Source organism: Microbacterium sp. NPDC078428 (genome assembly GCF_044542535.1).
In the GTDB taxonomy this organism is placed as follows: Bacteria; Actinomycetota; Actinomycetes; order Actinomycetales; family Microbacteriaceae; genus Microbacterium; species Microbacterium limosum.
The window spans coordinates 166,984-223,414 of the sequence record NZ_JBITUP010000006.1 but is presented as its reverse complement, the minus strand read 5'-3'; the positions used below and the strand labels follow the sequence as shown (position 1 = coordinate 223,414).

Annotated in this window: 54 protein-coding genes, 1 tRNA gene and 3 riboswitches; of the genes, 28 read left to right on the top strand and 27 right to left on the bottom strand. The window is 68.5% G+C overall.

The window, feature by feature from the left end; translation table 11 throughout:
• Window positions 1-399 precede the first annotated feature (399 nt).
• Together ACIGCK_RS12480 and ACIGCK_RS12475 are read left to right on the top strand one after the other, a co-directional pair.
• Window positions 400-924, top strand: a complete 525-nt coding sequence (locus ACIGCK_RS12480) for a hypothetical protein (protein ID WP_396666455.1) — start codon at window positions 400-402, stop codon at window positions 922-924.
• A 41-nt stretch (window positions 925-965) separates the two neighbouring features.
• The gene (locus ACIGCK_RS12475; protein ID WP_396666454.1) at window positions 966-6,059 is read left to right on the top strand and encodes a helicase; all 5,094 of its coding nucleotides are present in this window, start codon (window positions 966-968) and stop codon (window positions 6,057-6,059) included.
• A gap of 148 nt (window positions 6,060-6,207) precedes the next feature.
• Here ACIGCK_RS12475 and ACIGCK_RS12470 read toward each other — a convergent pair whose 3' ends face one another.
• The 5 genes from ACIGCK_RS12470 to ACIGCK_RS12450 form a co-directional block, all read right to left on the bottom strand.
• A complete protein-coding gene (locus ACIGCK_RS12470; RefSeq protein WP_396666452.1) occupies window positions 6,208-6,561 on the bottom strand; it encodes a hypothetical protein in 354 nt (117 codons plus the stop codon).
• Entirely contained in the window at window positions 6,558-6,953 is a 396-nt protein-coding gene (locus tag ACIGCK_RS12465) for a hypothetical protein (protein ID WP_396666450.1), read from the bottom strand. Before ACIGCK_RS12465 ends, ACIGCK_RS12470 begins: the two co-directional genes overlap by 4 nt.
• The gene (locus ACIGCK_RS12460) at window positions 6,950-7,579 is read right to left on the bottom strand and encodes a hypothetical protein (RefSeq protein ID WP_396666448.1); all 630 of its coding nucleotides are present in this window, start codon (window positions 7,577-7,579) and stop codon (window positions 6,950-6,952) included. The genes ACIGCK_RS12465 and ACIGCK_RS12460 overlap by 4 nt, the downstream gene beginning before the upstream one ends.
• Before the next feature lie 118 nt (window positions 7,580-7,697).
• Window positions 7,698-8,408 carry a HEAT repeat domain-containing protein gene (locus ACIGCK_RS12455; RefSeq protein WP_396666446.1) on the bottom strand — a complete coding sequence of 237 codons (711 nt, stop codon included), beginning with the start codon at window positions 8,406-8,408 and terminating at the stop codon, window positions 7,698-7,700.
• A gap of 22 nt (window positions 8,409-8,430) precedes the next feature.
• Window positions 8,431-8,874, bottom strand: coding sequence for an NUDIX hydrolase (locus ACIGCK_RS12450; RefSeq protein ID WP_396666444.1), 444 nt, complete (start codon window positions 8,872-8,874; stop codon window positions 8,431-8,433).
• A riboswitch (TPP riboswitch) is annotated at window positions 8,865-8,963 on the bottom strand. It overlaps the preceding gene by 10 nt.
• Window positions 8,964-9,399: 436 nt before the next feature.
• A riboswitch (TPP riboswitch) is annotated at window positions 9,400-9,495 on the top strand.
• Window positions 9,496-9,583: 88 nt separating this feature from the next.
• On the opposite strand from ACIGCK_RS12450, the gene thiM reads away from it, so the two are divergent.
• Genes thiM through ACIGCK_RS12425 form a run of 5 tightly spaced genes read left to right on the top strand, consistent with a single transcriptional unit; the run spans window position 9,584 to window position 13,684 of the window.
• A complete protein-coding gene (thiM, locus tag ACIGCK_RS12445; RefSeq protein ID WP_396666442.1) occupies window positions 9,584-10,408 on the top strand; it encodes a hydroxyethylthiazole kinase in 825 nt (274 codons plus the stop codon).
• Window positions 10,405-11,058 carry a thiamine phosphate synthase gene (gene thiE, locus ACIGCK_RS12440; protein WP_396666440.1) on the top strand — a complete coding sequence of 218 codons (654 nt, stop codon included), beginning with the start codon at window positions 10,405-10,407 and terminating at the stop codon, window positions 11,056-11,058. The genes thiM and thiE overlap by 4 nt, the downstream gene beginning before the upstream one ends.
• A gap of 40 nt (window positions 11,059-11,098) precedes the next feature.
• Window positions 11,099-12,142, top strand: coding sequence for an ABC transporter substrate-binding protein (locus ACIGCK_RS12435; protein WP_396666439.1), 1,044 nt, complete (start codon window positions 11,099-11,101; stop codon window positions 12,140-12,142).
• Between the two features lie 2 nt (window positions 12,143-12,144).
• Window positions 12,145-12,924 carry an ABC transporter permease gene (locus ACIGCK_RS12430; RefSeq protein WP_396666437.1) on the top strand — a complete coding sequence of 260 codons (780 nt, stop codon included), beginning with the start codon at window positions 12,145-12,147 and terminating at the stop codon, window positions 12,922-12,924.
• Window positions 12,914-13,684, top strand: a complete 771-nt coding sequence (locus tag ACIGCK_RS12425) for an ABC transporter ATP-binding protein (protein WP_396666435.1) — start codon at window positions 12,914-12,916, stop codon at window positions 13,682-13,684. The genes ACIGCK_RS12430 and ACIGCK_RS12425 overlap by 11 nt, the downstream gene beginning before the upstream one ends.
• Here the strand turns inward: ACIGCK_RS12425 and tenA are convergent, their stop codons facing one another.
• Genes tenA through thiD form a run of 3 tightly spaced genes read right to left on the bottom strand, consistent with a single transcriptional unit; the run spans window position 13,685 to window position 15,809 of the window.
• Window positions 13,685-14,344, bottom strand: a complete 660-nt coding sequence (gene tenA, locus ACIGCK_RS12420) for a thiaminase II (protein ID WP_396666433.1) — start codon at window positions 14,342-14,344, stop codon at window positions 13,685-13,687.
• Window positions 14,341-15,003: a TenA family protein gene (locus tag ACIGCK_RS12415; protein WP_396666432.1), complete on the bottom strand. Its 663-nt coding sequence runs from the start codon at window positions 15,001-15,003 to the stop codon at window positions 14,341-14,343. The genes tenA and ACIGCK_RS12415 overlap by 4 nt, the downstream gene beginning before the upstream one ends.
• Window positions 15,000-15,809, bottom strand: coding sequence for a bifunctional hydroxymethylpyrimidine kinase/phosphomethylpyrimidine kinase (gene thiD, locus ACIGCK_RS12410; protein ID WP_396666430.1), 810 nt, complete (start codon window positions 15,807-15,809; stop codon window positions 15,000-15,002). Before thiD ends, ACIGCK_RS12415 begins: the two co-directional genes overlap by 4 nt.
• Before the next feature lie 91 nt (window positions 15,810-15,900).
• A riboswitch (TPP riboswitch) is annotated at window positions 15,901-15,992 on the bottom strand.
• A 241-nt stretch (window positions 15,993-16,233) separates the two neighbouring features.
• On the opposite strand from thiD, the gene ACIGCK_RS12405 reads away from it, so the two are divergent.
• Window positions 16,234-17,049 (top strand): hypothetical protein, encoded by an 816-nt coding sequence (locus ACIGCK_RS12405; RefSeq protein ID WP_396666429.1) that lies wholly within the window; start codon window positions 16,234-16,236, stop codon window positions 17,047-17,049.
• Window positions 17,050-17,253: 204 nt separating this feature from the next.
• On the opposite strand, the gene ACIGCK_RS12400 is transcribed toward ACIGCK_RS12405, so the two are convergent.
• Both ACIGCK_RS12400 and ACIGCK_RS12395 read right to left on the bottom strand, forming a co-directional pair.
• A complete protein-coding gene (locus tag ACIGCK_RS12400; RefSeq protein WP_396666427.1) occupies window positions 17,254-17,871 on the bottom strand; it encodes a LysE family translocator in 618 nt (205 codons plus the stop codon).
• Window positions 17,872-17,951: 80 nt separating this feature from the next.
• Window positions 17,952-18,740, bottom strand: a complete 789-nt coding sequence (locus ACIGCK_RS12395) for an AraC family transcriptional regulator (protein WP_396666426.1) — start codon at window positions 18,738-18,740, stop codon at window positions 17,952-17,954.
• A 277-nt stretch (window positions 18,741-19,017) separates the two neighbouring features.
• On the opposite strand from ACIGCK_RS12395, the gene ACIGCK_RS12390 reads away from it, so the two are divergent.
• Window positions 19,018-19,614 (top strand): hypothetical protein, encoded by a 597-nt coding sequence (locus ACIGCK_RS12390; protein WP_396666424.1) that lies wholly within the window; start codon window positions 19,018-19,020, stop codon window positions 19,612-19,614.
• Window positions 19,615-19,645: 31 nt separating this feature from the next.
• Here the strand turns inward: ACIGCK_RS12390 and ACIGCK_RS12385 are convergent, their stop codons facing one another.
• The 3 genes from ACIGCK_RS12385 to ACIGCK_RS12375 form a co-directional block, all read right to left on the bottom strand.
• Window positions 19,646-20,809: a tyrosine-type recombinase/integrase gene (locus ACIGCK_RS12385; RefSeq protein WP_396666422.1), complete on the bottom strand. Its 1,164-nt coding sequence runs from the start codon at window positions 20,807-20,809 to the stop codon at window positions 19,646-19,648.
• Between the two features lie 69 nt (window positions 20,810-20,878).
• Window positions 20,879-21,148: a helix-turn-helix transcriptional regulator gene (locus ACIGCK_RS12380; RefSeq protein WP_396666420.1), complete on the bottom strand. Its 270-nt coding sequence runs from the start codon at window positions 21,146-21,148 to the stop codon at window positions 20,879-20,881.
• 116 nt (window positions 21,149-21,264) lie between these two features.
• Window positions 21,265-21,341, bottom strand: a tRNA-Ile gene (locus ACIGCK_RS12375).
• A gap of 111 nt (window positions 21,342-21,452) precedes the next feature.
• Here ACIGCK_RS12375 and ACIGCK_RS12370 point away from each other — a divergent pair.
• Window positions 21,453-22,175, top strand: coding sequence for a VIT family protein (locus ACIGCK_RS12370; RefSeq protein WP_396666419.1), 723 nt, complete (start codon window positions 21,453-21,455; stop codon window positions 22,173-22,175).
• Between the two features lie 16 nt (window positions 22,176-22,191).
• Here the strand turns inward: ACIGCK_RS12370 and ACIGCK_RS12365 are convergent, their stop codons facing one another.
• From ACIGCK_RS12365 to dnaA, 7 genes are all read right to left on the bottom strand, one after another.
• Window positions 22,192-22,596 carry a DUF3566 domain-containing protein gene (locus ACIGCK_RS12365; RefSeq protein ID WP_330170773.1) on the bottom strand — a complete coding sequence of 135 codons (405 nt, stop codon included), beginning with the start codon at window positions 22,594-22,596 and terminating at the stop codon, window positions 22,192-22,194.
• 3 nt (window positions 22,597-22,599) lie between these two features.
• Window positions 22,600-25,173, bottom strand: a complete 2,574-nt coding sequence (gene gyrA / locus ACIGCK_RS12360; RefSeq protein ID WP_396666417.1) for a DNA gyrase subunit A — start codon at window positions 25,171-25,173, stop codon at window positions 22,600-22,602.
• Between the two features lie 134 nt (window positions 25,174-25,307).
• On the bottom strand, window positions 25,308-27,341 hold the full coding sequence (gene gyrB, locus ACIGCK_RS12355) for a DNA topoisomerase (ATP-hydrolyzing) subunit B (protein ID WP_396666415.1): 2,034 nt from the start codon (window positions 27,339-27,341) through the stop codon (window positions 25,308-25,310).
• A 122-nt stretch (window positions 27,342-27,463) separates the two neighbouring features.
• On the bottom strand, window positions 27,464-27,949 hold the full coding sequence (locus ACIGCK_RS12350) for a DUF721 domain-containing protein (protein WP_396666414.1): 486 nt from the start codon (window positions 27,947-27,949) through the stop codon (window positions 27,464-27,466).
• Complete coding sequence (gene recF / locus ACIGCK_RS12345) at window positions 27,942-29,111, bottom strand: DNA replication/repair protein RecF (protein WP_396666412.1); 1,170 nt, start codon at window positions 29,109-29,111, stop codon at window positions 27,942-27,944. The genes ACIGCK_RS12350 and recF overlap by 8 nt, the downstream gene beginning before the upstream one ends.
• Window positions 29,112-29,161: 50 nt before the next feature.
• Window positions 29,162-30,310: a DNA polymerase III subunit beta gene (gene dnaN, locus ACIGCK_RS12340; protein ID WP_396666410.1), complete on the bottom strand. Its 1,149-nt coding sequence runs from the start codon at window positions 30,308-30,310 to the stop codon at window positions 29,162-29,164.
• A 445-nt stretch (window positions 30,311-30,755) separates the two neighbouring features.
• The gene (gene dnaA, locus ACIGCK_RS12335; RefSeq protein WP_396666409.1) at window positions 30,756-32,198 is read right to left on the bottom strand and encodes a chromosomal replication initiator protein DnaA; all 1,443 of its coding nucleotides are present in this window, start codon (window positions 32,196-32,198) and stop codon (window positions 30,756-30,758) included.
• Window positions 32,199-32,511: 313 nt separating this feature from the next.
• Here dnaA and rpmH point away from each other — a divergent pair, with 313 nt between their 5' ends.
• The 8 genes from rpmH to ACIGCK_RS12295 all read left to right on the top strand — a co-directional run bounded on the left by rpmH (window position 32,512) and on the right by ACIGCK_RS12295 (window position 38,407).
• Window positions 32,512-32,649 carry a 50S ribosomal protein L34 gene (gene rpmH / locus ACIGCK_RS12330; protein ID WP_330170766.1) on the top strand — a complete coding sequence of 46 codons (138 nt, stop codon included), beginning with the start codon at window positions 32,512-32,514 and terminating at the stop codon, window positions 32,647-32,649.
• A gap of 8 nt (window positions 32,650-32,657) precedes the next feature.
• On the top strand, window positions 32,658-32,987 hold the full coding sequence (rnpA, locus tag ACIGCK_RS12325; protein WP_396666408.1) for a ribonuclease P protein component: 330 nt from the start codon (window positions 32,658-32,660) through the stop codon (window positions 32,985-32,987).
• A gap of 23 nt (window positions 32,988-33,010) precedes the next feature.
• A complete protein-coding gene (gene yidD, locus ACIGCK_RS12320; protein ID WP_396666479.1) occupies window positions 33,011-33,346 on the top strand; it encodes a membrane protein insertion efficiency factor YidD in 336 nt (111 codons plus the stop codon).
• A gap of 3 nt (window positions 33,347-33,349) precedes the next feature.
• A complete protein-coding gene (gene yidC / locus ACIGCK_RS12315; protein ID WP_396666407.1) occupies window positions 33,350-34,462 on the top strand; it encodes a membrane protein insertase YidC in 1,113 nt (370 codons plus the stop codon).
• 44 nt (window positions 34,463-34,506) lie between these two features.
• Window positions 34,507-35,025: a protein jag gene (locus tag ACIGCK_RS12310; protein WP_396666405.1), complete on the top strand. Its 519-nt coding sequence runs from the start codon at window positions 34,507-34,509 to the stop codon at window positions 35,023-35,025.
• Window positions 35,026-35,046: 21 nt separating this feature from the next.
• A complete protein-coding gene (rsmG, locus tag ACIGCK_RS12305; protein WP_396666404.1) occupies window positions 35,047-35,679 on the top strand; it encodes a 16S rRNA (guanine(527)-N(7))-methyltransferase RsmG in 633 nt (210 codons plus the stop codon).
• A gap of 740 nt (window positions 35,680-36,419) precedes the next feature.
• The gene (locus ACIGCK_RS12300; protein WP_396666402.1) at window positions 36,420-37,367 is read left to right on the top strand and encodes a ParA family protein; all 948 of its coding nucleotides are present in this window, start codon (window positions 36,420-36,422) and stop codon (window positions 37,365-37,367) included.
• Window positions 37,367-38,407 carry a ParB/RepB/Spo0J family partition protein gene (locus ACIGCK_RS12295; protein WP_396666400.1) on the top strand — a complete coding sequence of 347 codons (1,041 nt, stop codon included), beginning with the start codon at window positions 37,367-37,369 and terminating at the stop codon, window positions 38,405-38,407. Before ACIGCK_RS12300 ends, ACIGCK_RS12295 begins: the two co-directional genes overlap by 1 nt.
• Before the next feature lie 70 nt (window positions 38,408-38,477).
• Here ACIGCK_RS12295 and trxA read toward each other — a convergent pair whose 3' ends face one another.
• From trxA to ACIGCK_RS12275, 4 genes are all read right to left on the bottom strand, one after another.
• A complete protein-coding gene (gene trxA, locus ACIGCK_RS12290; protein WP_330170759.1) occupies window positions 38,478-38,801 on the bottom strand; it encodes a thioredoxin in 324 nt (107 codons plus the stop codon).
• Between the two features lie 59 nt (window positions 38,802-38,860).
• The gene (trxB, locus tag ACIGCK_RS12285; protein ID WP_396666399.1) at window positions 38,861-39,817 is read right to left on the bottom strand and encodes a thioredoxin-disulfide reductase; all 957 of its coding nucleotides are present in this window, start codon (window positions 39,815-39,817) and stop codon (window positions 38,861-38,863) included.
• 137 nt (window positions 39,818-39,954) lie between these two features.
• A complete protein-coding gene (gene murJ, locus ACIGCK_RS12280) occupies window positions 39,955-41,547 on the bottom strand; it encodes a murein biosynthesis integral membrane protein MurJ (RefSeq protein WP_396666397.1) in 1,593 nt (530 codons plus the stop codon).
• Complete coding sequence (locus ACIGCK_RS12275) at window positions 41,540-43,690, bottom strand: DUF6049 family protein (protein WP_396666395.1); 2,151 nt, start codon at window positions 43,688-43,690, stop codon at window positions 41,540-41,542. The genes murJ and ACIGCK_RS12275 overlap by 8 nt, the downstream gene beginning before the upstream one ends.
• Window positions 43,691-43,829: 139 nt before the next feature.
• On the opposite strand from ACIGCK_RS12275, the gene ACIGCK_RS12270 reads away from it, so the two are divergent.
• Both ACIGCK_RS12270 and ACIGCK_RS12265 read left to right on the top strand, forming a co-directional pair.
• A complete protein-coding gene (locus ACIGCK_RS12270; protein ID WP_396666393.1) occupies window positions 43,830-45,356 on the top strand; it encodes a methyltransferase in 1,527 nt (508 codons plus the stop codon).
• Between the two features lie 71 nt (window positions 45,357-45,427).
• On the top strand, window positions 45,428-46,855 hold the full coding sequence (locus tag ACIGCK_RS12265) for a CCA tRNA nucleotidyltransferase (protein WP_396666391.1): 1,428 nt from the start codon (window positions 45,428-45,430) through the stop codon (window positions 46,853-46,855).
• A gap of 12 nt (window positions 46,856-46,867) precedes the next feature.
• Here the strand turns inward: ACIGCK_RS12265 and cofD are convergent, their stop codons facing one another.
• Window positions 46,868-47,854, bottom strand: coding sequence for a 2-phospho-L-lactate transferase (gene cofD / locus ACIGCK_RS12260; RefSeq protein WP_396666389.1), 987 nt, complete (start codon window positions 47,852-47,854; stop codon window positions 46,868-46,870).
• A 209-nt stretch (window positions 47,855-48,063) separates the two neighbouring features.
• Between cofD and ACIGCK_RS12255 the strand changes: the two genes are divergently transcribed.
• The 8 genes from ACIGCK_RS12255 (at window position 48,064) to rplI (ending at window position 53,842) form a co-directional block, all read left to right on the top strand.
• The gene (locus ACIGCK_RS12255) at window positions 48,064-49,392 is read left to right on the top strand and encodes a transcriptional regulator (protein WP_396666388.1); all 1,329 of its coding nucleotides are present in this window, start codon (window positions 48,064-48,066) and stop codon (window positions 49,390-49,392) included.
• Between the two features lie 144 nt (window positions 49,393-49,536).
• Window positions 49,537-51,084 (top strand): aldehyde dehydrogenase family protein, encoded by a 1,548-nt coding sequence (locus ACIGCK_RS12250; RefSeq protein ID WP_396666386.1) that lies wholly within the window; start codon window positions 49,537-49,539, stop codon window positions 51,082-51,084.
• Window positions 51,085-51,228: 144 nt separating this feature from the next.
• Entirely contained in the window at window positions 51,229-51,603 is a 375-nt protein-coding gene (locus ACIGCK_RS12245; RefSeq protein WP_330170750.1) for a DUF779 domain-containing protein, read from the top strand.
• Window positions 51,604-51,743: 140 nt separating this feature from the next.
• A complete protein-coding gene (locus tag ACIGCK_RS12240; protein ID WP_396666384.1) occupies window positions 51,744-51,971 on the top strand; it encodes a hypothetical protein in 228 nt (75 codons plus the stop codon).
• A gap of 211 nt (window positions 51,972-52,182) precedes the next feature.
• Entirely contained in the window at window positions 52,183-52,539 is a 357-nt protein-coding gene (rpsF, locus tag ACIGCK_RS12235; protein ID WP_330172066.1) for a 30S ribosomal protein S6, read from the top strand.
• A 5-nt stretch (window positions 52,540-52,544) separates the two neighbouring features.
• Window positions 52,545-53,051 (top strand): single-stranded DNA-binding protein, encoded by a 507-nt coding sequence (locus ACIGCK_RS12230; protein ID WP_396666383.1) that lies wholly within the window; start codon window positions 52,545-52,547, stop codon window positions 53,049-53,051.
• Between the two features lie 74 nt (window positions 53,052-53,125).
• On the top strand, window positions 53,126-53,380 hold the full coding sequence (gene rpsR, locus ACIGCK_RS12225; RefSeq protein WP_292815389.1) for a 30S ribosomal protein S18: 255 nt from the start codon (window positions 53,126-53,128) through the stop codon (window positions 53,378-53,380).
• Window positions 53,381-53,389: 9 nt separating this feature from the next.
• Window positions 53,390-53,842 (top strand): 50S ribosomal protein L9, encoded by a 453-nt coding sequence (rplI, locus tag ACIGCK_RS12220; protein WP_330170748.1) that lies wholly within the window; start codon window positions 53,390-53,392, stop codon window positions 53,840-53,842.
• A gap of 58 nt (window positions 53,843-53,900) precedes the next feature.
• Here the strand turns inward: rplI and ACIGCK_RS12215 are convergent, their stop codons facing one another.
• Window positions 53,901-55,082 carry a chaplin family protein gene (locus tag ACIGCK_RS12215; RefSeq protein ID WP_396666381.1) on the bottom strand — a complete coding sequence of 394 codons (1,182 nt, stop codon included), beginning with the start codon at window positions 55,080-55,082 and terminating at the stop codon, window positions 53,901-53,903.
• A 91-nt stretch (window positions 55,083-55,173) separates the two neighbouring features.
• Window positions 55,174-56,178, bottom strand: a complete 1,005-nt coding sequence (locus tag ACIGCK_RS12210; protein WP_396666380.1) for a hypothetical protein — start codon at window positions 56,176-56,178, stop codon at window positions 55,174-55,176.
• Window positions 56,179-56,431 lie beyond the last annotated feature (253 nt).

The following is a 56,431-nucleotide window of genomic DNA, read 5'->3' as shown; positions in this document are numbered from 1 at the left end:
CGTACGCGTCCACGGCTTCTTCGACTGCTGGTGGCGGTGCTGCTCCTCCCCGCACCCCCGGGCCGCACCGTCACTAGCTGCTTTCCTGCCGGTTCTGTGATATGCGAGGTGACCATGCGCGCTCTTGATGCTTTTCCCCTGACGGGTGCCCCTTTCTGCGTGTCGGGGCGCCCGCGTACACTGGAAGTGTCTAGTCCGCTCTCGCATACCGGGAGCAGCTGCTGATGGCGCGTCGTAAGCGTCTCGATCCGGCCTTGTACGGTCAGGTCGAACTCGATCTTTGGGGGCTGGACGACACCACTGCGCAGGAGACCGTCACGGTTGGCGCAGCCACCCCCGACCCTGTTCCGTCCGTATCGGATACGGCGGAGTTGCCGGGGCAGATTGAGGAAGGAGCAGATGATGACGCACTATCAGACGCTCGCCCGGAACCATTGGAGCCGCTACGCCCCGACGAGGGTCGAAGCGATCCCGAACCCGGACGAGTTCTTCCAGATGCTGGGCCAGCAGGTTCACGAGCAGGTGACCGAGCTGACCGTCCAGTTGGCGGGGCAGGATCGGGCCGGGGAGAGCTACCTGGAGAAGGTCGGACGGTTGGGCGCGGCGCGGCTGCGGGCGGAGGAGATCGTGTTGACGGAGCTGGTGTGGATCAGTTCCCCGGAGACGAGCCCGGCCGAGGCGCGGGAAGCGTGGGAGCTGGATCGGACCTCGGACTCCTGGCTGGTCTCCTGGGCGGAGCGGATTCAGGACTCCCCGGAGGATCAGATGCCCGCGACCGAGGAACTGGTCGACCTGGCAGCGGAGTGGATGCTGCCGGTGACGTTCCTGCAGGCGCTCCTGGAGGCGGAGTTCCCGGCCCAGTTCCTCCGCGAGCACCAGGAGACCCTCGCCCAAGCGGCGGAGCGCCGCTACCACCGCTCCTAAGCGACACCGCGGAACCCGCCACCCCCAATACACCTGCCGGGGTGGCGGGGTCCGCGGTGGCGTTTCTGCCGGGTACGCAGGAGGATCTGGCGCCGTCGGGCGCGAAGGCCAGGTTCGAGGCGAACATCGAGGCGATCGGCATCGTCCGCGCTCTCACCGCTGAGGAGCGCCCGGCGACCGCAGGTGAACAGCAGCGGCTGGCGCGCTGGTCGAGCTGGGGTGCGATCCCGCAGGTGTTCGATGAGGAGAACACGGACTGGGTGACCGAGCGTGCCCTGCTGCGTGGGATGTTGGACGAGCAGGAGTGGCGGGCTGCGGCGCGCACCACGATCAACGCCCACTACACCGATCCCGCCTATGTCCGGGAAATCTGGGATGCCGTCGCTCGGCTCGGGTTCCAGGGCGGCACGGTGCTCGAGCCCGGGTCGGGGGCGGGCACGTTCATCGGGCTGGCCCCGGCCTCTGCCCGCATGGTCGGGGTGGAACTCGACCCGCTCACGGCCGCGATCGCCCAGGGCCTCTACCCTGGCGCGGATATCCGTGCCGAATCGTTCGCGGACACCAAAGCTTCGGCGGCATCGTTTGATGCTGCGGTGGGGAACGTGCCGTTCGCGGACGTCACCTTGCACGACCCAGTACATAATGCGTCGGGGCACTCGATGCACAACCACTTCATCGTCAAAGCCCTGCATCTGACGCGGCCTGGCGGTGTGGTGGCGGTGCTCACCTCGCATTGGACGATGGACGCGCAGAACCCGGCAGCCAGGCGGGAGATGAACGAGCTCGCAGACCTGCTCGGCGCGGTGCGACTCCCCACCGGTGCGCACCGGCGCGCGGCCGGCACCGAGGCGCTCACTGATCTGCTGATGTTCCGTCGTCGCGACCCCGGCGAGGAGCCCGCGAGTGACGTGTGGGAGATGGTCACGCCCGTGACGATCGATGGGGAGCGGGTGAAGATCAACACCTACTTCGCGGACTACCGGCCCGATCATGTGCTCGGCGAGCTTCGGGTCGGGCAGGGCATGTACGGGAACCAGACGCTCCGCGTCACCGCCGACCTGACCGGCGTGTCGCGGCTGCTGCGCGACACACTCACTGAGATCATCACCTCTGCGACCGAGCGCGGGCTGACCTTCACCCCGCCCACGGCGGCGCAGGAGCAGGAACGCGCGGCGAGAGTCGCCGCCGACCCGGCCCTGTTCGACGGCTCCATCCAGGCCACCCCTGACGGCACATTCCGGGTCGTGTCCGGTGGGGAGCTGCTGCCACTGAAAGTGCCCAAGTCCGCCGCTGTCGAGCTGCGGGCGCTGTTGACGTTGCGGGACGGCGCGATCGGGCTGCTCGAGATGGAGGCGGCCACCCGGGATGACACCGACGAGATCGAGACCGCCCGCGCCCGGTTGCGTGACCAGTACGACAGGTACGTGGCCCGGTATGGTCCGCTGAACCGGTACACGCTGCGCCGCACCGGCCGCACCGACCCCGACACCGGGGAGGACACGCACGCGAGGATCGTGCCGACGCCGTTACGGATTCTGCGCGGCGACCCGTTCGGGCCGCTCGTCGTCGCGCTCGAGGTGTTCGATGAGCAGGAGCAGACCGCGGCCGGCGCATCGATCCTCTCTGGCCGGGTCGTTGCCCCGACCCCGCCCGTGCGCGGTGTCGAGAGCCCGGCGGATGCGCTCTCGGTGAGCCTCGACCGCACTGGCCGAGTCGATCTGGAACTCATTGCCGAACTCCTCGGCACCGACGGGCCCGACGCGCGGGCCGCCCTTGCCGGGCATGTGTTCGAAGACCCCAGTACCGGGGACCTCATTCACGCCCCCGAGTACCTGTCGGGGAACGTGCGCATCAAGCTCGACGCCGCAGAGGCCGCAGTCAAGGACCGCCCCGAGTTCCAGGGCAACGTCGACGCGCTGAAAGCGGTGCTTCCCGATCCGTTGGGGGTAGATGAGATCGCGGCGCGGCTCGGCGCGGTATGGATCAGCGCCGCCACGCATGAGGAGTTCCTGCGCGAGATCCTGAAAGCCCCGGACGTGAAAGTGGAAAACCCGCTGCCGGGCATGTGGGAGGTGCGCGGCGGCAGACAGGGCATCCTCGCGACCAGCGAATGGGGCACCCAGCGGCGCCCCGCACCGGATCTGGTGCAGTCGGTGATGGAGCAGAAACGCATCCAGGTGTACGACGAGCACCGCGACCCCGACGGCACCACGGTGCGGATCTTCAACCCCGTCGAGACAACCGCGGCGCAGGAGAAGGCCGACCAGTTGCAGGAACGGTTCTCGGAATGGGTGTGGGAGAACCCCGAACGCGCCCGCCTCCTCGCCGACGAGTACAACCGTCGATTCAACTCGATCGTGCTGCGCGACTACAGCAGCGCCGGCGAGTACCTTACCTTCCCCGGTATGGCTCGCAGCTTCACCCCGCGCCCGCATCAGCGGGCTGCGGTCGCCCGCATGATCGCCGAGCCCGCCTGCGGCCTGTTCCACGAAGTCGGAGCAGGGAAGACCGCAGAGATGGTCGCCGGCGTCATGGAGATGCGGCGTATGGGGCTCATCCAGAAGCCCATGCTGGTCGTCCCGAATCACATGCTCGAGCAGTTCTCCCGCGAATGGTTGCAGATCTACCCGCGGGCCAGAGTGCTCGCCGCGTCCAGTCAGGATCTCACCGCCGACCGGCGCCGCTTGTTCGTCGCGAGGGCGGCCGCGAGCGACTGGGACGGCATCATCCTCACCCAGGGCGCGTTCGCGCGCATCCGCGTCGACCCCGCCACCGAACGCGACTACATCGAGCAACAGGTCATCACCCTGAAGGCCGCCTACGACTCGGCGAAGGGTGAGGATCGGATGAGCGTGAAGCGCATCCAGAAGCGGCTCTTGCAGGCCGAGAACAAGCTCAAGGGGCTCGTAGATCGAGCCCGTGATCCCGGGATCACGTTCGAGGCGACCGGGGTGGACTATGTCGTCGTCGACGAGATGCACATGTACAAGAACCTCGCCACCGAGTCGAACATCCGTGATGCCGCGATCGATGGTTCCGAGCGTGCCAGCGACCTACACTTGAAGCTCGAATCGCTCCGGGGGCGCGGCCGCGACCGGGTTGTGACCGGGGCGACGGCGACCCCGATCGCGAACAGTGTGACCGAAGCGTATGTGATGCAGCGCTACCTGCGCCCTGACCTGCTGGAGGAAGCGGGCCTCGGACACTTCGATGCCTGGGCGGCGACGTTCGGGGAAACCGTCACCGAAATGGAGATGTCTCCCACCGGCTCCTCGTTCCGGCTCAAGACCCGGTTCGCCCGTTTCCAGAACGTGCCGGAGATGCTGCGCCTGTGGTCGGTGTTCGCGGACGTGAAGACCGCCGAAGACCTCCAACTGCCCGTGCCGGACATTCAGGCCCGCGCCGACGGGAAGCGCGCCGCCGACACGGTGGTGCTCGCCCCCACCCGGGAGCTGCAGGCGTACATCGACGACATCGCCGAACGCGCCGAACGCATCCAGCACAAGCAGGTGCGCCCGGATGAGGACAACATGCTCAAGGTCTCCACCGACGGCCGCAAAGCCGCCCTCGATGTGCGCCTCGTCATCCCCGATACCCCCTCCGGGCCGTCCAAGGTCGATGTCGCCGCCGACATGATCCACCGCGTCTGGGAGCAGCACCGCGGCCGGGAGTTCCTCGACCCCGCCTCCGGTGAGACCTCCCCGGTTCAAGGCGGGCTGCAGCTGGTGTTCTGCGACCTCGGAACCCCGAACAAGGACCGCTGGAACGTGTACGACGAACTCCGCGCCCAGCTCGGTGTGCGGGGGCTGCCTGATGGGGCGGTCCGGTTCATGCACGAAGCGAAGAGCGACACCGATAAGGCTCGTCTGTTCGCGGCCGCCCGCTCCGGGCATATCGCGGTGCTCGTTGGCTCCACCGAGAAGATGGGCGTCGGCACCAACGTACAGGCGAGGGCGGTCGCCCTGCATCACCTCGACTGCCCCTGGCGGCCGAGCGATATCGCGCAACGCGAAGGGCGAGTGATCCGGCAGGGCAATCAGAACGCTGAGGTGCTCATCACCCGGATCGTCACCGAGGGCTCCTTCGACTCGTACATGTGGCAGGGCATCGAACGCAAAGCACGATTCATCGGGCAGATCATGCGCGGCAGTCTCGACGTGCGCGAGATCGAGGAGATCGACTCCGCAGCACTCTCTGCCGCTGAGGCGAAAGCGATCGCGTCGGGAAACCCGCTCATGCTGGAGAAGTCGATCGCGCAGAATGACTACACGAAGCTGCAACGCCTCGAACGCGCCCACTCCCGGAACCAGTCGATGCTGCTCCACACCCGCTCTCGCAGTAAGGAGCTCATGATCAGCGCCGAAAGCGACGCTTCGGAACTCGAACGTGCGCTCCCCGGCGTCCAAGACACCAGCGGCGACCGATTCCGCATGACCGTGAAAGACCGCACCCACACATCGCGCGTTGACGCGGCAGAAGCGATCGCGTACTGGGCGCGCGAGCACAACCTGCAGTATCTGTCGAACTACGCTGAACGGAGCCTCGGAACGCTCGGCAGCATCTCCGGGTTCCAGGTTAATGCCCGCGCCGTTTCATCACTCGGGCACGTGCAAGTGCAGTTCACGCTCGAACAGCTCCCCCGCACCAGCTTCTCCCTGCCCCGCGACCAAGTCCTCTCCGCCACCGTCGGACTCGTGCAACGACTCGAGAACCGGGTCTCGCAGCTCCCCAGCATCATCGAAGGCCTCTATGAGGAGATCCGTCAAGAGCGGGAAGTGCTCGACGAAGCCGAGCAGCGCATCGATCAGCCCTTCAAGCACACGGCCGCACTCGAGGCCGCGAAAGCGCGACTCGACCGAGTCGAAGCCGAACTCGTTGAGCTGAGTGCCGAAGCACAGAGCGAGACCCCGGAAGCGGACGCGGACACCCCCCAGCCCGACCCTCCTCAAGCTGCGCAGAGCGGAAGCGAGTCACCCCGCGTGCTCACCAAACAGGCAGTTCGGGACTTCCAGCCCTCCTTCGGCCCTCCCGCCACACCTCACACGCCACCCGCCTCGGCGAACGTCACGGTGACATCACTGCTGCGAGAAGCATCGAGGGCGCCGAGCACCGAACCTCCCACGCCGTCGCTGTGATCAGACCCTGACGGGGCGATACGGGCCCGGCATCTGCGCATGTTCGGCACCATCGTGCGTGATGATCGCGGCGATATCGTCACGCAGAATGCGTCCTTTCCCCATCCAGGCGGTACGCCTGTCTTGGGAGTCCGGTTCGCGGGGCTGCTCAGGTAAGAGCGCCGTAGGCGACGATCGCGAAGAGCACGGCCGGGCCTGTGACCAGCAGAATGGTCCACCAGATGCGTCGCTTCCCCAGTCGCGCACGCGGAAGCTTGACGGTGGCGTACCAGGCTGCAAGCACCGCCAACGCGAAGGGAAGGCACAGAACCCACAGTCCGACCTCGCTCTGCCCGCGCCCGTATCTGCGGGTCGGTATTTCCACGGTCGCGCCTTCCGGTGCGATGAGCAGCACCGCGCAGGCACCGAGCAGCAGCAGCCCTGCGACCCCGTACATCGTCACACGCAACGGACGAGATGATGCTGCCGCAACGTTCTCTGACGCGTTCTCATGCGCGTTCACGGGGCGTCTCCGTATCTGAGATCGTCGAGCGCTTCCAGGCGCGCTCGTTCCTCCTGACCAGAACTGACGATGCTGCGCAGCTCATCCAGGGTGATCCGCGACGCGCCACCCCTGCCCCCACCACCGTCGGGTTCGGTGAACGTCTCACGGAGGACGTAGCCGACGCCCTGGGCCTCCCAGCCCGAGAGCAGATCGAGCATGCGCGCCGCACCAGCGTCGAACCAATCGTTGGTGAACATCTCGACATCGAGCACCGGAGCCCCCGAAGCGATCAAGCCCCGCAGCTCAGCGAGCCCCCGAGCCGAAAAGTCTTTCAACTCGACCAGCACGCGTGCGGGTGCTGTCGTGCCGTCGATGAGCACCTGGAGCTGCGGAGACGAGAGAGCATTCACTGGGGATCTTCCCCTGTCGTCGTGTCGGTGAGGTCGGCGACGAGGCCGGCGAGGTAGGAGCGCAGGTCGGGGGCGTGGAAGTGCTCGTTCTCGAACCCCCACACCTCTGGTTCTCCCGCGGTGGCTCCGCTCGTGCGGGAGTGCGTGGGCGGATCGAAGACGAAGTAGGCGCGGTTGTAGACGGCGCCCGAGAGCGTGTCGAGCCAGAACAGGGCGCACCGTGACGGGTCGAGACCTGTGCCGTGTGCATCCACGAGCACCGCCGGCGCATCGAACTCGTACCGCAGAATGCCGGGGAGATCGAGTCGGGGGTCGGTGAGATGGTCGAGGTAGTCGTCGGGATCGATCACGTTGTTCAGCAGCACGCTGTGCCGCCAGGATCGGGCGTACGAGTAGAACTCGACGAGTTGCGGGCTGAGTGGAATGCGTGTCTCACCGTCCAGAGCGATCAGCTGCGCGGGCGGCGACCCTGAAGGCCCGCACCGCAACTCTCCCGATTCGAGTTCATATCGCGTCTGCCACGGCGACTCACGGATCGCGACGAGCGACGCGGTGATCGACGTGCGGGGAGGTGCGGGCTCGACGCCGGTGATCCAGCCGCCCCCATAGACGATCGTCGGACTCATCAGCCGTCAGACCTCGCCACATCCATGCCGACCATTCTAGAGAACCCGCCCCACTCAGGCCGATGGCACGCAAGGGCGAGGCCACCGATCGTTTCGCGCCCACGCTCAAGCCCCACCGTCAGTCGGGGAACGACTCCGGGATCCGGGTGTCGGCGGCCTGCGCGTTCCGTGAGAGAAATGCTTGACCGCGTGTTTCCCAGTCCTCCCCCGCCTCGAAGCTCGACGAGGTGGTGCCCGAACCTGCGCGGCAGGTGACCCACACACTGGTGCCGTCGTCGCTGGGAGTGACGATGTAGCCGTGGGTGGCAAGTGCGAGCTGCGTCGTCATGAACTCGCGTGTCTGCTCGTGCGACTCCGCCTGGGTGGCTCGTTCGAGCGCCGGCAGAAGGTCGACGAGGCCGCGCCCGCACACGTTCTGCGCAGCCGTGGCGCGTATCCGGTGGCTGCGGTCGTTCAGGGCGCGCGGCAGCAGCACAGCATGGAGCGGCGACAGCTGATGCCTCGCCAGGGCCGTCATCGCGGACGCGCGGACGGTGACGGCGCGTGCGGCCAGCATCGAGGTGATGGCCTCCCGCGCAGACGCGAACACATCAGCGAGCCGGCCGAGCAGGTCTGCGCTCTCGCCCCGGACGATGCTGCTGCGATGCTGTGCATGGGTGAGCAGGAGAGCCAGGCTCTCTGCGTCAAGCGCTTCGTTGCGCACCACGGTGTTGAAAGCCTCGACGGTCGTACGGTAGTCCTCGACCAGTTCGGGGTATCGCGGCTGCAGGTACGTCTGCACCCCGTAGGGTCGCAAAAGTAGCTGCGTCCTCTTTCCGTCGTTCGGCATCATTCAAGCGTATTGAGATAGTTCAAGAGCTTTGCGCGAGCCGGAAAGCAGTCTCGGCAACTTCGCGCACATCAAGACTGAGTGCAAGGTCTCCGTGTTCGAGTTCTTCGATTGAAAACCAGCGTGCTTCCAGCGCGTCATCAGCTGCCACGGGTACCCCGGTTCGCCAGTCGCACCGCACCGCGACGAGGACGAAGTGCTGGAGGAGGGTGCCGGAGTCGTCGTGATGGAAGGCATCGACAGCGGTGAACACCTCGCGTGCTTCACCGTGCACGCCGGTTTCCTCATGCAACTCGCGTAGGGCGGCTTGCTGAATCGTTTCGGCGGTTTCGATCTTCCCGCCAGGGAAGCCCCACCGCCCGACATCTGGCGGGTTCGCGCGACGCACCAGCAGCACCTGGCCGTCACGGATGACTGCTGCGATCGTCGCGACAATCGGGCGGGGCGGAGAAGTGGAAGCACTCACTTGGACATTCCTTCGATAGTTCGAACTAGAGCAGGTTCGACGAGTGTGATCTCAGCCGCAGATCCCGTGCAGCACCCCGTGTCACGTCACACCCGTCTACCGAGGATTTGTGCTGCTCATCGGTCAGTGGCTCTTTGCGAGGGAACGTTTATCCGAGGTCTTGCGTTCACTCTCGCCGCTTTTTCGGTGTACTGGCGGAGGTGCGGATTCCGTGCAGCAAGAGTGGAGGGCACCGATGCCGCCGGCCAATCTCACCCGGGGTCCCACAGAGGCTGGTAGTCCTCAGCGTCTCCGTGCTCCTGCCGACCGCATAGTTTCGTACCAGGATAGGGCCGTGGCCGGCTGCCCGTGTTGGTATCCGATCTTTCTATATGGTCCCTGGCGCCGTGGGCTGCACCGATCTGGTTCAGTGTCGGCGAATCACCGTCGACAGCCCTCGCCAGGATCTGCCGTGCTCCTGACCATCGGCGGCCCTAGCGTTCCACGGGAGTGCTCCCAGTTGTGACCGAATGCGTTAGGCTAGTGGGCAGTGACACGGGGTGCCGCACCCAGCGGCTGAGATCACACCCGTCGAACCTGATCCAGTTCGTACTGGCGAAGGGAATGTCCGGATGACTTCAGCGCGTTCGAGATACCGATCCAGGTGTCCGCTTTCGGCGTGCCGTCATGATGCTCGACTTTCTTTCGCCGTGGAAAAAAGCGAGAGCTCATGTCTGTCTCATCCTCCGCGGTTCTGCTCGGTGAGCTGAGGGCGCAGACCCCGCTGGTGCAGTGCATCACCAACTCGGTGGTCACGAACTTCACCGCGAACACCCTGCTGGCCATCGGCGCGGCACCGGCGATGGTCGACATCGTTGGCGAGGCCGGACCGTTCGCCCGTCTCACCGGCGGCCTGTTGGTAAATCTGGGAACGCCGATCCCGGAGCAGCGCGCAGCGTCCGAGGAAGCGGTCGCCGCGGCGAACGATGCGGGCACGCCGTGGGTGCTCGATCCGGTCGCGATCGGGTCGCTGCCCATCCGCACAGCTCTGGCCGAGAAGCTCGCCGCACGGGCTCCGTTCGCGATCCGGGGCAACGCCTCCGAGATCCTCGCGCTCGCAGGGGCCGGATCGGGTGGCAAGGGCGTCGAGGCTACGGATGAGACCGAGGCGGCCGCACCGATCGCGTTGCGGCTGGCGAGAGACCTGCGCACAGTCGTCGCGGTGTCCGGACCGGTGGATCTGATCACCGACGGCGACCGCACGCTCCGGGTTTCGAACGGTGACCCTCTGCTGACGAAGATCACCGGCGGCGGGTGCGTGCTGGGTGCGCTGATCGCGGCATTCGCTGCCATCCGTGGTGAGTTCTCACCGGTCGAGGCGGTGGCTGCTGCGCATGTGGTGTACGGGATCGCCGCTGAGCGTGCCGCTGCAGAGACGGCAGGACCCGGGTCGTTCGCTGCCGGTCTGCTCGACGCATTGCACGCGATCAGTGCGGCGGAGGTGAGCGCGTCCGAGCAAGTGCGCGCCGAGACGGCGCCGGGCGGCGAGGCATGAACCTCGGCATCTACCTGGTGACCGATCGTGCGATCTGCGGTGCACGGGGCGTGGTGGAGACGGTACGGGCAGCCGTCGATGGCGGGGTGGCCGCGGTGCAGCTGCGCGACAAGCATGCCGGCTTCAGTGCACATCTGCGTGAGCTCGAACGTCTGGCAGAAACGATCCAAGGCCGCGCGCTGCTGCTGGTCAACGACCGGCTCGATGTCGCGGCAGCGGCCAGAGAACGCGGGATCCCGCTCGACGGGGTGCATCTCGGGCAGGGTGACCCCGCCGTGCTATCGGCCCGCGCCGAGCTCGGCCCCGACGCCGTGATCGGCCTGACAGCGAACAGCGACGAGCACCTCGCAGCGGTAGCACGTCTACCCGACGGCACCGTGGACTACCTCGGCATCGGCGTGATCCGCCCCACGGCCACCAAGCCGGACCACCCACCGGCACTCGGGTTCGACGGTTTTCAGCGCCTAGCGGCCGCGGCACCGGTGCCCTCGGTCGCGATCGGAGGCATCGGCCTGGACGATATCACCCGGCTGCGCGACGACGGCGCCGCAGGGGTTGCCATCGTCTCCGCGATCTGCGCCGCCGACGACCCCAAGGCGACCGCGCGCCGCTTCGTGCGGGCCTGGAGCCGAGCACGAACCGCCCCCTGAACCTCACAAACCTCATTCCCTGAACAGAACAAGGAGAACCGTGACCATTTCACCCAGATTCCGACGCGCTTTGACAGCAGCCAGCGCAATTGCACTCACCACCGTCGTCCTCACCGGCTGCGCCGGCACCGACAACGATGCCCCGGCCGATGATCAGCGCACGACCGTGCGTTTCGCACTGGACTGGACCCCGAACGTGAACCACACCGGCCTGTACGTGGCCCTGCACGAGGGGTACTTCGAAGACGCCGGCATCGATGTCGAGATCCTGCCGTTCAACAACAGCAACCCCGAGGTGCTCGTCGACGCTGGTCAGGCGGAGTTCGGTATCAGCTTCCAGGACACCTCCTCCTTGTCGATCGCCTCCGGCGCCGACCTCACATCGGTGCTCGCCGTGCAGCAGACGTGGGCGACCGAGGTGGCTGTGCTCGGTGACCGCAACGACATCACTAGCCCCGCAGACCTCGACGGTCTCGTCTTCGGAGGGTTCGACAACCCCGCCGAAACCATCACCATGCAGGGCGTCGTGCAGGCCGCGGGCGGTGAGGGCGACTTCGAGACTGTCGTGCTCGGCACGTCGGCCTATGAGGCGCTCTACTCGGGGGATGTCGACTTCACCGTTCCGTTCGTCGCGGTGGAGGGCGTCGAGGCAGAGCAGCGCGGGATCGATCTGAAGACCTTCGCCTACACCGACTACGGGTTCCCGGACGCCTATCAGGTGATCGTCGTCGGCAACGGTGCCTGGCTCGAGGAGAACCCCGACGTGGCGCGCGACTTCGTGCAGGCGCTGGCCCGAGGTTACGAGGACTCGATTGCCGACCCGGAGGCGACGGCTGAGATACTGCAGGAGGAGAACTCCGGTCTGCTCACCGAGCTCGACCTGCTGGTCGAGGGTCAGCAGATGCTCTCCGAAGGCTACATGCTCGATGAGAACGGTGACTTCGGCTTGCAGACCCAGGAGCACTGGAGCGAGCTCGGTGAGTTCCTCTTCGATACCGGTCTGCTCACCGACCGCGACGGGACACCGCTGACCGAGCAGCCGGACTGGTCGGAGTTCTTCACGAACGAGTACCTGCAGGACTGATCATGCGGGCGCGCTCCTGGGCGAATCTGTGGGTGCCGGTTGTCTTCCTCGCCGTGCTTGTCGCGGTGTGGGAGGCGGCCGTGCGCCTGACCGGGGTGCGCCCGCAGGTGCTGCCCGCCCCGTCCCGTGTCGCGGAGTCGGGGTGGGAGCACCGCGCGGCCATCGTGGATCACGCCGCGGCGACGCTCGGTGTGACGGCGGTCGGTTTCGGCGTCTCTCTGGTGTGCGCGTGGGTGATCGCGATCGCCATCGATTTCTCGCCGTTCATGCGTCGGGGCCTCATCCCGCTGCTGGTCGCCTCGCAGACCATCCCTGTCATCGCGATCGCGCCGCTCATGATCATCTGGTTCGGGTTCGGGCTGCTGCCGAAGATTCTCGTGGTCGCCCTTGTCACGTTCTTCCCGATCGCGATCGGTCTCGTCGAGGGTTTTGCCCGCACGGATCGGGAGGCCTCCGCGCTGCTACGCAGTATGGGGGCGGGGAGGCTCCGCGAGTTCCTGCTCGTGCGGCTCCCCTCGGCGCTGCCGTTGTTCTTCACCTCGCTCAGAATCGGGATCACCTACGCGGTGATTGGGGCGATCTTCGCCGAGTACGTCGGCGCGAAAGAGGGGCTCGGGATTTACATGAGCGTGCAGAAGAACGCGTTCCGCACCGATCTCGTGCTCGCCGCAGTCGCCGTCACCGCGCTCGTCAGCATCACCCTCTACCTTTCCACCTACGTCATCGAACGGCTCGTCATCCCGTGGCATCTGAAGGAAAGGAGGGCGGCGAATGAGCGCTGAAGCCGCGCCCCGCCTCGAACTCGATGGGATCACCCGGGAGTTCCAACTGCGACGCGGTCAGACCCGTCGTGTGCTCGACGATGTCTCGCTCCAGGTGTCGCCGGGCGAGTTCGTCTCGATCGTCGGGCCGTCCGGGTGCGGCAAGAGCACCCTGTTCAACATCATCGCCGGCCTCGACCAGGCCACTTCGGGGAGTATCCGAGTCGACGGACGAGAAGCGGCGGGATCCCGCAACCACGCCGCCTACATGCCCCAGAAGGATCTCCTCTTTCCCTGGCGGAGCATCGCCGAGAACGCCGCACTCGGGCTCGAAGTGCAAGGGATCAAGCGCCGTGCTGCTCAGCAACAGGTGCGCGAGTGGTTCCCTCGCTTCGGTCTGGAAGGGTTCGAGGATGCCCTGCCGTTCGAGCTGTCCGGCGGGATGCGGCAGCGCGCGGCGCTGCTGCGCACCGTGGTGCAGCAGCGGCAGACCCTGCTGCTCGACGAACCCTTCGGTGCTCTCGATGCGCTCACCAAGCAGGAGCTGCAGGCCTGGCTGCAGCAGGTTTGGATCGAGTACGACTGGACAGCCCTGCTCATCACGCACGATGTGCGCGAGGCGATCCTGCTCTCCGACCGTGTCGTCGTGCTCACCCCGCGCCCGGCGTCCGTGCGTCTGGTGATCGATGTCGCACTTCCCAGGCCGCGTGGCATCGAGACCATCGCGCATCCTGAGTTCGCGCGGCTCGAACGCACACTGCTTGAAGCCCTGAGCGACTGATCAGTTGAACGAGTCGAGCGCCTGCTGCCAGAAATCGGCTTCGAGACGGGTGGCGGCGCGGAACACGCGTACCAGCGCATCGAACCGCTGCGGCGTGACCTCCCCGCCCGTCAACGCGTCAAGGCGTTCGATTGCGGCCGTTGCGGCCCCCTGGAACTCGTCGCCGGCGTACTCGGCGATCCACTCCGCGTACGGGTGATCCTCGCGGGCCCGGCGCCCCGAGTCGAGAGCGACTCCGATCTCGCCGTAGCCGATCGTGCAAGGGGAGAGCGCGACGTGCAGGTCCAGCAGGTCGCCGGACATGCCGGTGTCCAGCACGTAGCGGGTGTAGGCGACCGTCGCCTGCTTCTCAGGCGCCGCATCGAGCTCGTCTTCCGGGATGCCCCACCTCGCGGTGAGGCGACGGTGCAGCTCGGTCTCGTGCAGGATCGCGCGCAGCGCTCCGCTCGCGTCCGTGATGTCGGCGAGGCTGCGGCTCTTGTACGCGGCCAGCGCGTTCGCGCGGGCGAACTGCACGAGAAACAGGTAATCCTGCACCAGGTAGTCCTGGAACACCGGCAGCGGCAGGGTGCCCTCGCTGAGCTTCTGCACGAACTCATGCTCGGTGTAGGCCTGCCACTCGGGGCCGATCGCGGCCTTCAGATCTTTGAACAGGGTCATCGGGCTGCTCCTTCCAACGGGTGTGCGTAGCTGGCATCGAAGAACGCGAGTTCGATGGCGGTGGCGCGCGCGAAGAAGTCTTCAGCGAGCGCCTGCTGCGAGGGGCCGACCCGGTCGAGCTCGGCGCGGAGGAAGCCGACGAGCTCATGGAACTCGGGGTAGTCGTGGAGCGTGATCCAGTCGGCGTGCACAAAGCTCTCCGGCAGCGCTTCAGGAGCCTTCGTGGCCCAGTCGAGGTACAGCCATTCGGCCACGAGCAGCACCGCCAGGATCGCCGCATACTCGCGGGCCTCGGCCGCCTCGCGGAACAGCGCCGTGAACGCCGCCGTCGGTTCCGTGTCCGGGATCTGCTCGCGCTGTTCCTCGGTCACGCCGAGTGCGTCGAAGGCACGTAGGAAGTAGGTGTTCTCATCGCCCGCGACTTCGCCGATGAAGCGGGCCAGCCGCAGCCGCGGCTCGAGCGCGTCGGCGCTCGCGACCGCGGAGCCGAGCAGTACCAGGAAGTCGTCGAGGAAGCGGTAGTCCTGCACGAGGTAGCCAGCCATGACGGCGTCGTCGATGCTGCCGTCGAACAGTTCGCGCACGAAGCGGTGCGAGACCGTCCGCTCCCAGGTGTCTCGGTTCTGCTCGCGCAGCGCGTCGGTGAATCTCTCGGTCATCGTTCTCCTCCTCGGTCGGGTGCGTCGCCCCAGAGGGCGTGGAAGTGGTGGACGGGGCCGTGGCCGGAGCCGACCTCGAGCTCGTCGGCTCGGCGCAGCGCTTCGGTGAGGTACTCCTTCGCATGTTGAACCGCCACGGGCACGGCGTGGCCCGGGAGGAGTGCGGTGATCGCAGCCGACAGGGTGCAGCCGGTGCCGTGGTCGTTCACGGTGTCGACGCGCGGTGCGGTCAGCTCGATTGTCTCGGCACCGGTGAGGATGTCGACGCTCTCGCCACGGCCTAGGTGCCCGCCCTTCAGCAGCACCCATTCGGCCCCGAGACCGCGCAGCTCATCCAGGGCCTCCCGCATCCCTGCGAGGTCGCCGATCTCGGTGTCGCGTCCGAGCAGCACCGAGGCCTCGGGGAGATTCGGGGTGATCACGGTGGATCGCGGCACCAGTCGCTCGCGGATCGTATCGACGGCGTCCTGCTCGAGGAGATGATCGCCGCTCTTGGCGACCATCACCGGGTCGAGCACCACCGGGCACCTCGCGTAGCGGTCCAGACTCTCGGCGATCGCCTCGGCGATAGCGGCGTTGGCGACCATCCCGATCTTCACCGCGTCTACGCGCACGTCCTCGAACACCGCGGCGATCTGATCGGCAACGAATCCCGGCTCCAGAGCGACGAAGCCCTGCACACCCTGTGTATTCTGAGCAACGACGGCCGTGATCACGCTCATCCCGTAAGCGCCCTGCGCGGAAAAGGCCTTTAGATCGGCTTGGATCCCCGCGCCCCCGGTGGGGTCAGTGCCCGCGATGGTCAATACGTTCGGAATCAAAGTCCCGTCTCCATCTCTCGCTCGTGTCGAGCCTGGAAACGGGAGTGCCCGCCAGCACCTGTAAGTGTGCCTGCATAGCGTCGCTCATCGACATCCCTCCGCGAGTCCGAACTCGATCAGGTTCCCGGGTGTGATCTCAGCCCGCGTCGGGCACCCCGTGTCTACACATCCACCATAGCCAAAAATCATCTTCGAGGGGCGAACGCGGCGCGGAACTACTCCGCTCAGACGTGCGAACGCCGTGACCGACGGCTGTCAATACCGTTACGTTGACGAGGTGCTACGCAGAGTAACGCACCCAGTTCTCGGTGTTGCGTGGCTTGAGCGACGCGGGCGCAGCCATCAGCCGTCGACCCTCGCCGTATCCATGCCACCCATTCTAGAGATCCCCTTTCGATAGCGTTGAGTCATGGTCGATGAGCATTCCTGGCGCGTGACGCGTGACGATTCCGAGGATCTCGGTTTCGCACTGTCCTGCCTCACCGCGGGCGCGGTCACCCTGGACGAGTTCACGGGCTGGATCTACCTGGTCCTCGAGCAGTCCGACGAGTTCCCCGGCTACCTCATCGACCTCACCGATGTCGAGCACAAGCACGAACTGCTCAGGGGCTGGCGCGACCTGGTCGGGTTCTTGCCAGCATCACCGCTCTCATCCCGAGAGGAGAAGGCGGTTGTCGGGATCGCCTACGCCCGGTTCGAGAGATTCCGCCACGACACCATCCGCCGCGGCGCGGCGAGCGCGGCGCTTCACGAGTCCGATACGCTCCGGACGCGCTTCGCCCGCAGCTTCCCCTCGATCCGCATTCCCGACGAAGAACGAACCGCAGGCGCGAGTGCGCAGGATCGTCGCGTGTCGACATGGCGGCTGGACGGTGCCGAGGACCGACCGCTCACGATCTCCGAGATCCAGACGCTGTTCATCAACCGGATGGCGGCCGGGCAGCTCACCATGATCCTCGAATCCGACACCGGGATGGTGCTGCATCTGGTGACGAACCGGCAGCGGGTCATGGTCATGCTCACCGGCCCCGGAGACACGGCGGGTCATGCGATCGACGCCGAGGCCGAGGGGCTGAGCCGCGGATATGCGCTCGAGAACGGGCAAGAGGACGAATACCCCGACCGCGACACCGTGACGATCCCGACTGCTCTCAGACTCATCGGCGACATCCTCGCTCACGACGCTCCGCCGCAACGAGGCTGGCACATCGATTCCCCTCTGTAAGCACGAGCACGGCCGATCCAGTCTGAGGCTCTTGCGCTCAACGTGCTGCCGAATTGCTGGCTTTGAAGTGGTGATGCTGCTTGCCTCCGGACTCGTTGGGAACAGAGACGCGGAGTATGGAGCCGCCAGAGCCTCATGGGGTGTCTCTGCACCTGTCGACGTAAACGGCATGTTGCGCATGTTCCCGGGAAGCACGCCGCGCGTTTACGTCAGGAGTTGCAGGGAGATGGTGGCGATCATGCCGAGTCCGAAGAGCACGAGGAAACCTCCAGCGGCCCTGGTGAGCCAGGGAACGATCCGTCCCAGCCGGGTCAGGGCGCGCTGGGAGCCGAGTGCGATCGCGACGAACACATCCCAGGCGAGCACGATAGTGAACATCCACGCTCCGTAGACGATAAGCGTCAACGGCGGTGCACCGGCAAGTGCGGCGGCGAGGCTGAGGTAGAAGAGCGCGTTCTTCGGATTCAGCAGCCCCGAGGCGATGCCGAGGCCGAAGTTCTTCATCCAGGTCGCCTGCGCGATTCCCGGTTTCTGGTCGGGATCGAAGCGGGCTTTCGAGCGGATGAACGCGACACCGATGTGCAGCAGGAACACGCCTCCCGCGAGCTGGATCACGGCGAGCACAGTCGGGTGGGAGATCAGGGAGAGACCGGAGAACGCGGCGGCGATGAAGATACCGTTCGCGGTCGCGATCCCCAGGCAGGCGCCAGTCGCGGCCCGCCATCCGCTGGTCATCGCCGTGCGGGCGATGAGGAAGAAATCGACGCCGGGGATCAGCAGGGCCAGGAAGTGCGCGACGGCAACCGCGACAAACTGCTCCACACCACTCCCTGCGACTCCGTGACGGCGGACTCGTCAAGTATCGGAATGAGGGAGCGGGCGGGTCTTGTACGTTCTTGCGCTCACGCCCGGTACGCGCCGGGCGACGCGGCGACATGGGCGCGGAACACGCGGTGGAAGTGGCTCTGATCGGTGAAACCCAACTCGTGCGCGGTGTCGGCGATAGGGTGCCCCGCGCGCAGCATGTGACGCGCCTGCGCGATGCGGGCGTTCTGCCGCCACGCCAACGGCGCGAGCCCCGTGGCGCGCTTGACCGCGCGAACCAGCTGGTACTTCGTGAACCCAGCAAGCACAGCCAACTCATCGAGACTCGGGTTCGATTCATCATCCCGGAGCCGATCAAGCACGGGACGCAGCCGTTCGAGTAACTGCACGTCGGTGTCGCTCACGACCGTATGCTCCGGCGCGGCATCGCCGAGCTCGCCCACGAGCTCCCGGAAACTGCTCTCGATACGCTCGGCAGACGCGCCTGCGAAGATGAGGTCGCTCCACGCGCGGGAATCGTGATGCAGGTCCGAGCGGCGCAGCACAGTGATCCCAGAGAACAACGCCGTCGCACGCTCGGTCGTGGCCAGAGCGGTTGCCCATTCTTGATCCATGTGGATCATCTGGTACCGCCAGGAACCGTCGTTGGGATTGCACTGATGCACCTGACCGGCCGCGATGACGATGACATCGCCAGGTTCGAGCCTGACACTGCCGCCGAGCGACCCCGCGAACACCGAAGTTCCCGCTTCGATGATCCCGACTGAGAACGCATCGTGCGCATGCGGTCGATAGCAAGAGTTCTCCTGACAAGACCGCCGCGCTTCGATATGCGGGAGCCCAGCGTGCCGCACAAACTCAACCAACCGCGCACCTCCTCATCGCCTGTTGCGCCTTCGCTGAACCGGCTCTCTCTCCCAGGGTACGCGCTGCTCTCCGCAGATGCCTTCACCGCCCTCATGCTTCTCACGCTCGGCGGGTTCCTGCTCCGACGCGCATCACGCGGAGCATCGCTTCACACCCCCTGACGCACGGGACGCACTTCGCTGCGGCCTGTCACGACGTGCTGAGCATTGTCGGCCGAGTCGTTGGGAACGACGGGGCACCTTCCTGCGCATCCGCTTGTGTGCGAGGAGGACCGACATGGCCGACGACGCGTTCGACCCAGACGACATCCCGGAGCTTGACCAGCCCGAACCCGAACCATTCAAGCGAGCGGAGACGCCCGTCGCAGAACCGACATTTCAGCCGCCAGCTCCTCCGCCATCACCCGTGAACTGGAACCTCATCACCGCGCACCAGGCCGAAGAAGAATGGATGCTCCTGAACGGTTGGGTGAACTGGCTCCGAGCCACCTACGGGCTCCCCGCGGCGACGATCCCGCCAATGTGGCACCGGCACTGGGAACTCATCTGGGAGCTCTCCGCTCTCCACACGCATTGGCTCACCTGCTACCACCCGACCCGGGATGGTTCGGCACCGCTGCTGTGGCACGCTGACTTCGCCGCAGCGTGCGCCCGGCTCCGGAACTGGGTCACGATCAACGGCAGTAAGCTCGACCGGGACCGTCCGACACGGCAGACCACCTGGCCGGGTGAAGACCCCGTCGACGACGGCGACGAAGAGATGATCGTGGATCGTGACGAGGACTTCGTCAACTTTGTCGTCGACGACGTGCAACAGCGCGCAGCCGCCGAGGCAGCGAAGGAAGCCGCGCGCGCAGCGCAGCATCACAGCTGATGCCGGTGCCGCACCATTGGCCTGTGTGGTGTCAGGCTGCTTCCCGTTCCTTTCCCTCTGACTTGTCGATTGCATTCTGAGTGGAATCGGGGGAGAGGAACTCGTCGAGAATTTGTGCGCTGCGCGGATTGACCTTCGTTTCGGGTTCGATGTAGTGCGTGCGCGTGATCTCGTGAGAGCTGTGGCCTAAAGTCTCTGAGGCGAGGGCAATCCCGTCTGAGCGATGGATCGTCGTGGCGACGGTTCGGCGGAATGCGTGCGGGGTGACTCCTTCGATCCCGGCCTCCTCCAGGATGGTACTCAGCCGTCGTCGGATGTTGTTCGTTGTGTGCGGCGTGCCATTTCTGGTCTGGAAGAGTAGCTCGTCGTCAGTCGTTCTCGGGTGCGTTTTCAAGAGTTCACGGATCGCGGAGACGGTGAATTGTGGGAGCGCGATGCTCCGTCGCGAGGAGTCGGTTTTGGGGTAGTCCTGGCGGACGGGGCCTTGGCCTTTGAAGTGCACGATGGTGCCGCAGAGCTTCACCGTCGGCACTTCATCTTCAAGGTCGAGGTCGCACATTCGGATGGCCAGTACCTCTCCGATCCGTGCGGAGGTGCCGAGCATCGTTTCGATGATGACTTCCAGCTGTCCATCTGGTCGAGGGCCCATGCGGCCTTCGCCGCGGCGCCAGTTCGCCACTGCGAAGCGGATGCTCTGCACCTGTTCGATCGTGAGAGACGTCGGCTGGGCCTTGGGCTTGTACAGTCGGCGCGTTTGCGGCACCGGGTTGCGAACCATTGCGTCGTAGCGGGTCGCCAGACCGAGGGCGAGCCCGAGCACGACCTTCGCGTGCTTGGCCCGACTGTAGCTCTTCATCGCTTCGCGTTTGAGGAACTGGTCGACGCGGCTGACGCTGATCTCTCGGAGCGTGTAGTGTTCGAATGCTCCCATGACGAGGGTGCGCATGTTGCGGATATAGGTGTCCTTCGTCGAGGGCGCCAGTCGATTGTCACCCTCCATGTCCTCGATCCAGAACTCGACAAGCTCTGGGAAGGTCGTGTCCCCGGTCAGCACGTCCGAACCTATGCTCCGGTCACTGCGGTTCGCCATGCGCTTCTTCAGTTCTGCTCGTGCTGCGTTCTTCGATGAGCCGCGCGCCTCGACCCGCCGCACCTTTCCATCCCAGTCTCGGAATCGGGCGGAGGCGATGACCACGTCGCCGACGGTTCGTGTGCTGATCTCTCCGAATGTGCCGATGGCTGTGCGTGGCCTACCCATGGTCGCTCACCTCGCATCGGTCGGCTCGGCTCGTTCGTCCATCCAGCGTTGCACTTCGGGAAGCGTGAAGCGCAGTTCTCGGCCGAAGCGGTATCCGCGGGGTCCGATGCCGGCTATCCGCCAGTCGTAGATCCGCTGCACCGGCACATCCAGGTAGCGGGCCAGTTGATGCACGGTGATGAGTGGCTCGAGGCCGTCGATGGTTTCCTGCTCGTCCATGCTGAACAGGTGCGCGAGACCGTCCACTCGAGGTGTGCCGAGCTGTGTCGAGCTCACCGACCGAAGTGGTCGGATCCGGGCGGTTGCGTCGGAGTAAGTGGAGAGTTTTTGGAGGGTATATCAAGTCTGCCTGCCGTGATGATCACGGGCAACCTTGACTTTCCGCCGTTGTATGGTGGGGCTACCAGGACTTGAACCTGGGACCTCTTCATTATCAGTGAAGCGCTCTAACCGCCTGAGCTATAGCCCCGCAACCTCCAAGACTTTACCGGACCCCCGCCGATTTCTCGAATCGAGTGGCCACGGATTCTCCCGGTCCGCCGGCGGACAACCGCCCCCGCGTGGGTGTTGACTGGCCCCCATGACAGGCCCCCCACGCGCGCATCCCGGCGAAGCGCACGACGGCGCGATCGGGCGCCGCCTCAACTGGCTGCGAGCCGGCGTGCTCGGCGCCAACGACGGCATCGTCTCGGTTGCCGCTCTCGTCGTCGGCGTGGCGGGCGCAACGACCGACAGCGCGGCGTTGCTGACGGCGGGTGCGGCCGGCCTGGTCGGCGGGGCGACCTCGATGGCTCTCGGCGAGTACGTGTCGGTGAGCAGTCAGCGCGACAGCGAGCGCGCGCTCATCGCCAAGGAGAGCCGGGAGCTGCGGGACATGCCGGAGGAGGAGCTCGAGGAACTCGCCGGCCTTTATCGCGCGCGAGGCCTCTCCGACGACACCGCCGAGCGGGTGGCACGGGAGCTGACCGCCCACGACGCGCTGTCGGCCCACCTGGAAGTGGAGCTCGGAATCGACCAGGGCGATCTGGTCAGCCCGTGGCAGGCGGCCTTCTCGTCCGCGATCGCGTTCACCGTCGGCGCTCTTCTGCCGCTGCTCGCGATCCTGGTGCCCCCGCCGGACTGGCGGGTACCCGTGACGTTCGCCGCGGTGCTCATCGCGCTCGCCCTGACGGGCGTCGTGTCGGCACGACTCGGGGGCACGGGGCCGCTGCGGGCGTCGATCCGGCTGGTGATCGGCGGGGCGCTGGCCCTCGCCACGACCTTCCTGATCGGCTCCCTGCTGGGAACGACCGTGATGGTGTGACCAGTCGGGCGTGTGATCAGTTGGACGTGAAGCCGACGAGCAGTCCGCCCGTCACCTTGACGGCGAGGTTGTAGATGCCCGCGACGACGGCACCGAGCACCGTCACGACGATGAGGTTGAGGATCGCGACGACCGCGGCGAAGGCCATCACCTGGGGCAGGCCCACGAACTCGGTGATCGAGACGCCGTTCTCCGAGAAGCTGCGGAAGAACTCGTCGACCCGCGCGATCAGTCCGGTCGTCTGCACGACCATGTAGATCAGGAAGAACGACACGACGGTCACGATCGCCAGCGCGACCGACGCGAGGAACGACAGCTTCACGGCCGACCAGAAGTCGATGTAGACCAGCCGCAGGCGCACCTGCTTGGCACTGGTCTGCCGGCTGGACTTCTTGGCCAGCTTGTCGGCGACACTACTCATACGTCAGCTCTCCTCGGGGGACGTCTCGGGGGCGAGGTCTGCGGGAATCACTTCCGCAACGGGCGCGACGGCCTCTTGCGCGTCGATGCCCCGTTCGCCATTGCGAGCGATCGCGATGATGCGATCCTCGTCGCCGAGCCTGGCGAAGACGACACCCATCGTGTTGCGACCCTTCGCGGGCACCTCGGCCACGGAGGAGCGTACCACCTTGCCGCTGGCAAGAACCACAAGGACCTCGTCGTCGTCGCCGACGATGAGCGCACCGGCGAGGTCGCCCCGATCCTCGCTCAGCTTGGCGACCTTGATGCCGAGCCCGCCGCGCGACTGTCCCCGGTACTCGTCGACGGACGTGCGCTTGGCGTAGCCGCCCTCCGTCACGACGAAGACGTAGCCGCGACCGCCGTCCACGCTCTCGCGCGCGACGCGCGCCGCCAGCAGGCTGTCGGATCCGCGGAACGACATGCCCTTCACGCCGGCGGTCGAACGCCCCATCGGTCGCAGGGCGTCGTCGTCGGCGGTGAACCTCAGCGACATCCCGTGCCGCGAGACGAGGAGGATGTCGTCGTCGGCCTCGACGAGGAGGGCCGAGACGAGCTCGTCGCCCTCGCGAAGGCTGATCGCGATGATGCCGCCCTGGCGGTTGGTGTCGTACTCGGTGAGACGCGTCTTCTTCACCAGGCCGCCGCGGGTGGCCAGCACGAGGTAGGTCGCGACGCCGTAGTCGCGGATGTCGAGCACCTGCGCGATCTCCTCGCCCGGCTGCAGCGCGAGCAGGTTCGCGACGTGCTGGCCCTTGGCGTCGCGCCCGGCCTCCGGCACCTCGTAGGCCTTCGCGCGGTAGACACGGCCCTTGGTCGTGAAGAACAGCAGCCAGTGGTGCGTCGTCGTGACGAAGAAGTGCTCGACCACGTCATCCGCCCGCAGCTGGGCGCCCTTGACCCCCTTGCCGCCGCGGTGCTGCGAACGGTAGTTGTCGCTGCGCGTGCGCTTGATGTACCCGTCCCGCGTGACGGAGATGACCATCTCCTCCTCGGGGATGAGGTCCTCCATCGACATGTCGCCGTCGAAGCCGAGCAGGATCTCGGTGCGACGCTCATCGCCGTACTTGGCGACGATCTCGCTCAGCTCGTCGCGCACGATCGCTCGCTGGCGCTCGGGGCGGGCCAGGATGTCGCGGAAGTCCTCGATCTGCGCCTCGAGCGCGGTGGCCTCGTCGATGATCGCCTGGCGCTCGAGCGCCGCCAGGCGCCGCAGCTGGAGCTCGAGGATCGCCCGCGCCTGGAGGTCGTCGATGTCGAGCAGGCCCTTGAGCCCCTCGCGGGCGTCGTCGGCCGAGGCCGAGGCGCGGATCAGCGCGATGACCTCGTCGAGCGCGTCGAGCGCCTTGAGGTAGCCGCGCAGGATGTGCATCCGGTTCTCGGCACGCCGCAGCCGGAAGGTCGTGCGACGCACGATCACTTCGATCTGGTGGGCGATCCACAGCGTGATGAAGCCGTCGAGCGCGAGGGTGCGGGGCACGCCGTCGACGATCGCCAGCATGTTTGCGCCGAAGTTCTCCTGCAGCTGGGTGTGCTTGTAGAGGTTGTTCAGCACGACCTTCGCGACGGCGTCGCGCTTGAGCACGATGACGAGGCGCTGACCCGTGCGGCCCGAGGTCTCGTCGCGGATGTCGGCGATGCCCGTGATCTTGCCGTCGCGGGCGAGATCACGGATCTTGATGGCGACGTTGTCGGGGTTGACCTGATACGGCAGCTCGGTGATGACCAGGCACGTGCGGCCCTGGATCTCCTCGACGTTCACGACCGCGCGCATCGTGATCGATCCGCGACCCGTGCGGTAGGCGTCGTGGATGCCGCGGGTTCCGAGGATCTGCGCCGACGTGGGGAAGTCCGGTCCCTTGATGCGCTGCATGAGCGCCTCGAGCAGCTCCTCGTGCTCCGCCTCGGGATGATCGAGCGCCCACAGCGCGCCGTCGGCTACTTCGCGGAGGTTGTGAGGGGGGATGTTGGTCGCCATTCCCACCGCGATGCCGACCGAGCCGTTGACGAGCAGGTTGGGGAACCGCGAGGGCAGGACGACGGGCTCCTGCGTCTGGCCGTCGTAGTTGTCCTGGAAGTCGACGGTCTCCTCTTCGATGTCGCGCACCATCTCCAGAGCGAGCGGCGACATCTTCGTCTCCGTGTATCGCTGGGCGGCGGCGCCCTGGTTGCCGGGCGAGCCGAAGTTGCCCTGGCCGAGCGCGAGCGGGTATCTCATCGACCACGGCTGCACGAGCCGCACGAGTGCGTCGTAGATCGCCGAGTCGCCGTGAGGGTGGTACTGACCCATCACCTCGCCGACGACACGGGCGCACTTGCTGAACGACTTGTCGGGGCGGAACCCGCCGTCGTACATGCCGTACAGCACGCGCCGGTGCACGGGCTTGAGCCCGTCGCGCACGTCGGGGAGGGCGCGCCCGACGATGACGCTCATCGCGTAGTCGAGATAGCTGCGCTGCATCTCCGACTGCAGATCGACCTGGTCGATCCTGCCGTGGTCGTGCTCCGGCGTCACGTCGGGGCGTTCTTCGTCAGTCATCGTGTCACTTTCGTGGAGCCGGGAGGCGGTGTCGTGTCGTCTCGTGTCGCTCGGTCATCGCTCGGCGCGAATCGGACCGCGGGGCGCGGCCGCGGGACCGGGGGCGAAGCGATGGTCGGGACGCATGGCGGCGATCAGATATCGAGAAAGCGGACGTCTTTGGCGTTGCGCTGGATGAAGTGACGGCGGGATTCGACATCCTCTCCCATGAGCGTCGAGAAGATCTCGTCGGCCGCCGCGGCGTCGTCGATGGTCACCTGGAGGAGGGTGCGCGACTCGGGGTTCATCGTGGTCTCCCACAGCTCCTTGTCGTTCATCTCGCCGAGGCCCTTGTACCGCTGGATGGCGTTGTCCTTCGGGATGCGCTTGCCCTCCGCGATGCCCGCCTCGAGCAGCGCGTCGCGCTCACGGTCGGAGTAGACGTACTCGTGCGGCGCGTTCGACCACTTCAGACGGTAGAGCGGCGGCTGGGCCAGGTAGACGAAGCCGGCCTCGATGAGTCCGCGCATGTACCGGAACAGCAGGGTCAGCAGCAGCGTCGTGATGTGCTGACCGTCGACATCGGCATCCGCCATGAGGACGATCTTGTGATACCGCGCCTTGGCGATGTCGAATTCCTCGCCGATGCCCGTGCCGAAGGCCTGGATCATCGCCTGGATCTCGTTGTTGCCGAGGGCGCGGTCGAGCCGGGCGCGCTCGACGTTCAGGATCTTGCCGCGCAGGGCGAGGATCGCCTGCGTGTGCGGGTCGCGGCCCTGCACGGCCGATCCGCCGGCCGAGTCGCCCTCAACGAGGAAGATCTCGCTGATCGAGGGGTCCTTGCTCGTGCAGTCCTTGAGCTTGTCGGGCATCGACGCCGACTCGAAGACGCTCTTGCGGCGCGCCGTCTCGCGCGCCTTCCGCGCGGCAAGGCGCGCCGTGGCGGCATCGATCGACTTGCGGATGATGTTCTTCGCCTGTGCGGGGTGTCGGTCGAACCAGTCGCCGAGCTGATCGCCCACGACCTTCTGCACGAACGCCTTCGCCTCGGTGTTGCCGAGCTTGGTCTTCGTCTGGCCCTCGAACTGCGGCTCGGAGAGCTTGACGGAGATGACGGCGGTGAGGCCTTCGCGCACGTCGTCGCCCGAGAGGTTGTCGTCCTTCTCCTTCAGGAGGTTGTTGGCGCGCGCGTACTTGTTGACGAGGGTCGTGAGCGCCGCGCGGAAGCCCTCCTCGTGCGTGCCGCCCTCATGCGTGTTGATCGTGTTCGCGTACGTGAAGACGTTCTCGGTGTAGCTCGTCGTCCACTGCATCGCGATCTCCATCGCGATCTTGTTATCGGATGCCTCGGACTCGAACGACACGATCTCCTCGTTGACCGGCTCCGCCTTGCGCACCCGGTTGAGGTACTCGACGTAGTCGACGAGGCCGCGCTCGTACAGGAACTCGTCGGAGGGCTGGTGCGAGACGAGCTGACCCTCGACGTCGTCTTCGAAGGCGCTGCCCTCGCGCTCGTCGCGCAGCGCGATGCGAAGCCCCTTGTTCAGGAACGCCATCTGCTGGAACCGCGTGCGGAGCGTGTCGTAGTCGAAGTCGACGGTCTCGAAGATCTCGGGATCGGGCCAGAACGTGATCGTCGTGCCGGTCTCCTCGGAATCCTCGCCGCGCTCGAGCGGAGCCTGCGGGACCCCGCCGTCGCGGAACGACTGCCGCCAGACATAGCCCTGCCGGCGCACCTCCACGTCGAGGCGGGTGGAGAGGGCGTTCACGACCGAGGAGCCCACGCCGTGGAGGCCGCCCGAGACCGCGTATCCGCCGCCGCCGAACTTCCCGCCGGCGTGCAGGACCGTCAACACCACCTCCACCGTGGACTTGCCCTCGGTGCGGTGCATGTCGACGGGGATGCCGCGGCCGTTGTCGATCACGCGGACGGCGCCGTCGGGGAGGATCGTCACATCGATCGTGTCGCAGTAGCCGGCAAGCGCCTCGTCGACGGAGTTGTCGACGATCTCGTACACGAGGTGGTGGAGCCCCCGCGGCCCGGTCGAGCCGATGTACATGCCGGGGCGCTTGCGGACGGCCTCGAGCCCTTCCAGAACCTGGATGGCATCCGCACCGTACTCGTTCGGCACCGATGCGCCGTCTGCGGGGCCGCTGTCAGGGGCGCTGTCGGGCGAATCGGAAGTCATAGGTGATGGCGCTCCAGGTAGGGGGAAGGCGACCTTCCCATCCTATCGGAGCGGAGTCCGCTCACGCCGCCGAATCGCCCCTCTGACGCGATGGAATCGCACGAGGCACCCCAAATGCCCACTCAACCGTAGGTATCGCGCGGGCCGCGCCCAGGAATGGTCCTGGGACCCCATTTCCAGGAGGGGACGTCCGGGCCTACGAAGCGCACCGCTTCGATGCCCGCCTCGGGGTGGGCGCGCACGAGCCGGGTGACGATCTCCGCGCGCAGCAGGGAGAGCTGCCTGGCCCATGCCGTGGAGTCGCACTGCACCGTCAGCAAGCCGTCGACGAGGGCCACGGGGTGTGCGTGCGCCGCCGTCTGCGCGCCGGCGACCTCCTCCCACCGGAGCACGAGGTCCTCCCGGGCCAGCTGGGTGTTCCATCCCGCGTCGCGTGTGAGGTCGGCGACGACGTCGGCGAGCCCTCGTGGATCGCGGCCCGGTGTGAAGGGTGCGTTCTCGTCGTCTGGATCGAACCGGCGACGACGGCGCCGCTTGGGCACCGCGATCCCCCGCAGCCTGAGATACGTCGCGATCGTGAGGGGGGCCTCGTCGTCGTGCTCAGGCATCGGGGGCACCGGATCCCGCGTCTTCGTGGATCGTCCCGGCCTCGATGCGAACGGTACGCCGCCGGAGATCGGCAGGCACGTCATCCAGCACGGCGGCCGTGACGATCACCTGCTCGTAGTCGGCGGTCACCTCCGAGAGCCGCGCCCGGCGCCCGGCATCCAGCTCGGCGAAGACGTCGTCGAGGATCAGCACGGGATCGCCGGCCCGCGACTCGGCACGCAGCAGCTGGGCTGACGCCAGCCGGAGGGCGAGGGCGACCGACCAGGATTCGCCGTGGGAGGCGTAGCCCTTGACCGGAAGACCCCGGATCTGCAGGAGCAGGTCGTCGCGGTGGGGTCCCACGAGATTCACGCCGCGCTCGAGCTCCGAGGAGCGCTTGGCGGCGAGGGCTCGGCGGAACAGGTCGGGGGTGGCGCCCTCGCCGGAATCGGCCGACGCATCGTCCCCCTCCTCCGGGTCACCCCCCCGGATGGAGAGCGCCCACGCCGCCGCCGCACCGTGGTCTTCGCCGGCGATCTGCCGGTAGGCCGCGGCGAGCGGGCCCGCGAGGTCGGCGGCGAGCGAGATCCGGGCGTCGATCAGCTGGGAGCCGAGGGCGACGAGCTTGTCGTCCCAGACGTCGAGCGTCGACAGCGCGTCGCCCCGGATGCCCCGCGCACGCGCGGACTTGAGCAGCGCACCCCGCTGCCGGAGCACGCGCTCGTAGTCGGCGATGACCGCCGACATCCGCGGGGCGCGCTGGATGAGCAGCTGATCGGCGAAGCGGCGGCGCGCCGAGGGGTCGCCCCGGACGATGCCGAGGTCTTCGGGCGCGAACACCACCACGTGCGCATACCTCGGCAGCTCGGACGGCTTCACATCGGACCCGTTGATGCGGGCCCGATTGGCTCCCTGCCGGTTGATCTGCGCCTCGAGCTGGACACTCCTGCCCGCGTGGGCCACCCTCACCCGAAGGATCGCGGCGTCCGAGCCGGCGCGCACGAGCGGCTGGTCGCTCGACACGCGATGCGAGCCGAGGGTGGCGACGAACGCGATCGCCTCGGCGAGGTTCGTCTTGCCCTGGCCGTTGCTTCCGACGAAGAGGTTCGCGCCCGGGGAGAGTGCGACGTCGGCGACCGCATAGTTGCGGAAGTCGACGAGGCTGACATGCTCCACGATCACGGATCAACCCTAACGACGTGCGACGACGCCGCACCGGCCTGCGCCCGCGGTCAGCGCAGCAGCAGGTTCGGCTGGAGCAGGTACTTGAAGGTGTCGCCGCCGGCCTGGTCGACCGACGTCTGGCTCGTGATGAGCACGGGCGAGAGCTTGTTCGCGTTCTCGGATGCCGTGAACGTGATCCGCACGAACTCGCTGCGCACGGCGGCGAGGGCTTCGAGCAGGTACTGCGGGTTCAGGCCGAGCACGACCTCCTCGCCCTGCAGGTGCGAGTCCACCGATTCGGAGGCCCGTGCCTGGTCGCCGCCCGACGCATCCATCGTCACGCCGTCGGGCCCGAAGGTGAAGCGCAGCGGGGCGGAGCGGTCGAGCACGATCTGCATGCGGCGCACGGCTTCGGCCAACTCGGCCGTGTTCACGACGGCGTAGTGGTCGTTCTGCTCGGGGAAGAGCCGCCGCACGGGCGGGAAGTTGCCCTTGATGAGCAGCGAGGTCACGGTGCGCTCCCCCGAGGAGAAGGCGATGATCTCCCGGTCGCCCGAGCCGGAGAAGGCGATGCGGATGTCGCTGCCGTGGGCGAAGGTCTTGCCGACCTCCTGCAGGGTACGTGCGGGCACCAGGGCTGCGGCGTCCTCGGCGACCGCCGAGCCGCCGTCCCAGGGGATCTCGCGCAGCGCGACGCGGTAGCGGTCGGTCGCGACGAGGCTGAGGGTCGTTCCGGTGACCTCGAGCTGCACACCCGTCAGGACCGGGGTCACGTCGTCGCGCGACGCCGCGAAGGCCACCTGGGCGATCGCGGTCGCGAAGTCCTCCGACGGCACGAGCCCGGGCTCGGCCGAGACCTCGGGGATGGCGGGGTATTCCTGCACCGGCATCGCGGGGAGGGTGAACCGTGCGGAGCCGCACGTGACGAGGATTCCGCCCTCGTCGTCGAGAGAGATCTGGATCGGCGCGTTGGGAAGGCGATTGGCGATCTCGGAGAGCAGGCGCCCGTGCACGAGGATCGTGCCCGGCTCATCGACCGTCGCCTCGATGACGGTGCGAGCGGATGCCTCGTAGTCGAACGCGGCGAGCGAGAGTCCGTCGCTGGATGCCTCGATCAGCACACCGGCCAGGATCGGCTGGGGGTTGCGCTGGGGAAGCAGCTTCACGACGAAGGAGACCGCTTCGCTGAAGACATCGCGGTTGACGTGGAACTTCACGGGGCGCTCCCTTGTCGTCCTGGGGGTGGGCTTACCCATGCTAGTGCCGTGTTGCGAGTGCTGTTACGCGGGACGCGAGGCTCGAGCCCCTCCGACTGGAGGTCATGGGAATCCCTTACCTAAAGACTTCTCTCGTTAACGGTGTTAACAGCTGTGGAAACTGTGGACAACCGTCGCCAGTGCCGGAGCGAGTAGGGAACTACACGCGTGTGACATGTGGAGCGGGTTCGCATATCTGTGGTGGGACGACCTGTGGACGATCGGTCGCCGTGCCGGTTTATCCACAGGGCACACCCCGATGTGCACACTGATTCCGGCGTTCCGGGAATCTATCCACAAGTTATCCACACCACCGAGTCGCGCGATCATAGCGGCCCGGGAGGGTGCGGACGCACCACCGAGGGACGAAGCGCGAGGCTTCCGGATGCCGCGAGGGCGATGGCTCTCAGCGGGCGTTGCGGCCGAGCTGCGTTGTGATCTCGGTGACCTGGTTGTAGAGGGAGCGTCGCTCCTTCATCAGGTCGCTGATCTTCTTGTACGCGTACATGACCGTCGTGTGATCGCGGTTGCCGAAGAGCTGCCCGATCTTGGGGAGCGAGAGGTTCGTGCGCTCGCGGCACAGGTACATGGCGATCTGGCGTGCGGTGGCGACCGCCTGCGAACGGCTCGATCCGTACAGGTCGTCGACGGTCAGCTGGAAGTACTGCGCGGTCGCGGTGATGATGTCGGTCGGGGAGACGACGTTCGCGTCATCCTGGTCGACGATGTCCCGGAGCACGGTCTGCGCGAGCTGCACGTCGAGGGGCGAGCGGTTGAGGTTGGCGAAGGCGGAGACGCGGATGAGTGCGCCCTCCAGCTCCCGGATGTTGGTCGAGACCTTCGTGGCGATGTATTCGAGCACGTCGTCGGGGACGTGGAGCCGCTCGCTCTGCGCCTTCTTGCGGAGGATGGCCTCGCGGGTCTCGAGGTCGGGCGCCTGCACGTCTGTGATGAGCCCCCATTCGAACCGGCTCCGCATGCGGTCCTCGAAGCCGGTGAGGTGCTTGGGGGGCACGTCGCTCGTGATCACGACCTGCTTGTCATGGTCGTGGAGCGTGTTGAAGGTGTGGAAGAACGCCTCCTGGGTCTCAGCGCGACCCTGCAGGAACTGGATGTCGTCGATGAGCAGGATGTCGACATCGCGGTAGCGCGCCTGGAAGGCGGACCCTCGGTTGTTGGCGATGGAGTTGATGAAGTCGTTCGTGAACTCTTCGCTCGAGACGTACCGCACCTTGATGCCGGTGTAGAGGTTGATGGCGTAGTCGCCGATCGCGTGCAGCAGGTGGGTCTTGCCGAGGCCCGAGTCGCCGTAGATGAACAGCGGGTTGTACGCCTTCGCCGGTGCCTCGGCGACCGCGACGGCCGCGGCGTGGGCGAATCGGTTGGACTGGCCGATGACGAAATTGTCGAAGGTGTACTTCGGATTGAGGCGGGTGTCGTTGCGCGATGTCGAGGCGGGTTCGCTCGGAGCGTCGACGTAGGCGCGCAGACCGCCGACCGCGGGGGGTGCCGTGGCCGGCGCCGGTGCGGGCTCCGGTTCCGGGTCGCTGTCGCGCGTCGAGACGTGGATGTCCGCGAGCTCCGGGTTGACGACGACGCGGAAGCTCGCGGCGCCCGTGTTGTGATCCACGTGCGCGAGGGCCTCCATGATGGAGGTGCGCATTCGCTTGTTGAACTGCGCCGCGGTCAGGTCGTTCGGGACGTCGAGATAGAGGGTTCCGCCCATGACTCCCTGCGGCACGGCCAGATTGAGGAATCCTTGCAGCTGCGGGGTGATGCGCTCGTCCGAGGCCAGCACATCCAGCACAGCCGACCAGACGGAGACATCTGGAACATCGTGCTGAGACATGGGCCCCCCGGGGTCGGATCGCGAATCGGCTCACAGGGACGTGCACACCGTCGGAACCTGTGGATAACTGCCGCGGGTCACGCTAGCCACGCACCCCCGCGGCGCAAAATCCACCATAGGACGGCGAGGCGTGTCACTTCCACGATCCTGTGGATCCGCTCGGGATAATGATCCGTTCGTCCCTCTCGGTTTGTGGCGGCAACGAGCGAGGGCGTATCCTTACGAAGTTGACTTATGCCTTCGCGGCATTTCTCCCGCCAGATATCGTCTCCGGTCGCCCACGTCCCGGTGACACGACTCCCGGAGTGACACTATGAGCAAGCGCACCTTCCAGCCCAACAACCGCCGCCGCGCCAAGAAGCACGGCTTCCGCGCCCGCATGCGCACGCGCGCCGGCCGCGCCATCCTCTCGGCCCGCCGGGCCAAGGGGCGCGACACCATTTCGGCCTGACTTCTCCGGTGCTCTCCAGAGCGAACCGCCTCACCCGCGGACTCGACTACCGCCATGTGGTACGACGGGGAAGACGCTGTGCGGGAGCCCACACCGTGACGCACGTCGTCTCCCATGCGGGGGGCGGCGTGCGCTTCGGTTTCATCGTCGCCAAGAACGTCGGGTCCGCCGTCACGCGCAACACCGTCCGGCGGCGGCTGAAGGCCGCCTGTCGGGCTCTTCTTCCCGCGATCGGAGAGGGCAAGGATGTCGTCATCCGCGCCCTGCCGACGTCGTCGCTCGCCGACTACGCCACGTTGCACGCCGAGGTGCGGCGATGCCTGGAGCGGGCGGCATGATGGGCGATCCGCTTCCCGTCGCGATGACGGGTCATGCGCACCTCGATCCCGCGCGCGGGTTGACGGCCCTCGCGCTCGCTCCGCGCAACCTCGGCATCGCCGCCCTTCTGGCCTACAGGGCCGTGATCTCCCCGATCTACGGCGATGTCTGCAAGTACTACCCGACGTGCTCCGCATACGCCGTGGGTGCGGTGCAGCAGCACGGGCTCGTCATCGGTGCGGCCAGAGCAGCCCGCCGCCTGGCCGGCTGCCACCCCTGGGCGCACGGCGGAATCGACGACGTGCCCGCCCACCCGCGCTTCCGGCATGAGCTGACCCCTCGCGGGTTCGTCGTGCCCGCTCCCCCGAGAAAGGACTGATCCGTGCCGGATCTTTTCGGAATCATCCTCTGGCCGCTCAAATGGGCGGTAGAGCTCGTGCTCGTCGCGTGGCACTGGCTGTTCACCACCATGGGTCTGCCGGCCGCGGAGGGCATCACGTGGGTGCTCTCGATCGTGGGCCTCGTCATCGTGGTGCGCGCCGCGCTGATTCCCCTCTTCGTCCGGCAGATCAAGAGCCAGCGGAAGATGATGGAAATCGCTCCTGAACTGCGAAAAGTTCAGGAGAAATACCGAGGCAAGCGGGACCAGCTCTCTCGGGAGGCCATGAGCCGCGAGACGATGGCGCTGTACAAGAAGCACGGCACGACACCCGTCTCGAGCTGTCTGCCGCTGCTCGTGCAGATGCCGATCTTCTTCGCCCTCTTCTCCGTGCTGAACGATGTGCAGAAGATCGGGGCCAATCCGGACTTCAGCGGTGTGGGGCTCCTCGACAACGAGCTGACCCGGGAGTTCTACGACGCGCGACTGTTCGGCGTCGCGTCGCTGCACGAGACCCTCATCAACGCGGTCGAGAGCAGCAACACGGTGGCGATCGTCATCCTGGTGATCCTCGTCGCCCTCATGATCGTGTCGCAGTTCTTCACTCAGCTGCAGATCATCTCGAAGAATCTGTCGCCGGAGGCCAAGACGGGCCAGGCGTATCAGATGCAGAAGATCATGCTGTACATCCTGCCGCTGGCGTTCATCTTCTCGGGCGTCTTCTTCCCGCTCGGTGTCGTCATCTACTGGTTCACCTCCAACATCTGGACGATGGTGCAGCAGTTCATCGTCATCCGCGAGATGCCGACGCCGGGATCGGATGCCGCGAAGGCGCGCGAGGAGAGACTCGCGCGCAAGGGCAAGGCGATCAACGCCGAGGGCAAAGTCGTGCCCATGTCCAAGTACCTCGAGGAGCAGGAGCGCCTGCGTATCGAGGCCGAGAAGGCGAAGGCGGCAGCCCCCAAGCGGCAGCAGCCCGTCAGCAAGCAGCGCGCCAAGAAGCAGGGCGGAAAGCCCGCGGGCGGGGCGCCCTCGAAGCCATCGGCGGGTGGGGCCGGCGGACCGTCGTCATCGGGTGACCCCGACGGCGGCGCGAGTGCCCCCGCGGCCCGCTGACGCGAGTACAGCCTGCCCGAGAGCGGAAGTGTGAGAGGACGATCATGACGACGACATCTGGAGCCGAGACCATGGAGTCCGGTGCCGACGAGCCCACGGTGGCCCACCTGGAGCAGGAGGGTGACGTCGCGGCGGACTACATCGAGGAGCTGCTCGACATCGCCGACCTCGATGGCGACATCGAGCTGGACGTACGCGATGGCCGCGCATACGTCTCGGTGGAGGCGAGCGAGGAGGGATCCGGCGCCCTTCGTGTGCTTTCAGACCCCGAGACGGTGCGGGCGCTCCAGGAGCTGACGCGCATCGCGGTGCAGAGCAAGACGGGTCGCTTCTCGCGCCTGATCCTCGACATCGGCGGATCGCGCGACACGCGCCAGAGCGAGCTCGAGCAGCTCGTTGCCCGCGCCATCGAGCGCCTCGGCGACGGAGCGGGACAGGCGTCGCTGCCGGCGATGTCGAGCTACGAGCGAAAGTTGGTCCACGACATCGTCGCAGAGCGGGGATACGTCTCCGAGTCGTACGGTGAGGGCGCCGATCGTCACACGGTGATCCGCCGCGCTTGACGCGTTCCACGTGAAACATCCATGAGCGACCTCGAGATCGAACCCGACGCCGCCGCGGCGTTTTTCGGCGACCGCGTCGACGTCGCTCGTGCTTTCGTGGCCAATCTCGCGCAGCACGGCGAAGAGCGGGGCCTGATCGGACCACTCGAGTTGCCTCGGCTGTGGACGCGGCACGTGCTGAACAGCGCGGTGATCGCACCGCTGTTCGTGGCCGGGGGCCGAGTAGGCGATGTCGGGTCGGGCGCCGGACTGCCCGGGCTCGTGCTCGCGATCGCTCGCCCCGACATCTCGTGGGTCTTGATCGAGCCGATGGAGCGCCGCGTCGCCTGGCTCACGGAGCAGGCCGCCGACCTGGGCCTGCAGAACGTCGAGGTCGTCCGCAGTCGCGCGGAGGACTTCCGCCCCGCGCCCTCGGTCGACCAGGTGACCGCCCGCGCCGTCTCGGCCCTGCGCACGCTCATTCCGCTGACGGCGCCGCTCGCCCGCCCGGGCGGTGAACTCGTGCTGCTCAAGGGCGCGGCGGCGGCGGCGGAGATCGGTGCCGCGGAGAAGCAGATCCGTCGCTTCCGGCTCACGGATGTCCGCGTCGAGGTCGTCGGCGAGGGTGTCATCTCCGAGCCGACGCGCGTGGTGAGGGCGACACTGCCGCTCTGAGCCGCGATGAGAACAAAGACCCCCGGTGTGTCTGAGGTGGTCGCCCCCCGGCACGCGGTCCCGTTGTTTCACGTGAAACCGGGGTGGCCGCGCCGGGTTGGGTGGGACTCACCCGGAGGTCCGCCGGCTCAGGATGAGCATCGTCATCGACGGAAGACGGCGTGCAGTGACGGGGCGAGTGAGGCGGCGTTCACCTCGAGGTCGTTGCGTCGGTGCGCGCCGCCTGCCCGCAGATCGGCCAGTGTGGCGGTCGGCCGGCTGACGGGCCTCGGCGAGGAACGGGTGGTTTCCGGCATGATCGACCGTCACAGGAGTCTGACGAGCCCGCGGACGGTGAATACGATGCCCCGCGAGTACGAGGGTGTTGCACGTGCAACGTCACTGCGCGGCGGAGGGCCGATGCGGGCGGCTGCTCGTGGGTGATTGGGGCGGTTTCACGTGAAACATCCGGCTCGCGGCGGCGTTCCGCGGACCACGGGAAGCTTCACGGCGGGACGACATCGCCGAACAGCGATGGATGTGGTCTTGCTCGCGGCGCGTTCGTCTCTACGAGGAACGCGCTCGAGGTTTCACGTGAAACATCCGGAGGTGCGACACTTCACCTCTCCGATCGACCCGGGACGCACGCGTTTCACGTGAAACACCGAGCGTTCTGTGCGGCACGCTCCGGGTTGGCGGGCGGCGTCGGCGCGAGCGCTTAGAGTGGTTCAGGTCCCCGAACATGTAGTGGAGCGTTTCACGTGGAACATTCCGAGCGCGCGCAGCACACCGCATCCGCGTCTCTCGATGACACCCCGCTCGCTCGGGAGCTGGCCGACCTCAGTGCCCGGCGCCGCGCCCTCGAGGGGGTCGACGTCGATCTGCCCGTCGACACGCGCATCATGACCGTGTCCAATCAGAAGGGCGGGGTCGGCAAGACGACGACGACGGTGAACATCGCGGCAGCGCTCGCATCACTGGGTGCGAAGGTGCTCGTCGTCGACCTCGACCCGCAGGGAAACGCCTCGACGGCACTCGGCGTCGTGCACACCGCGGAGACGCCCAGTGTGTACGACGTGCTTATCGACGAATTCCCTCTCGCCGACATCGTGCAGCAGAGCCCGGAATCGCCACGTCTCCTGTGCGCCCCCAGCACGATCCATCTCGCAGGCGCGGAGATCGAGCTGGTGTCGCAGGTGGCGCGCGAGCACCGTCTGCGATCGGCCCTCGATGACTTCCTGGCGTCGCAGGAGGAGCCGTTCCACTTCGTCATCATCGATTGCCCCCCGTCGCTCGGGTTGCTGACGATCAACGCGTTCGCGGCCGCAGATGAGGTCTTCATCCCCATCCAGTGCGAGTACTACGCGCTGGAGGGCCTCAGCCAGCTCCTCGGCAGTGTGCGCATGATCCAGAAGCACCTGAATCCCCCTCTTCACGTCTCGACCATCCTGCTGACGATGTACGACGGGCGCACCAAGCTCGCCCAGCAGGTGGCGGAGGAGGTTCGCTCGCACTTCGCCGACCAGGTGCTGCGCACCGTCATTCCGCGTTCGGTGCGGGTGTCGGAGGCGCCGAGCTTCGGCCAGACCGTCATCGCGTACGACGGCCAGTCGGCCGGCGCCATCGCCTACCGCGAGGCCGCGGTCGAGATCACACGTCGAGGTGTGCCCGCCCCGGCACGCACCGCTCAGCAGGAAGGAGCGAGCTGATGCCCGCGAAAAGAACAGGACTCGGCCGGGGTATCGGCGCGCTCATCCCCACGAGCGAGTCGGAGTCGCGCCCCGTGGATGTGTTCTTCCCCGGCGCATCGCGCACAGCGGCCGTCTCGGCCGACGAGGTCGCGACCGACGTGATCGCCCCGCCGACGCTCGACGGCCACGCCCCGGCATCCGGGACCGCGGATGCCGCGGCCGCCGCGGGAGGGGAGGAGCTCGTCGATGTGCCCGGCGCGCGGCTCGTCCACCTCGACCCGCACTCGATCGTCCCGAACCCCCGCCAGCCCCGCACGCACTTCGACGCCGACGATCTCGCCGAGCTGATCCACAGCGTGCGGGAGTTCGGCGTGCTGCAGCCCGTCGTCGTCCGTCCGAGCGACGACCAGCCCGATACGTACGAGCTGATCATGGGAGAGCGCCGCACCCGCGCGGCGCGCGAAGCCGGGCTTGAGTCCATTCCCGCCGTCATCCGCGATACGGCCGAGGAGCACCTGCTCCGTGACGCACTGCTGGAGAACCTCCACCGCTCTCAGCTGAACCCGCTCGAAGAGGCATCCGCCTACCAGCAGCTTCTGGAGGACTTCGGCATCACCCAGGAGGAGCTCGCCACGCGCATCGGACGATCGCGCCCGCAGATCTCCAACACCATCCGCCTTCTCCGCCTTCCCGTTCCCGTGCAGCAGCGGGTCGCGGCCGGGGTGCTGTCGGCGGGCCACGCACGGGCGATCCTGTCGCTCGAGGACGGCGACGCGATGCAGCGCCTGGCCGACAAGGTCGTCAACGAGGATCTCTCCGTGCGTGCCACGGAGGCGGCCGCGAGAAGCGGCGTCGACTCCAAGCGCGCACGGCCGCAGGCGGGCACGCGCCGTGGTCACCTCGACGAGGTGGCGGAACGGGTGGGCGACCGGCTCGACACCCGCGTGCGCATCTCTCTGTCGGCAAAAAAAGGCCAGATCGTGATCGATTTCGCTTCCATCCAGGACCTCAATCGCATCATCGGAGAGATGGGCGTGGACGCCTACGGCGCCGTCTGACCTCGCGTCTCGAGAACGACGAGAGCCCCGCCGACAACGCGTCGACGGGGCTCTCGTGACTCGGAGGTCGTCAGCCGATGAACGGCTTGAGGTCCTGCTCGAGCGCGAACTTGGGCTTCGCGCCGATGATCGTCGTCTTGACCTCGCCGCCCTCGAAAACCTTCATGGCGGGGATCGACGTGATCTGGTACTTCATGGCCAGATCGGGGTTCTCATCGACGTTGAGCTTGAGGATCGTGATCTTGTCGGGGTTCTCCGACTGGATCTGATCGAGAACGGGCGCAACCATGCGGCAGGGTCCGCACCATTCGGCCCAGAAGTCGACGAGCACGGGACCCTCGGCCTGGAGCACGTCCTGCTCCCAGGTGCCCGAGGTGGTGGCCTTGGCGGTCATGATGTCTCCTTGTTCGGGGTTCACGGGGGCCAACGCGCGTCGGCCGGGAATTGTTCCGCCTATGCGACGGCGGTGTCGGCCTTCTGCTCCGCCTGAGCGAGCGCGGCCAGGAAGTGCTCGGCATCCAGCGCCGCGACCGTTCCGCTGCCGGCCGCCGTGACGGCCTGACGGTAGGTGGGGTCGATGACGTCGCCCGCGGCGAAGACACCGGGGACGGTCGTGCGCGAAGAACGGCCGTCGACCTTGATCGTGCCCTCGGGGGCGAGCTCGAGCTTGCCGTGCACGAGGTGGGTGCGGGGGTCGTTCCCGATCGCGACGAAGAGACCGTCGAGGGGCAGCTCGCGAGTCGTGCCGTCCTCGGTGGAGCGCAGCACGACGCCGCTCACGGCGTCCTCGCCCAGGATGTCGGCGATCTCGGCGTTCCAGATGAACTCGATCTTCGGGTCGGCGAATGCCCGCTCCTGCATGATCTTCGACGCACGCAGGGTGTCCTTGCGGTGGATGATGTACACCTTCGAGGCGAACCGCGTGAGGAAGGTCGCCTCCTCCATGGCCGAGTCGCCGCCGCCGACGACGGCGATCGTGCGCTCCCGGAAGAAGAAGCCGTCGCACGTGGCGCACCACGACACGCCCCGACCCGACAGGCGCTCCTCGCCCTCCAGGCCCAGCTTGCGGTAGGCGGACCCGGTCGCGAAGATCACCGCGGATGCCTCGTGCACCGCACCGCTGCCGAGCGTGACCTTCTTCGCGGGGCCGTCGAGATCGAGCTCCACGACATCGTCGTAGAGCACCTCGGCGCCGAACTTCTCGGCCTGCTCGCGCATCTTGTCCATGAGCTCAGGGCCCTGGATGCCTTCGGGGAACCCGGGGAAGTTCTCCACCTCGGTGGTGTTCATCAGCTCCCCGCCGGCCTCGACGGAGCTGGCGACCACGAGCGGCTCGAGGTTGGCGCGCGCGGCGTAGATGGCAGCGGTGTACCCCGCCGGACCGGAGCCGATGATGATGACCTGACGCACGTGTGTTCCTTCCTCAGCGCTGTCGTGACGTTCAGCAGCGTGCAACACATCGTAGCCCGCGCCCATTCCAGGCCCCCGGCGCGGTTTCGGAGACCGGAAGGGTTGGCACGCCCGTCATAACGCGTTCACCCGCCGGATCACCGGCGGAAGCGGCGCACGACGCTTCCGAGCACCGCCAGCTCGGGCGCACGGAAGGCCGCGAGGACGGCGACGTACACGGCAGCGACGACCGCGCCGATGACGATCGTGCCGACGACGGCCAGGGGCACGGATGCCGCGGCCCAGCCTCCGACGCCCCCGAACGCGAGGAAGAGGCCCCACCCGGCCGCTCCCGCGGGCAGGCCCGCCGCGAAGAAGCGCGCGAGCGATCCGAGCGTCGCGGTGAGCTCGAGGCGACCGAGCTTGCGCCGGAGCAGCCAGATGGCGAGGGCGAGCTGCACGAGACCCGCGAGCGACTGGCCGAGCGCGATGCCGGCCGCGAGCCGCTCGATCGGCAGCACGGCGGAGGCGGCGACGGCCGTCACGACGACGAGCACCGCCTGCACGAGGGTGAAGACGAAGGGGCGCACGGTGTCGCCGTAGGCGTAGAAGGTGCGCTGCACGATGTAGAGGATCGAGAGCGGGACGAGCCCGACGAGGTACGCACCCAGCACGAGGGCGAACTCCGCGGCATCCGGCGCCGATTCCGAGAAGATGCGCGAGACGGCGACCGACGCCGCGGCGACGGCGGCGAGGGCTCCGACCATGAAGAAGCAGACGCTGCGGATGCTCGCCGCGAGATCGGTACGCACCTCGTCGTGGCGGCCGGCGGCGGCGTGTTCGCTCAGCTGCGTGAAGTAGGGGGTGCCGATCGAGACGGCGATGACCGAGTACGGGAGGATGAAGATGAACCACGCGTAGTTCATGGTCGCGATCGACGGGGCGATCTCCGAGGCCTGGCTGGCGATGCGCGTCTGCACGAGGCCCGCGATCTGGCCGACGATCACCATGAGGAACGTCCACCATGCGAGCGTTCCCATGTGGCGAAGGCCCATGCCCCGCCACGCGAAGTCGGGCCGGACGCGCAGGCCGGCGCGACGCCAGAAGGCGACGAGCAGCAGCGCCTGTGCGGCGATCCCGAGCGTCGCGGTTCCGGCGAGAACCGTGATCATGTCCGCCGACCAGTCGAGCACGTCGGAGCGGTGCGGCCCGAAGAGGGCGATGAAGATGCCGAACCCGGCGATCGACACGACGTTGTTGACGATCGGGGCCCACGTGTACGGCCCGAACACGCGGCGCGCGTTGAGGGTCTCGCCCACGAGCGCGTACAACCCGTAGAAGAACAGCTGCGGCAGGCACCAGTACGCGAGCGCGACCGTCAGCGCGTACTGCGCACCCGTGAACGTGGCGAACAGCTGCACGAGCCAGGGTGCCGCGAGCGTCGCGAGGCCCGTCGTGACGACGAGTACGACCGTCCCGAGCGTCAGCAGCTTGGAGACGAACGCGCCGCCCCCGTCGGCGTGCGCGGCCGCCCGCACGATCTGGGGGACGATCACGCCCGTGAGGATGCCGGTGGAGATGATCGCGTAGATGTTGTTCGGAAGCTGGTTGGCGATGGCGAACGCATCGGCCGCTCCCGAAGCGACGGATCCGAGCGCGAGCACCAGCACGACCGAGCGCACCAGTCCGGTCACCCGGGATATCAGGGTGCCGGCGGCGAGGACGGCGCTCGCGCGGCCGAGGCTAGCCACTCGTCTCCTCCGCCCGCTTCGCGCGCCGGCGACGCAGGACCGTGCGCACGACCCCCGTCGCGATGAAGCCGACCACGAGCACCGAGAGCACGACGATCCCGATCGCCTCCCATTCGGCGCGCACCTGCACCTCGGCGACGCGCTCCGGGCCCACCTGCTCCGACGTGGGGCTCAGCAGCCGCAGCGAGATGTCGACCTCGCCGCTGCCGACTCGGGCCCGCACGGGCACCTGCACACGCGTGTTCACGCCCGGCTCCGCCCGCACGACGGTCGTGCGCTCGACATCCAGGCGCAGGTTGTCGGGCACCGCGACGAGCACGACGTTGGCGGCCCAGGGAAGATCGTTGCGCACGAAGAACTGCAGGCCCGCCTCCGGGCTGATGAGCTGGATCGTGGAGGGCGGCTGCAACTCGACGGCGGTGAGCGTCGCCTGCGTCTGTTCCGCGTGGTCCGCCATCGCCGCCGGCCACTCTTCGTCGTCGAACCAGCCGGCGCCGATGAGCTGCAGGATCGCGGTGCGCTCGGGTTCGAGCATCAGCGAGGGTTCGTCGATGACGGCCGAGAAGACCTCCAGCCGCTCTTCGCCGACGAGCAGCCGCTGCAACGCATCCACGTGCTCGGCCGGGGCGGGGGCGAGCGCCCTGGTGGGAGTGGCTTCGGCGGCGCGCAGCTCGTCCCAGCCGAGGGGGGCGGTACCCGGGTAGCCCGACACCCCGCCGAGGGCGGTCTGCAGGCCGAATGCGGATGCCTCGTCGAGGCGGTCCACGGCGAGCAGGACGGGACCGGAGGCCCGCGTCGTGGCGAGGGCAAGGTGAGCGGAGAGGGTCGCCAGCGCCTCGGCGCGCGACGTGTCGCCGGGCTCGGCAGCGGCGGTCAGTGCGGCCGAGGCGGCGGAGTCGTAGACGAGGACGTCGGCGTCGCCCACGGTTCCCGCGGCGGTGACGGTGTCGCGCTCGGCGGCGTCGGAGGCGAGCAGCGTCAGCGGATCGGGGGTGTCTCCGGATGCTTCGGCCCACGCCGCGAGGGTCTGCACGACGCCGTCGTCCGCGTGTCCCTCGGCGGGCCAGAAGACACCGCTGCGGGCGCCGGGGATCTCGGTCAGCTCCGCGAGGTCGGGGAGGACGGGCTCACCTCCGTCGTCGGGTTCCCCCGTCGGCGCCGGGGATGGGGACGCCGGCGCGCCGGTGGGGGCGGGGGTGGGCGTCGCGGTGTCCTCGGCGACGTCGGCCGGGTCCACGGCGTAGGCGAGCCCCCGCGGCTCGAGCAGACCGGAGAGCCCGGCATGCACCTGGGTCGCGACATCCGCGTCTGCGAACTGCAGGGCGAATCGGGTGTTCGGCAGGGCCTCCAGCCGGGCCAGCCATTCCGTCGACGACGCGGGGGCGGCGGTGCCCAGAACACGGATGGAGGCGACGATCGCGGGATCGATCGCGAGGACGGCCGCGGATCCCGACACGCCGTCGACCAGCTGTGTGAGCCGACCGTCTGCGGCGGTCAGGGAGGCGAGCTCTTCCGCGCTCAGCAGGCCCGTCGTTCGGGGGCCCGCCGTGATCGGCACGACGATGCCGACGGGGGCGGTGGCCGGCGGGGCGGCCGCGTCGAGCAGCACGATCGCCCCGCGGGCCCGCTCGCTCGCGCCGACGGCGGCCTCGATGGGGTAGACCCCGGGTGCGAGGCCCGCCCAGCCGGGCGTCTCGGCGGCGATGCTGGACGTGATCGCGACGCTCTCGCCCGCGGCGATGGCGGGGACGGGCTGCCGGTCGAGCACGGCCGTTTCGAGATCCGTGGTGTTCGCGAGCCACCCGTCGAGGATCGCCGGGTCTGTGATCGGCGCCGTGCCCACCGAGACGCCCGCCGTCGTCGGCTCCAGCTCGGCATCCGACGGGTTCTCGGCCACGACCGACACCGACAGCGGCTCGCCGGTGCGCACGAGACCCCGGTTCAGGGCGGCGACGGTGACGAGGGGGGCGTCCCCGGCATCCGCCGTCGCCGTCGGGCTCGGCGTGGGCAGCGGGGCCGCGCTCGCGCCCGGAGCCGTCGCCGCGGACAGCGCGAGCAGCGCCAGCGCGAGCATCGCGAAGAAGATCGCGAGCCGGGCGCGGGGGCGGGATGCGGATGCCGCGCACGCGGATCCGGTCCGCACGCCGGAACCAGAATGGGGGTGCGTCACGGTCAGTCCGGGGTCAGCTGGGGTGCGAGGGCGCTCGCACGTTCCGCCCGATTCTACGGTGGCGGCAGCCGGGCTCCCTGAGCGGGCGCGCGCGCCGCGATTGAATGGAGGAGTGATCCCCGAACCCTCCCCGTCCCTGTGTGCCGCGCTCGCCGCCGATCTGGATGCCGCGGGCTACACCTCCGCGCGGCTGCGGGCCCTGTGGGGCGTGGTGGCCGACGAGGCGCTCGGCCGGGGCCGCGCGCTGCCGGTGCGCCGCGCGCTGGCCCGCGTCGATGACGCCGCGGCGACGCTGGCACGCCTGTTCTGGCTCGGCGACCCCGTCTCCTCCGGCGAGCTGGAGCGGGCTCTGCCGCGCTGCGGTGTCGCGGGACTCGTGGCGCTGGGACTCGCGCGGGAGGATGCCGCGGGGATCGTCCCGCTCGCGGTGGTGCGCCCGCAGGCGTTCGTCGACGATGCGGGCGCCGGCGAGTGGTGGATCGCGAGCGACCTCGACGAGGTGGCGCTCGGCGGACCGATCGCGCCCGACCACGTGCTCGGCGTCGGCGGCGCGTCGATGACGCTCGCGGGGCTGCAGCTGCCCGTGCCGGCGGACCGTGTGCTGGATCTCGGGACCGGCTGCGGCATCCAGGCGCTGCGGGCCCGCCGGGCCGCCGAGGCGGTCGTCGCGACCGACGTCTCCGAGCCGGCGCTGCGCTTCGCCCGGCTGAACGCCCTGCTCAACGACGTGGCCGGGGTGCAGACGCGGCACGGGAGCCTGTTCGAGCCCGTTGCGGGCGAGAGCTTCGATCGCATCGTCTCCAACCCGCCCTTCGTCATCACTCCGCGGGCCACGGGGGTGCCCGCCTACGAGTACCGCGACGGCGGACTGGAGGGCGACGATCTCGTTCGGGCCGTCGTCACGGGCGCGGGAGCCCACCTCTCACCCGGGGGGACGGCGCAGCTGCTCGGCAACTGGGAGTACCGGGACGGGGAGGACGGGCTCGAGCGCGTGCGGGAGTGGGTGGCCCTCTCGCCCGTCGCGTTGGATGCGTGGGTCATCGAGCGGGAACGCCTGGACCCCGTCGCCTACGCCGAGCTGTGGATCCGCGACGGCGGCACGGTGCCGGGCAGCCCGGGCTACGACACCCTGCTCTCGGCGTGGCTGGACGACTTCGCGGCGCGGGGGGTCGACGAGATCGGCTTCGGCTACATCCTGCTGCGCCGCCCTCGGGAGGGACGTCCGACGCTCGCCCGGTACGAGCGCGTGGCGCAGCCGGTGGCCGAGCGCGCGCTCGGCGCGCACCTGGCGGCGTGCCTCGTGGCGCACGACCGGCAGCGCGCGCTCGACGACGACGGGCTCGCGGCATCCGTCCTGCAGGTCGCCGACGACGTGACCGAGGCCCGCCACCACCTGCCGGGTGCCGCCGACCCGAGCGTCATCGAGCTGCGGCAGGGCGGTGGCTTCTCCCGCACGATCCCCGTGGACCCCGCGCTCGCGGCCCTCGTCGGCGCGTGCGACGGCGAGCTGCCGGTCGGACGCCTGATCGACGCGATCGCCCAGCTGATGGAGGTGGATGCCGCGGCGCTGCGCGAAGACCTGCTGCCGCGCGTCCGGGACCTGCTCGATGACGGGCTGCTGCGCTTCGCGGGCTTGTAGGCCCCGGTGAACCACCGGCGGGGCGCGTGCGGCTCCGTGGGGCGGGTGCGCCGCTGGGTAGGCTGGGAGGCATGGTGAGCATGGCCGAGGGCCTCGCGCGACTCGAGGCCCTGGCGGCCTCGCCCGTCGTCGCGACGCTCGCCGACGCGTTCGCCGGCGCCGGGTTCGAGTTCGCCGTCGTCGGCGGCCCCGTGCGGGACGCCTTCCTCGGCCGGGCCACCAACGACCTCGACTTCGCGACCGACGCCCGGCCCGACGACATCCTCCGCATCGTCACCCCGATCAGCACGGCGCAGTGGGACATGGGGCGCGACTTCGGCACGATCGGCGCGCGGGTCCGGGGCGAGCAGGTCGAGATCACGACCTATCGCGCCGACGCGTACGACGGCGCCTCGCGCAAGCCCGTCGTCGCGTTCGGCGAGTCGCTCGAGGCCGACCTCGGCCGCCGCGACTTCACCGTGAACGCCATGGCCCTGCGGGTCCCGGAGCGCCGCCTCGTCGATCCGACGGGAGGGGTTGAGGATCTCCTGGCGCGCGTGCTGCGCACCCCGGCATCCCCCGACGTCAGCTTCGGAGACGATCCGCTGCGGATGCTGCGGGCCGCCCGTTTCGCGGGGCAGCTCGGGTTCGCCGTCGATGCGGCCGCGCTCGAGGCCATGGCGCGCATGCGCGAATCGCTCTCGATCGTCAGCGCCGAGCGCGTGCAGGGCGAGCTGGTGCGGCTGCTGCAGTCGGCCGACCCCGTGCTGGGCCTGCGCATCCTTGTAGACACGGAGCTCGCCGAGGTATTCCTGCCCGAGGTCCCCGCCCTCCGCCTCGAGGTCGACGAGCACCACCACCACAAGGACGTCTACGAGCACTCCCTCACGGTGCTGCGCCAGGCGATCGACCTCGAGCGCGTGCGACGACCCGGCGCGGCGCCCGACCTCGTGCTGCGCCTGGCGGCGCTGCTGCACGACATCGGCAAGCCCGCGACGCGCAAGCTCGAACCCGGAGGGGGCGTGAGCTTCCACCACCACGACGTCGTCGGGGCGCGTCTGGCCCGCAAGCGCATGAGCGCGCTGCGGTTCGACACCGCCACGACCGCGGCCGTCACGCAGCTGATCGAGCAGCACCTGCGCTTCTTCGGCTACGCGGAGGGCACCTGGACCGACTCTGCCGTGCGCCGGTATGTGCGGGACGCGGGAGAGAACCTCGAGCGCCTCCACATTCTCACGCGGGCCGATGTCACGACCCGCAACAAGCGCAAGGCCGCCCGGCTCCGCTCGGCGTACGACGACATCGAGCGCCGGATCGACGAGCTGGCCGCGCAGGAGGAGCTCGACGCGATCCGCCCCGAGCTCGACGGCAACCGCATCCAGGAGGTGCTGGGCCTGCGGCCCGGCCCGCAGGTGGGTGCCGCCTACCGGTTCCTGCTCGACCTGCGGCTCGACGAGGGCGTGCTCGGTCCGGACGAGGCGGAGCGGCGCCTGCGGGAGTGGTGGGCCCAGCAGGGCTGAGACCCGGTCGCTTCAGGCCCGACGCGCGTCCGTCCACAGCGTCGACGCGTGCGCGAGCGCGTCTGCGGCCAGGCGGGCCGACGTGTCGGCGTCGCGCATCCACAGGGGGACGGCGACGCTCGGGATGCCGTCGGCCGTGAGCGCCGGGGCGGATGCCGCGTCCTCCTCCGCCACGAGCCAGCCATCGAGCAGCCCCCCTCGCGAGCGCGCTCCGTAGTGCCGGGCGACGGCCGCGGCATCCGTCTCCACGCCGATCGCGACGAGGCACGAGTCGGCCATGCCCCGCACGGCGGCTCCGCCGATGATGCCCGACACGCCCACGACGGGGGCGGGGGCGCGACGGAGGGCGTCGCGCATGCCGGGGATAGCGAGGATCGGACCGATCGAGACGACGGGGTTGGAGGGCGCGACCAGGATGACGTCGGCCGCCGCGATGGCGGCGAGGGCGGCGGGCGCGGGGCTCGCCTTCGGGATCCCCGCCTGCTCGAAACGGATCGCCGGCAGCGAGGCGCGGTGGCGGGTCCACCACTCCTGGAAGTGCATCCGGTCGCCGCCCTCGACGACGACGTGCGTGTCGATCTCGTCGTCGGTGGCGGGGTGCAGCGTGACGCCGAGGACCCACCTCGTACCGAGCCGGCGGGCGACCTGGCTCGGGGTCTCGCCCGCGCGCAGCCACGCCGTGCGCGCGAGGTGGGTGCCGAGGTCGAGGTCGCCGAGCGTGAACCACGGCGGGGTGACGCCCCACGCCTGCAGCTCGGCGGCGACGCGCTCGCTCTCGCCGCGGCGGCCCCACCCGCGTTCGTCGTCGTTCTCGCCGGCGAGGGTATAGAGGAGGGAGTCGTGGTCGGGCCAGATGCGCACTCCCGCCAGCCACCAGTCGTCGCCGGTGTTGACCACGACGTCGATCCGCTCGATGTCGCCGGAGCGCCGCGCGTGCTCGCGCACGCCTCGCACGAACCGCGCGCCGCCCACGCCGCCCGCCAGCACCGTCACCTTCATGGGCTCAACGCTAGCCGCGGCATCCGGTGGGCCGCCCCTCGGATGTCGCGACGGAGATCCGGCGTCGGCTTTACGGGGCGACGACCGCGCGACCGCGCACCGTGCCCTTGTGGAGCTTGCTGGTGGCGCGGGTCGTCGACGTCAGGCCCCTGGGCCGGGACAGAGATGGCGGGTATCCTGTGCGAACCGTCACTGGAGATGGGGGGCGCATGCCGTCGCCGTGGTCGCCGCGCCGGGAGGTCTCGCCGCAGACATCCCGTCTGCTGATCGAGCGCGCGCACGACGAGCTCGTGCTGGGCAATCCCGGCGATGAGCGGCTGCGCGATGTCCGGCCGCTCGTGCGGGAATCATGGCGACGCTCGCTCGCGGGCATGGTCGGCGCCGAGGCTCTGCCACCCGTCGCCCTGACGGCCGAGGAGTTGGAGGAGTACCGCCGCACGCATCCGCTCGCGGGGGCCCTCGAGATGATCCGCGCCCTCCTGCTCCCCGGTGATGCCGCGGACGCCGGCGTCGCCGTCGCCGTGGGGGATGCCGCGGGCAGGCTCCTGTGGGTGGAGGGCGATCGGCACGTGCGCAGCCTCACGGGAGAGATGGGTTTCGTGGCCGGCGCCAACTGGTCGGAGGCGGCGGTCGGCACGGCGGCTCCGGGCACGGCGCTCGCGCTCGACCGGTCCGTGCAGATCCACGGCGCCGAGCACTACAACCGGCTCGTGCAGCCCTGGAGCTGCACGGCGGCCCCCGTGCACGATCCGGAGACCCGGCGCATCCTCGGGGTGATCGATGTCACGGGCGGGGCCAGCGCCGTCACCCCTCAGGCGCAGCTTCTCGTGGATGCCACGGCGCGCGCCGTCGAGGGAGAGCTGCTCGTCGCGCGCCTGCGTGCCCGGGAGCAGGCCGCGTCTCCCGCTCGACGACGCCCGCGTCCGCCCGCCGCCGAGCCCACGCGCTCGACGCTGCGTGTGCTCGGCCGGTCGCGCGCGCTGCTGGAGGTGGCCCGGGAGGGCGGCGACACGGTGACGGAACTGAGCGCCCGTCACGCCGAGATCCTCGTCATGCTCGCCACCCACCGCCAGGGGCTCTCGGCGGAGGCTCTCGCGGACCTGGTCTACGGCGCGGGCGCCGGACCCGAGACGCTGCGACCCGAGATGGTGCGGCTGCGGAAGGTGCTCGAGCGCGTCGCCCCTCACCTCGTGCCGGCCTCGCGCCCGTACCGGCTGCTCGCCGACCTCGAGACCGACGCCCACCAGGTGCTGTCGCTCTTGGACCGGGGCGCCCACCGCGTCGCGCTCGCCGCCTATCGGGGCGCCGTGCTGCCGGAGTCGGTGGGACCCGGCGTGGAGGACTTCCGCCAGGGGGTGCACCTCGCCCTCCGCGAGGCCCTTCTCGCGGAGGCGCGGGTGGACGTCCTGCTGGCGTACGCCGACACCGAGACGGCGGCCGACGACGCCGAGGTGCTGCAGCTCTGCCTGCGCCTGCTGCCCTCCCGCTCGCCGCGGCGCGCGGGGCTCGTGGCGCGTCTGGAGCGCCTCGAGGGCTGACACGGAGGCGGCGCTCGGCCCACGGCCCGATGCGCGGGGCCGCCGCCCGGGGCGTGCAACGGAATGCAACGTTGCGCGGCATAGCGTCGTGCCACCTGCCGCGGCCTTACGCCCGGCACTCATGACACGTCGAAGGAGACAGACATGACCATCGTCGAAGAGGGCGTCTCGAGCGTCTACGCCGCTCCCGGCCAGCGCGGGGCGCTCGCCGAGTACCGCTCCCGCTACGGGCACTACATCGGCGGCGAGTTCGTCGAGCCGGTGAAGGGCCAGTACTTCGAGAACATCTCCCCCGTCACGGGCAAGCCGTTCTGCGAGGTGGGCCGCGGCACCGTCGAGGACATCGACCGAGCCGTCGACGTCGCCTGGAAGGCGTTCGCCTCCTGGGGGAAGACGAGCCCTGCCGAGCGCGCGAACATCCTCAACAAGATCGCCGACCGCATCGAGCAGCACCTGGAGAAGATCGCCGTCGCCGAGACGTGGGAGAACGGCAAGCCGATCCGCGAGACGCTCGCCGCCGACATCCCCCTCGCCGTCGATCACTTCCGCTACTTCGCCGGCGTGCTGCGGGCGCAGGAGGGGTCGCTCAGCCAGCTCGACGAGGACACCGTGGCGTACCACTTCCACGAGCCGCTCGGCGTCGTGGGTCAGATCATCCCCTGGAACTTCCCGATCCTCATGGCGACGTGGAAGCTCGCCCCCGCTCTTGCGGCGGGCAACTGCGTCGTGCTCAAGCCGGCGGAGCAGACCCCGGCATCCCTTCTCTTCCTCTTCGACATCATCGGCGACCTGCTGCCGCCGGGTGTCGTGAACATCGTCAACGGGTTCGGGATCGAGGCGGGTGCGCCGCTCGCGCAGCACAAGCGCATCCGCAAGGTCGCGTTCACGGGTGAGACGACGACGGGGCGCCTGATCATGCAGTACGCGTCGCAGAACCTGATCCCCGTGACCCTCGAGCTCGGTGGCAAGAGCGCGAACGTCTTCTTCGAGGACGTCGCCCGGGCCAAGGACGACTACTACGACAAGGCCCTCGAGGGTTTCACGTTCTTCGCCCTGAACCAGGGCGAGGTCTGCACGTGTCCGTCGCGGGCGCTCATCCAGCGCTCCATCTACGAAGGGTTCCTCGGGGACGCGCTCGAGCGGGTCGGCAGGATCGTTCAGGGCAACCCGCTCGACCCCGCGACGATGATCGGGGCCCAGGCATCCAACGACCAGCTCGAGAAGATCCTGTCGTACATCCAGATCGGCAAGGAGGGCGGCGCGAAGCTGCTCGCCGGCGGCGAGAGGGTGGACCTCGGGGGCGATCTCGCGGAGGGCTACTACGTGGCGCCGACCGTGTTCGAGGGGACGAACGACATGCGCATCTTCCAGGAGGAGATCTTCGGGCCGGTGGTTTCGGTCACCTCCTTCGACGGGTTCGACGAGGCCATGTCGATCGCGAACGAGACGCTCTACGGCCTCGGCGCGGGGGTGTGGAGCCGCAGCGGCGACACGGCGTACCGCGCGGGGCGCGGCATCGAGGCCGGGCGCGTGTGGACGAACACGTACCACCAGTACCCGGCGCACGCGGCGTTCGGCGGGTACAAGCAGTCGGGCATCGGGCGGGAGAACCACCTCAAGATGCTCGATCACTATCAGCAGACGAAGAACTTGCTCGTGTCGTACGCCGAAGGTCCCATGGGCTTCTTCTGATCCGAGCGGGGGGCGGGCATCCTCTTTCCCCCCGGGTGCCCGCCCCGACGCCGCCACACCCCGTCGTCCGCAATGTACACCCCGCGATGCCGAGCGTCATCGCGGACGAAGGGGCCCACAGCGAGGCTCGAGAGGAGCGCAGACATGACCGAACGCGTCGCCGCGACGGATGCCGCGGCATCCCTTCTGCGGCAGTTGACCACCCAGCACGGACCTCTCATGTTCCACCAGTCCGGCGGCTGCTGCGACGGCAGCGCACCGATGTGCTACCCCGTCGGCATGTTCGTGACGGGTCCCTCCGACGTGCTGCTCGGCACGATCGACGCCGGCCTGGACGACCCGATCGAGGTCTACATGTCGGAGTCGCAGTTCGAGTACTGGAAGTACACGCACCTCACCATCGACGTGGTGCCGGGGCGAGGGGCCGGGTTCAGCGTCGAGGGGCCGACGGGGATGCGCTTCCTCATCCGTTCGCGGATGCTGAGCGAGCCGGAGCTCGCCGACCTCGGCGTGGGCTGACGGCGGCGCGCGCCCCGCACGCGGGCGGGGCGCCGGAGCGCCGGGGCCGTTTCACGGCAGACTGGGCGCCGCGGGCGGTGGCGGAACGCCCCCGATGACGGAGCGACCGGAGGACGTGGCGGTGACCGAGAAGCGGGATCATGCGGGCGAGGCTCGGGCCGACGCGGTCGGCGGCGGCCAGCGGGTGCCGGTCACGGCCGTGGATGCTGACGATCGCGTGGTTGCCCGTCGCGACCGCGCTGACCGGACAGACGCGTCAGGACCCCCTGCAGCTCGTGGTCTACATCGGCACGATGGCGCTGACGTGCGTGACGCTCGGGTGCGCCCGAGCGCTCGGGATCTCCGTCCGACCCGCCACGCGCATGTAAGAGGACGCGCGCCGAGCGGGTGAATGCGCGCTCGACCCCCGATTCCCCGGCATCCGCGCGGATCGGCTAGAGTAGAGAGGTTGTCTGGCGGTGGCCCTGTCCACGTAAGCCCGAGACACGTGCACACACCCTCCTGCTACCGGGAAATGCCCGGCAGCCGTTCTAGTCCGAAGGAGGTGGGTTAGTGACGCACTCGCACCAGTACGAGCTCATGGTCATCCTGCAGCCCGAGATCGACGAGCGTACGGTCGCCCCGAACCTTGACAAGTTCCTCAAGGTCATCACGAATGACGGCGGCACGATCGACAACGTCGACATCTGGGGTCGCCGGCGCCTGGCGTATGAGATCCAGAAGAAGAACGAAGGCATCTACGCCGTCGTGAACTTCACCGCCACGAGCGAGGCCACGCAGGAGTTGGACCGCCAGCTCAAGCTCTCCGAAGCCGTCATGCGCACCAAGGTGCTGCGTGCCGAGGAGGCCATCGCGCTCGTCGCCGCCGAGAAGAAGCGCTCCGAGGAGAAGGCCGCCCGCAAGGCCGCCGCTCCCGCCAAGGCAGCGAAGGCGTAAGTCTGATGGCCGGCGAGACGATCATCACCGTCGTGGGAAACCTCACGGCCGACCCCGAGCTGCGCTACACGCAGAACGGGCTCCCCGTCGCGAACTTCACGATCGCGTCGACGCCGCGCACGTTCGACCGTCAGGCAAACGAGTGGAAGGACGGCGATGCGCTGTTCCTCCGCGCGAGCGTCTGGCGTGACTTCGCCGAGCACGTCGCCGGTTCGCTGACGAAGGGCGCGCGGGTCATCGCGACCGGGCGTCTGAAGCAGCGCAACTACCAGGACCGCGAGGGCAACAACCGCACCTCGATCGAGCTCGAGGTCGACGAGATCGGCCCCTCGCTCCGCTACGCCACGGCGCAGGTCACCCGCGCGCAGGGCGGCAGCGGCGGTGGCGGCGGCGGTCAGAACCGCGGGCAGGTGGCCGACGAGCCGTGGGCGACGCCCGCGCAGTCGAACACCGGCGGCGGCGCAGACGGCTGGAGCGCCCCCGGCGCCTACGGCGACGACACCCCCTTCTGAACGATTCCGGATGCCGCGCCGGCCGCCCCCGCGCGTGACCTGCGGCATCCGACCCTCACCCAAAGGAAAACCACATGGCTGGAAAGTCAAGCGGCGACCGCCGCAAGCCGCGGAAGGGCGCGAAGAACGCCGCTCCCGCGAAGCCGACCCGCGTCGGCGTCATCGACTACAAGGATGTCGCCACGCTTCGCAAGTTCGTCTCGGAGCGCGGCAAGATCCGCGCCCGTCGTATCACCGGTGTCTCGGTGCAGGAGCAGCGCCTCATCGCGACCGCGATCAAGAACGCCCGCGAGATGGCGCTCCTGCCCTACGCCGGCGCTGGCCGCTAAGGAGTTCTCATGTCGAAGCTGATTCTCACGAGCGAGGTGGCCGGTCTCGGCAGCGCCGGTGACGTCATCGAGGTCAAGAACGGGTACGCCCGCAACTACCTCATCCCCCAGGGCTTTGCCGTTGCGTGGTCGCGCGGTGGCGAGAAGCAGGTTGCGTCCATCCGCGCAGCCCGCGAGTCGCGCGCGATCCACGATCACGAAGAGGCCCTCGCCCTCAAGTCGAACCTCGAGGGTTCCTCCGTCCGCCTGGCCGTCACGGCCGGTAAGGAGGGTCGCCTGTTCGGTTCCGTCAAGACCGGCGACATCGCCGATGCGGTCAAGGCCGCGGGTCTCGGCGACCTGGACAAGCGCAAGATCCACATCACGTCGCCGATCAGGTCGATCGGCGAGCACGAGGCCACGGTTCGTCTTCGCGACGACGTGACCGCCGTGATCACGCTGGTGGTCGTCGCGGCCAAGTAGGCGCGACCGGCACGGATGCCGCGGGTCCTTCGGGGCCCGCGGCATCCGTCGTCTGGGCTCAGGCGCGGAGGCGGTGCGGGGACACCGCGCCCACGCACAGCCCCAGTCCCGCCAGGAGCGGGATCAGCGCTGCCAGCGCGAGCTGACCGAGGGGCGTTGACCCCGTCGACGCGAGGGCCGTCGACCCGACGGACGCGAGCATCGCTCCCGATGCCTGGCCTGTGATGGCCGACCCTCCGGTCTCGGTGCTGCCGGCCGTGCCCGGAGTTCCCGGGGTGCCGGGCGTTCCGGGGGTGCCGGGAGCCCCGGGGGTTCCGGGGTCACCGGGTGCACTCGTCACGGGATCCGTCGTCGTGCTGTCCCTGACGACGGAGACGGCGTTGCCGCCCAGCGTGACCGGGAGGGACACGGGCAGAGCCAGTTGGGTGCCACCGAGCAGCCCCTCCTCGCCGGTCGTGACCGGCGTGCCGCCGGTCGTGACCGGCGTGCCGCCGGTCGTGCCGCCGGCCCGAGCCGAGGTCGCCGTGCCGGAGGATTCGCTGTCGCCGAGGACGGAGATGGCGTTGCCGCCGACGGTGATCGGCATCCGCACGGGCGCAACCAGCTGGGTGCCTCCGGCGATGCCGTCTTCGCCGGTTGTCGCGGGCTCGCCGGTGGTGTCTCCGGCTGCCGGGGCGGGTGCCGCGGTGGTGCCTTCGCTCTCGCTGTCGCCGAGGACGGAGATGGCGTTGCCGCCGACGGTCACCGGCGCCTGCACGGGCGCGACGATCTGGGTGCCGGAGGCGATCCCGTCTTCGCCGTCCGTCGTGGGGGCGGTGTCGGCCGGTGCCTCGGAAGGCGCCGGAGCCTCGGCGGGGACGGATGACTCGGTGGTCGCGCCATCGCTCGAGCTGTCCCCGACGACGGAGATCCCGTTGCCCGAGACGGTGACGGGGACGTCGACCTGGATGATGGCCTGGCTCCCCGACGCGGCCCCGTCGGCACCCGAGGTGGATCCCGCCGGTGCGGGCTCCGCGGGCGCGGGCGTCGTCTCGGCATCCGCGGTCTCGCTGTCGCCGATGAGCGATACGGCGTTGCCGCCCACCGTCACTGGGGCCGTGATGCCGATGAGGCCCTGCGTGCCGGAGGCGAGGCCGTCCTCGCCGGAGGTGTCGGCGGCGTGAGCGATGCCGGTGCCGACGAGGGCGATGCCGCCCCCGAGAAGCGCGCCGTACAGCGCGCGCGTGATGATCCTTCGCATGATGTCTTCTCCTGAGTGAATGAGTGGGGTCGGGGCGCCGGTCGGCGCGCCGATGGCTTCTGCCGCACGCGGAGGCGCGGCGGAAGCTCCCTCAGTCAGGGGTGACGTCGGTGGCGAATGTCGGTGGAAGCGGTGCGCGGCGGGGCACGCGGAGTGCCCGACCGCCGCGCCTCGGCGCGGGGATCAGGACGGCGCCCAGAAGCGCGCCCACGAGCGCGAACCCGGCGCCGCCCACCCCGGCGCCCGAGCTCGCGGGCGCGGTCATGAGCGACCAGGCGGCCGACAGCGGGTCGGTCGGGCCGGCGGCGCCGTGCCGAGGGCCCGACGCGGCTGAGCCGGCGATCAGAGAGGGCGCAGGCGCAGAGCTCACGAGCACGCTGACCGCGGCGGCGGGTGCGAGGGCGACGTCGCCCGCGGTGTCGCCGGGGCCGGGCTCGTTCAGTAGGGACCCGACGGGAGCGTTTACCCACGGGGCGGCATCCACGGGCGGAGCGCGGTGCAGCGCCTCTGGGAGCGGAATGGCGAGGCCGGCGTCCGCGCCGGGACTCCCTACGACCGCAGCCAGAGTGTCATCGAGCGAGGCGGCCAGCGCGCCGAGTGCCGTGGGCAACTCGAGCGCGGAGCTGAGGTGCGAGAGAACGGGTGCCGCGGCGACGAGTTCGTCCGCGGGCTTCACGACGGCGGCGACGGGGGCGGATGCGGCGGCATCCCCGACCGTCTCGACGACGCCGCCCACCGCGGTGTCGACGGTGGAGGCGAGGCCGTGGGCGACGGAGCCGACGGTGGTCGCGGGCGACGGAGGCGGGGGCACGGGAGCGACATCGTGGGCGGGAGGCGCCGGTGCGGAGGGCGCGACCGTCTCCACGACGGAGGTGACGGCGGGATCCGCCGCCTGGACGACCCCGCCCAGGGTGTGCTCCACGGCATCCACGGTCTGGGAGACGACCCCGAGCAGGCCCGAGCCGTCATCGCCCTTGTCGGCCTGTGCCGCCGCGGGAATGAGGAAGGCGAGGGCGGTGCCGAGCGCCGCGCCGCCCAGGCAGAGCAGCGCGAGCCGCCGCCACCCGCCATCGCCGGTCGTCTCTGCGACGTCCATGTCCTCACCCCCCGGTCGGACCTTGCGTCGAATGCGTATACCGCATCAGATTCGAGAGAAGGTACGCCCGATCGCATGCGATGTAAACCCCCCGGTCGCACGGCGAATCGCACCTGTCCTCCGAATGGGGGACACGTTTTGCACAACCATTGGGGAGAAAAGCGCAAGTCTCAATCCCCGGTTCAAGCTGCTGTGAATCCACAGGGTGTGAAACATATAAAGCCTGATCAAGCTTGATAAAAAAGTGTCCGTC

Excerpts from the sequence above, each read along its gene's own strand:
- ACIGCK_RS12240 (WP_396666384.1), top strand. The coding sequence starts at position 51,744 with ATGCGGGCGAGGCTCGGGCCGACGCGGTCGGCGGCGGCCAGCGGGTGC.
- ACIGCK_RS12265 (WP_396666391.1), top strand. The coding sequence starts at position 45,428 with ATGGTGAGCATGGCCGAGGGCCTCGCGCGACTCGAGGCCCTGGCGGCC.
- trxA (WP_330170759.1), bottom strand. The coding sequence starts at position 38,801 with ATGACCGCCAAGGCCACCACCTCGGGCACCTGGGAGCAGGACGTGCTC.
- cofD (WP_396666389.1), bottom strand. The coding sequence starts at position 47,854 with ATGAAGGTGACGGTGCTGGCGGGCGGCGTGGGCGGCGCGCGGTTCGTG.
- ACIGCK_RS12215 (WP_396666381.1), bottom strand. The coding sequence starts at position 55,082 with ATGCGAAGGATCATCACGCGCGCGCTGTACGGCGCGCTTCTCGGGGGC.
- dnaA (WP_396666409.1), bottom strand. The coding sequence starts at position 32,198 with ATGTCTCAGCACGATGTTCCAGATGTCTCCGTCTGGTCGGCTGTGCTG.
- ACIGCK_RS12460 (WP_396666448.1), bottom strand. The coding sequence starts at position 7,579 with ATGAGTCCGACGATCGTCTATGGGGGCGGCTGGATCACCGGCGTCGAG.
- ACIGCK_RS12390 (WP_396666424.1), top strand. The coding sequence starts at position 19,018 with ATGGCCGACGACGCGTTCGACCCAGACGACATCCCGGAGCTTGACCAG.
- rpsF (WP_330172066.1), top strand. The coding sequence starts at position 52,183 with ATGGTCATCCTGCAGCCCGAGATCGACGAGCGTACGGTCGCCCCGAAC.
- thiE (WP_396666440.1), top strand. The coding sequence starts at position 10,405 with ATGAACCTCGGCATCTACCTGGTGACCGATCGTGCGATCTGCGGTGCA.
- ACIGCK_RS12350 (WP_396666414.1), bottom strand. The coding sequence starts at position 27,949 with ATGCCTGAGCACGACGACGAGGCCCCCCTCACGATCGCGACGTATCTC.
- ACIGCK_RS12455 (WP_396666446.1), bottom strand. The coding sequence starts at position 8,408 with ATGCCGAACGACGGAAAGAGGACGCAGCTACTTTTGCGACCCTACGGG.
- ACIGCK_RS12250 (WP_396666386.1), top strand. The coding sequence starts at position 49,537 with ATGACCATCGTCGAAGAGGGCGTCTCGAGCGTCTACGCCGCTCCCGGC.
- yidD (WP_396666479.1), top strand. The coding sequence starts at position 33,011 with ATGACGGGTCATGCGCACCTCGATCCCGCGCGCGGGTTGACGGCCCTC.
- ACIGCK_RS12255 (WP_396666388.1), top strand. The coding sequence starts at position 48,064 with ATGCCGTCGCCGTGGTCGCCGCGCCGGGAGGTCTCGCCGCAGACATCC.
- ACIGCK_RS12210 (WP_396666380.1), bottom strand. The coding sequence starts at position 56,178 with ATGGACGTCGCAGAGACGACCGGCGATGGCGGGTGGCGGCGGCTCGCG.
- gyrA (WP_396666417.1), bottom strand. The coding sequence starts at position 25,173 with ATGACTGACGAAGAACGCCCCGACGTGACGCCGGAGCACGACCACGGC.
- gyrB (WP_396666415.1), bottom strand. The coding sequence starts at position 27,341 with ATGACTTCCGATTCGCCCGACAGCGCCCCTGACAGCGGCCCCGCAGAC.
- rplI (WP_330170748.1), top strand. The coding sequence starts at position 53,390 with ATGTCGAAGCTGATTCTCACGAGCGAGGTGGCCGGTCTCGGCAGCGCC.
- ACIGCK_RS12405 (WP_396666429.1), top strand. The coding sequence starts at position 16,234 with ATGGTCGATGAGCATTCCTGGCGCGTGACGCGTGACGATTCCGAGGAT.
- ACIGCK_RS12365 (WP_330170773.1), bottom strand. The coding sequence starts at position 22,596 with ATGAGTAGTGTCGCCGACAAGCTGGCCAAGAAGTCCAGCCGGCAGACC.
- tenA (WP_396666433.1), bottom strand. The coding sequence starts at position 14,344 with ATGACCCTGTTCAAAGATCTGAAGGCCGCGATCGGCCCCGAGTGGCAG.
- ACIGCK_RS12295 (WP_396666400.1), top strand. The coding sequence starts at position 37,367 with ATGCCCGCGAAAAGAACAGGACTCGGCCGGGGTATCGGCGCGCTCATC.
- rpmH (WP_330170766.1), top strand. The coding sequence starts at position 32,512 with ATGAGCAAGCGCACCTTCCAGCCCAACAACCGCCGCCGCGCCAAGAAG.
- ACIGCK_RS12245 (WP_330170750.1), top strand. The coding sequence starts at position 51,229 with ATGACCGAACGCGTCGCCGCGACGGATGCCGCGGCATCCCTTCTGCGG.
- ACIGCK_RS12480 (WP_396666455.1), top strand. The coding sequence starts at position 400 with ATGATGACGCACTATCAGACGCTCGCCCGGAACCATTGGAGCCGCTAC.
- rpsR (WP_292815389.1), top strand. The coding sequence starts at position 53,126 with ATGGCTGGAAAGTCAAGCGGCGACCGCCGCAAGCCGCGGAAGGGCGCG.
- ACIGCK_RS12415 (WP_396666432.1), bottom strand. The coding sequence starts at position 15,003 with ATGACCGAGAGATTCACCGACGCGCTGCGCGAGCAGAACCGAGACACC.
- ACIGCK_RS12370 (WP_396666419.1), top strand. The coding sequence starts at position 21,453 with ATGACAGGCCCCCCACGCGCGCATCCCGGCGAAGCGCACGACGGCGCG.
- ACIGCK_RS12430 (WP_396666437.1), top strand. The coding sequence starts at position 12,145 with ATGCGGGCGCGCTCCTGGGCGAATCTGTGGGTGCCGGTTGTCTTCCTC.
- ACIGCK_RS12310 (WP_396666405.1), top strand. The coding sequence starts at position 34,507 with ATGACGACGACATCTGGAGCCGAGACCATGGAGTCCGGTGCCGACGAG.
- ACIGCK_RS12230 (WP_396666383.1), top strand. The coding sequence starts at position 52,545 with ATGGCCGGCGAGACGATCATCACCGTCGTGGGAAACCTCACGGCCGAC.
- rsmG (WP_396666404.1), top strand. The coding sequence starts at position 35,047 with ATGAGCGACCTCGAGATCGAACCCGACGCCGCCGCGGCGTTTTTCGGC.
- ACIGCK_RS12425 (WP_396666435.1), top strand. The coding sequence starts at position 12,914 with ATGAGCGCTGAAGCCGCGCCCCGCCTCGAACTCGATGGGATCACCCGG.
- thiM (WP_396666442.1), top strand. The coding sequence starts at position 9,584 with ATGTCTGTCTCATCCTCCGCGGTTCTGCTCGGTGAGCTGAGGGCGCAG.